The organism is Bradyrhizobium sp. CCBAU 051011 (assembly GCF_009930815.1).
Classification (GTDB): domain Bacteria; phylum Pseudomonadota; class Alphaproteobacteria; order Rhizobiales; family Xanthobacteraceae; genus Bradyrhizobium.
Genome location: NZ_CP022222.1, coordinates 8,799,581 through 8,857,251 on the forward strand (window position 1 = coordinate 8,799,581; position 57,671 = coordinate 8,857,251).

49 protein-coding genes and 2 pseudogenes (2 of these 51 running past the window's edge) are annotated in these 57,671 nt (G+C 59.3%); 20 read left to right on the plus strand and 31 right to left on the minus strand.

The genetic code is table 11. From position 1 onward, the window contains the following. Positions 1-134 carry the 3' portion of a GDP-L-fucose synthase gene (locus tag ACH79_RS41375; protein ID WP_161855892.1) on the plus strand. 862 nt of this gene lie to the left of the window's left edge, so the window shows 134 of its 996 coding nt (coding positions 863-996); the start codon falls outside the window, past its left edge; it ends in the stop codon at positions 132-134. Positions 135-352: 218 nt separating this feature from the next. Next, positions 353-1,291 carry an NAD-dependent epimerase/dehydratase family protein gene (locus ACH79_RS41380; RefSeq protein WP_161855893.1) on the plus strand — a complete coding sequence of 313 codons (939 nt, stop codon included), beginning with the start codon at positions 353-355 and terminating at the stop codon, positions 1,289-1,291. Between the two features lie 60 nt (positions 1,292-1,351). Here ACH79_RS41380 and ACH79_RS41385 read toward each other — a convergent pair whose 3' ends face one another. Both ACH79_RS41385 and ACH79_RS45400 read right to left on the minus strand, forming a co-directional pair. Beyond that, positions 1,352-2,977 carry an IS66 family transposase gene (locus ACH79_RS41385; protein ID WP_371419338.1) on the minus strand — a complete coding sequence of 542 codons (1,626 nt, stop codon included), beginning with the start codon at positions 2,975-2,977 and terminating at the stop codon, positions 1,352-1,354. Positions 2,978-3,009: 32 nt separating this feature from the next. Further along, positions 3,010-3,123 (minus strand): hypothetical protein, encoded by a 114-nt coding sequence (locus tag ACH79_RS45400; RefSeq protein ID WP_371419494.1) that lies wholly within the window; start codon positions 3,121-3,123, stop codon positions 3,010-3,012. 163 nt (positions 3,124-3,286) lie between these two features. Here ACH79_RS45400 and ACH79_RS45405 point away from each other — a divergent pair. The 5 genes and pseudogenes from ACH79_RS45405 to ACH79_RS41415 all read left to right on the plus strand — a co-directional run. Next, a pseudogene (locus tag ACH79_RS45405) lies at positions 3,287-3,460 on the plus strand (transposase); the annotation flags it as partial. 170 nt (positions 3,461-3,630) lie between these two features. After that, positions 3,631-3,777, plus strand: coding sequence for an IS66 family insertion sequence element accessory protein TnpB (tnpB, locus tag ACH79_RS45410; RefSeq protein WP_057019331.1), 147 nt, complete (start codon positions 3,631-3,633; stop codon positions 3,775-3,777). A gap of 103 nt (positions 3,778-3,880) precedes the next feature. Next, positions 3,881-5,119: a site-specific integrase gene (locus ACH79_RS41405; RefSeq protein ID WP_161855895.1), complete on the plus strand. Its 1,239-nt coding sequence runs from the start codon at positions 3,881-3,883 to the stop codon at positions 5,117-5,119. Next, entirely contained in the window at positions 5,116-6,048 is a 933-nt protein-coding gene (locus tag ACH79_RS41410; RefSeq protein ID WP_161855896.1) for a tyrosine-type recombinase/integrase, read from the plus strand. The genes ACH79_RS41405 and ACH79_RS41410 overlap by 4 nt, the downstream gene beginning before the upstream one ends. A gap of 50 nt (positions 6,049-6,098) precedes the next feature. Further along, positions 6,099-7,052 carry a tyrosine-type recombinase/integrase gene (locus tag ACH79_RS41415; protein ID WP_246738339.1) on the plus strand — a complete coding sequence of 318 codons (954 nt, stop codon included), beginning with the start codon at positions 6,099-6,101 and terminating at the stop codon, positions 7,050-7,052. A 199-nt stretch (positions 7,053-7,251) separates the two neighbouring features. Here ACH79_RS41415 and ACH79_RS41420 read toward each other — a convergent pair whose 3' ends face one another. From ACH79_RS41420 to ACH79_RS41485, 14 genes are all read right to left on the minus strand, one after another. Further along, the gene (locus tag ACH79_RS41420; protein ID WP_161855898.1) at positions 7,252-7,680 is read right to left on the minus strand and encodes a transposase; all 429 of its coding nucleotides are present in this window, start codon (positions 7,678-7,680) and stop codon (positions 7,252-7,254) included. A gap of 87 nt (positions 7,681-7,767) precedes the next feature. Then, the gene (locus ACH79_RS41425; RefSeq protein WP_161855899.1) at positions 7,768-8,949 is read right to left on the minus strand and encodes a glycosyltransferase family 1 protein; all 1,182 of its coding nucleotides are present in this window, start codon (positions 8,947-8,949) and stop codon (positions 7,768-7,770) included. Then, the gene (locus ACH79_RS41430) at positions 8,946-9,875 is read right to left on the minus strand and encodes an NAD(P)-dependent oxidoreductase (protein WP_161855900.1); all 930 of its coding nucleotides are present in this window, start codon (positions 9,873-9,875) and stop codon (positions 8,946-8,948) included. Before ACH79_RS41430 ends, ACH79_RS41425 begins: the two co-directional genes overlap by 4 nt. Next, positions 9,872-10,729 carry a class I SAM-dependent methyltransferase gene (locus ACH79_RS41435; protein ID WP_371419339.1) on the minus strand — a complete coding sequence of 286 codons (858 nt, stop codon included), beginning with the start codon at positions 10,727-10,729 and terminating at the stop codon, positions 9,872-9,874. Before ACH79_RS41435 ends, ACH79_RS41430 begins: the two co-directional genes overlap by 4 nt. Positions 10,730-10,791: 62 nt before the next feature. Continuing rightward, the gene (locus ACH79_RS41440; RefSeq protein WP_161855901.1) at positions 10,792-11,646 is read right to left on the minus strand and encodes a class I SAM-dependent methyltransferase; all 855 of its coding nucleotides are present in this window, start codon (positions 11,644-11,646) and stop codon (positions 10,792-10,794) included. A 10-nt stretch (positions 11,647-11,656) separates the two neighbouring features. Continuing rightward, the gene (locus ACH79_RS41445) at positions 11,657-12,601 is read right to left on the minus strand and encodes a glycosyltransferase (RefSeq protein ID WP_246738340.1); all 945 of its coding nucleotides are present in this window, start codon (positions 12,599-12,601) and stop codon (positions 11,657-11,659) included. A 147-nt stretch (positions 12,602-12,748) separates the two neighbouring features. Beyond that, on the minus strand, positions 12,749-14,587 hold the full coding sequence (asnB, locus tag ACH79_RS41450) for an asparagine synthase (glutamine-hydrolyzing) (protein WP_161855903.1): 1,839 nt from the start codon (positions 14,585-14,587) through the stop codon (positions 12,749-12,751). Positions 14,588-14,589: 2 nt separating this feature from the next. Then, entirely contained in the window at positions 14,590-16,143 is a 1,554-nt protein-coding gene (locus ACH79_RS41455) for a lipopolysaccharide biosynthesis protein (protein WP_161855904.1), read from the minus strand. Between the two features lie 42 nt (positions 16,144-16,185). Continuing rightward, a complete protein-coding gene (locus ACH79_RS41460) occupies positions 16,186-17,283 on the minus strand; it encodes a DegT/DnrJ/EryC1/StrS aminotransferase family protein (protein ID WP_161855905.1) in 1,098 nt (365 codons plus the stop codon). Then, a complete protein-coding gene (locus ACH79_RS41465) occupies positions 17,283-17,762 on the minus strand; it encodes an acyltransferase (protein WP_161855906.1) in 480 nt (159 codons plus the stop codon). Before ACH79_RS41465 ends, ACH79_RS41460 begins: the two co-directional genes overlap by 1 nt. After that, on the minus strand, positions 17,759-18,820 hold the full coding sequence (locus ACH79_RS41470) for a Gfo/Idh/MocA family protein (protein ID WP_161855907.1): 1,062 nt from the start codon (positions 18,818-18,820) through the stop codon (positions 17,759-17,761). Before ACH79_RS41470 ends, ACH79_RS41465 begins: the two co-directional genes overlap by 4 nt. A gap of 453 nt (positions 18,821-19,273) precedes the next feature. Next, positions 19,274-20,632, minus strand: a complete 1,359-nt coding sequence (locus ACH79_RS41475) for a hypothetical protein (RefSeq protein ID WP_161855908.1) — start codon at positions 20,630-20,632, stop codon at positions 19,274-19,276. A 326-nt stretch (positions 20,633-20,958) separates the two neighbouring features. Next, positions 20,959-22,302: an O-antigen ligase family protein gene (locus ACH79_RS41480; protein ID WP_161855909.1), complete on the minus strand. Its 1,344-nt coding sequence runs from the start codon at positions 22,300-22,302 to the stop codon at positions 20,959-20,961. Then, positions 22,299-23,591, minus strand: coding sequence for a hypothetical protein (locus ACH79_RS41485; protein WP_161855910.1), 1,293 nt, complete (start codon positions 23,589-23,591; stop codon positions 22,299-22,301). Before ACH79_RS41485 ends, ACH79_RS41480 begins: the two co-directional genes overlap by 4 nt. 779 nt (positions 23,592-24,370) lie before the next feature. On the opposite strand from ACH79_RS41485, the gene rfbB reads away from it, so the two are divergent. From rfbB to rffA, 3 genes are read left to right on the plus strand one after another with little or no spacing between them, the layout of a single operon-like run. After that, complete coding sequence (rfbB, locus tag ACH79_RS41490) at positions 24,371-25,441, plus strand: dTDP-glucose 4,6-dehydratase (protein WP_161855911.1); 1,071 nt, start codon at positions 24,371-24,373, stop codon at positions 25,439-25,441. Beyond that, on the plus strand, positions 25,438-26,334 hold the full coding sequence (gene rfbA, locus ACH79_RS41495; protein WP_202639139.1) for a glucose-1-phosphate thymidylyltransferase RfbA: 897 nt from the start codon (positions 25,438-25,440) through the stop codon (positions 26,332-26,334). Before rfbB ends, rfbA begins: the two co-directional genes overlap by 4 nt. Before the next feature lie 43 nt (positions 26,335-26,377). After that, positions 26,378-27,511, plus strand: coding sequence for a dTDP-4-amino-4,6-dideoxygalactose transaminase (gene rffA / locus ACH79_RS41500; RefSeq protein WP_161856832.1), 1,134 nt, complete (start codon positions 26,378-26,380; stop codon positions 27,509-27,511). A 68-nt stretch (positions 27,512-27,579) separates the two neighbouring features. On the opposite strand, the gene ACH79_RS41505 is transcribed toward rffA, so the two are convergent. Together ACH79_RS41505 and ACH79_RS41510 are read right to left on the minus strand one after the other, a co-directional pair. Then, positions 27,580-29,439, minus strand: a complete 1,860-nt coding sequence (locus ACH79_RS41505; protein ID WP_161855913.1) for a hypothetical protein — start codon at positions 29,437-29,439, stop codon at positions 27,580-27,582. 127 nt (positions 29,440-29,566) lie between these two features. Further along, positions 29,567-30,496 carry a hypothetical protein gene (locus ACH79_RS41510; RefSeq protein ID WP_246738341.1) on the minus strand — a complete coding sequence of 310 codons (930 nt, stop codon included), beginning with the start codon at positions 30,494-30,496 and terminating at the stop codon, positions 29,567-29,569. Positions 30,497-30,861: 365 nt separating this feature from the next. Between ACH79_RS41510 and ACH79_RS41515 the strand changes: the two genes are divergently transcribed. From ACH79_RS41515 to ACH79_RS41535, 5 genes are all read left to right on the plus strand, one after another. After that, positions 30,862-31,143: a hypothetical protein gene (locus tag ACH79_RS41515; RefSeq protein WP_161855914.1), complete on the plus strand. Its 282-nt coding sequence runs from the start codon at positions 30,862-30,864 to the stop codon at positions 31,141-31,143. 72 nt (positions 31,144-31,215) lie between these two features. Next, positions 31,216-31,743, plus strand: a complete 528-nt coding sequence (locus ACH79_RS41520) for a bifunctional 2-polyprenyl-6-hydroxyphenol methylase/3-demethylubiquinol 3-O-methyltransferase UbiG (protein WP_161855915.1) — start codon at positions 31,216-31,218, stop codon at positions 31,741-31,743. Positions 31,744-31,947: 204 nt separating this feature from the next. Further along, positions 31,948-32,667, plus strand: coding sequence for a WbqC family protein (locus ACH79_RS41525; RefSeq protein WP_161855916.1), 720 nt, complete (start codon positions 31,948-31,950; stop codon positions 32,665-32,667). Between the two features lie 448 nt (positions 32,668-33,115). After that, positions 33,116-33,778 carry an acetyltransferase gene (locus tag ACH79_RS41530; protein WP_161855917.1) on the plus strand — a complete coding sequence of 221 codons (663 nt, stop codon included), beginning with the start codon at positions 33,116-33,118 and terminating at the stop codon, positions 33,776-33,778. A gap of 12 nt (positions 33,779-33,790) precedes the next feature. Then, positions 33,791-34,717: a hypothetical protein gene (locus tag ACH79_RS41535; protein ID WP_161855918.1), complete on the plus strand. Its 927-nt coding sequence runs from the start codon at positions 33,791-33,793 to the stop codon at positions 34,715-34,717. On the opposite strand, the gene ACH79_RS41540 is transcribed toward ACH79_RS41535, so the two are convergent. From ACH79_RS41540 to ACH79_RS41560, 5 genes are all read right to left on the minus strand, one after another. Next, positions 34,714-35,343: a class I SAM-dependent methyltransferase gene (locus tag ACH79_RS41540; RefSeq protein ID WP_161855919.1), complete on the minus strand. Its 630-nt coding sequence runs from the start codon at positions 35,341-35,343 to the stop codon at positions 34,714-34,716. The two genes, ACH79_RS41535 and ACH79_RS41540, sit on opposite strands and share 4 nt — an antisense overlap. A 13-nt stretch (positions 35,344-35,356) precedes the next feature. Then, entirely contained in the window at positions 35,357-36,070 is a 714-nt protein-coding gene (locus ACH79_RS41545; protein ID WP_161855920.1) for an FkbM family methyltransferase, read from the minus strand. After that, positions 36,067-36,912 (minus strand): hypothetical protein, encoded by an 846-nt coding sequence (locus ACH79_RS41550; protein WP_161855921.1) that lies wholly within the window; start codon positions 36,910-36,912, stop codon positions 36,067-36,069. The genes ACH79_RS41545 and ACH79_RS41550 overlap by 4 nt, the downstream gene beginning before the upstream one ends. Further along, entirely contained in the window at positions 36,863-37,876 is a 1,014-nt protein-coding gene (locus tag ACH79_RS41555) for a glycosyltransferase family 2 protein (RefSeq protein WP_246738342.1), read from the minus strand. Before ACH79_RS41555 ends, ACH79_RS41550 begins: the two co-directional genes overlap by 50 nt. Before the next feature lie 335 nt (positions 37,877-38,211). After that, positions 38,212-41,394: a M10 family metallopeptidase C-terminal domain-containing protein gene (locus ACH79_RS41560; protein WP_161855923.1), complete on the minus strand. Its 3,183-nt coding sequence runs from the start codon at positions 41,392-41,394 to the stop codon at positions 38,212-38,214. 328 nt (positions 41,395-41,722) lie between these two features. Between ACH79_RS41560 and ACH79_RS41565 the strand changes: the two genes are divergently transcribed. The 3 genes from ACH79_RS41565 to ACH79_RS41575 all read left to right on the plus strand — a co-directional run bounded on the left by ACH79_RS41565 (position 41,723) and on the right by ACH79_RS41575 (position 44,738). Further along, positions 41,723-42,913 carry a CaiB/BaiF CoA-transferase family protein gene (locus ACH79_RS41565; protein WP_161855924.1) on the plus strand — a complete coding sequence of 397 codons (1,191 nt, stop codon included), beginning with the start codon at positions 41,723-41,725 and terminating at the stop codon, positions 42,911-42,913. A 677-nt stretch (positions 42,914-43,590) separates the two neighbouring features. Beyond that, positions 43,591-44,067 carry a type II 3-dehydroquinate dehydratase gene (locus ACH79_RS41570; protein ID WP_246738343.1) on the plus strand — a complete coding sequence of 159 codons (477 nt, stop codon included), beginning with the start codon at positions 43,591-43,593 and terminating at the stop codon, positions 44,065-44,067. Between the two features lie 11 nt (positions 44,068-44,078). Next, positions 44,079-44,738, plus strand: a complete 660-nt coding sequence (locus tag ACH79_RS41575) for a hypothetical protein (protein ID WP_161855925.1) — start codon at positions 44,079-44,081, stop codon at positions 44,736-44,738. Between the two features lie 194 nt (positions 44,739-44,932). On the opposite strand, the gene ACH79_RS41580 is transcribed toward ACH79_RS41575, so the two are convergent. The 4 genes and pseudogenes from ACH79_RS41580 to rfaE2 all read right to left on the minus strand — a co-directional run. Further along, positions 44,933-46,159, minus strand: a complete 1,227-nt coding sequence (locus tag ACH79_RS41580) for a glycosyltransferase family 4 protein (RefSeq protein WP_161855926.1) — start codon at positions 46,157-46,159, stop codon at positions 44,933-44,935. Between the two features lie 59 nt (positions 46,160-46,218). Further along, the gene (locus tag ACH79_RS41585) at positions 46,219-48,135 is read right to left on the minus strand and encodes an SDR family NAD(P)-dependent oxidoreductase (protein WP_161855927.1); all 1,917 of its coding nucleotides are present in this window, start codon (positions 48,133-48,135) and stop codon (positions 46,219-46,221) included. Positions 48,136-48,223: 88 nt separating this feature from the next. After that, positions 48,224-49,447: an O-antigen ligase gene (locus ACH79_RS41590; RefSeq protein ID WP_246738344.1), complete on the minus strand. Its 1,224-nt coding sequence runs from the start codon at positions 49,445-49,447 to the stop codon at positions 48,224-48,226. A 62-nt stretch (positions 49,448-49,509) separates the two neighbouring features. Continuing rightward, positions 49,510-50,341 (minus strand): annotated as a pseudogene (gene rfaE2 / locus ACH79_RS41595) (D-glycero-beta-D-manno-heptose 1-phosphate adenylyltransferase); the annotation flags it as partial. A gap of 785 nt (positions 50,342-51,126) precedes the next feature. On the opposite strand from rfaE2, the gene ACH79_RS41600 reads away from it, so the two are divergent. After that, positions 51,127-52,329 carry a radical SAM protein gene (locus tag ACH79_RS41600; protein ID WP_161855929.1) on the plus strand — a complete coding sequence of 401 codons (1,203 nt, stop codon included), beginning with the start codon at positions 51,127-51,129 and terminating at the stop codon, positions 52,327-52,329. Between the two features lie 666 nt (positions 52,330-52,995). Here the strand turns inward: ACH79_RS41600 and ACH79_RS41605 are convergent. Genes ACH79_RS41605 through ACH79_RS41620 form a run of 4 tightly spaced genes read right to left on the minus strand, consistent with a single transcriptional unit; the run spans position 52,996 to position 57,152 of the window. Further along, entirely contained in the window at positions 52,996-54,507 is a 1,512-nt protein-coding gene (locus tag ACH79_RS41605) for a tripartite tricarboxylate transporter permease (RefSeq protein WP_161855930.1), read from the minus strand. A gap of 21 nt (positions 54,508-54,528) precedes the next feature. Further along, positions 54,529-55,071 carry a tripartite tricarboxylate transporter TctB family protein gene (locus ACH79_RS41610; protein ID WP_161855931.1) on the minus strand — a complete coding sequence of 181 codons (543 nt, stop codon included), beginning with the start codon at positions 55,069-55,071 and terminating at the stop codon, positions 54,529-54,531. Positions 55,072-55,131: 60 nt separating this feature from the next. Beyond that, entirely contained in the window at positions 55,132-56,235 is a 1,104-nt protein-coding gene (mtnA, locus tag ACH79_RS41615) for an S-methyl-5-thioribose-1-phosphate isomerase (protein WP_161855932.1), read from the minus strand. A 41-nt stretch (positions 56,236-56,276) separates the two neighbouring features. After that, a complete protein-coding gene (locus tag ACH79_RS41620) occupies positions 56,277-57,152 on the minus strand; it encodes an S-methyl-5'-thioadenosine phosphorylase (protein WP_161855933.1) in 876 nt (291 codons plus the stop codon). Positions 57,153-57,242: 90 nt separating this feature from the next. Here ACH79_RS41620 and ACH79_RS41625 point away from each other — a divergent pair, with 90 nt between their 5' ends. Further along, on the plus strand, positions 57,243-57,671 hold the 5' portion of the coding sequence (locus tag ACH79_RS41625) for a class II aldolase/adducin family protein (RefSeq protein ID WP_161855934.1). The gene runs 222 nt beyond the window's last position; the window shows 429 of its 651 coding nt (coding positions 1-429); its start codon is at positions 57,243-57,245; the stop codon falls past the right edge of the window.

A 57,671-nucleotide genomic window follows, 5' to 3' on the forward strand; every position in this document is an offset into this window, starting at 1 on the left:
CCAAACTCGGCTGGCGCGCCTCTACTTCGCTCGAGGATGGCATCAGGCTCACCTATCAGGCGTACTTGAGCCAATCCAACCGGCAAGGTGACGGCTCGTCACTCTCCTCGCCTTTGCGAGGAGCAAAGCGATAAATCCATTAGTTGCCTTGTTATGCCGCTCTCGAGATCACCATCAGCAAAACTCCACAAAAGGTAACGAAACAGCATAGTGGGCCAACCTTCATATCACGCCGATAGGAGTGGCAAACGGCTCCTCTGCTCCGACACATCGATAGGCTCGTACAGTCGCTTGCGGGGTACCATTGTATGGCAAAGCTCTTTTAGAATCTTGAAAAGCGGATGAGTGAGAAATGAAGGATGGCCGATTTGTTGTTTTGCTAACGGGTGCCAATGGTTTCGTCGGCCGAAACGTTGTGCCAGTACTAAAGTCAAACGGTATGATCGTCAGACAAGCCATGCGAAAGCCCTCGTCCGAGGCAAATACGGTTATCATCGATGCTGTTGGCCCTCACACCAATTGGCAAACGGCGCTTGTCGGTGTCGATGCAGTCGTGCACTTGGCAGCTCGAGTTCATCACCCTCGCGAGGAGGATGCAGCCGAGATCTATCGTTCCATCAACACGGAAGGAACACTGCACCTTGCCCGATCCGCCGCCAAAGCGGGGGTTAGCCAGTTCCTTTATTTGAGCACAGTCCTTGTTAATGGCAGCAGCACTGACGGTCGCCCTCCGTTTCGAGAGGACGACCGTTTGGCGCCCCGCGGAGTCTACGGAATGTCGAAGGCTGTCGCAGAGGCCGGCCTTGAAGCAATGGTGAAAGATACCGACATGAATATCACGGTGGTTCGGCCCCCACTGATTTATGGTGCAGGGGCGCTCGGCAATTTCAGACTACTGGCAACGGCAGTCGACCGCGGCATCCCACTGCCATTCGGCTCAATCCATAATCGGCGCGTCTTTCTAGGCGTCGCAAATCTTGCCTCATTCATCGTGCACCGACTTACCCATCAGCAGGACAAGTTCGACATCTTTTTAGTGGCCGATGAGGAGCAAGTCTCAACACCCGAATTTGTTCGGCGGATCGCAACGACTTTGGGCAAGAAGGCGCGTATTGTGCCTTTGCCATTGTTTGCGCTGAAAGCAGTGCTCAGGATCAGCGGTCGTTCTGAGACCTATGATAGCGTAGCCGGATCGCTGGAGGTCGACACGTCCAAAGCTCTGAAGACCGGCTGGCGGCCACAGGTCAGCCTTGACGAAGGTTTGCGGAGCGCTCTGATTGCGGCAACTTAATTCCGGCACAATGACCTTTTTCAGCGGGAGGCAAACGATAGTAAGCGCTTAGCCGCAACCCTATTGATGCTGGCTTGACGTTTTGCGGAACCGCCATGGCATGAGGTCGTCGATTTCGCTTTGGGGATGGCCGGCAATGATCGCCGTGAGCGTTTCGGCGATGTAGGCGACCGGGTTGACGTCGTTGAGCTTACAGGTCGCCACGATGGATGCGAGCAAGGCCCAATTTTTGGCTCCGACCTCATGACCGGCGAAGAGCGCGTTTTTTCTGGTCAAGCAGATTGGCCGGATCGCGTTTTCAACCGGATTGGTGTCGAGCTCGAGACGCCCGTCATCGAGGAAGCGCGTCAGCCCCTGCCAATGATTGAGCGCGTAGCGGATGTCATCAGCGAGCGTCGAGCCGCTGGAGATCATCGACAGCTGTTTCTCGAACCACGGCTTCAACGCCTCGACGAGCGGCAGCGAGTGTTCCTTGCGCGCGGCCAGCCTGATAACCGGCGATGAACCGCGTACCATGGCTTCGATGGCGTAGAGCTGTGCGATCTGCCGGACGGCGGCCTCGGCGATCGGCGATTTACTGTTGCGGGCCAATTTGACGAAGCGCCGGCGCAAATGGCTCCAGCAATGTACGAGCGTCCACGGCCCTTGCGGTCGGGCAACTTCGATCAGCCGATCATAACCGTCATAGGCATCGCATTGCAGGAAGCGTCCGTTGAAGCTGTCCAGGAACTGCTCAGCGAAGGCGCCGCTGCGACCGGGGGCATATCGGAACAGCACGATCGGCGGACTTGGGCCGCTATGGCCGCGGTCGTCGGAGACGATCGCCCAGAAGTAGCCCTTCTTCGTTTGACCACGCCCGGGATCGAGCACCGGCGCCGTGGTTTCATCCATGAACAGGCGATCCGCCGCTGCCAGATGGCGGCGCATGTGGTCGGCAACGGGCTGCAGATGGAAGCAGGCGCGGCCTGACCAATTGCCCAGTGTCGCTCGATCAAGCCGGATTCCCTGGCGCGCATAGATCTCGGCCTGACGGTAAAACGGCGTATGGTCGCCAAACTTGGAGACGATCACCTGCGCAATCGCCGCTTCGGTCGGTAGTCCGCCAGGCACGACATGCTCCGGCGCGTGCGCCTGCACGACAGGGCCGGAGCAGCGGCGGCAGATGTATTTCGGGCGGCGCGTGACCAGCACGCGCCATTGTGCCGGGATCACGTCAAGGCGCTTGCTGACGTCCTCGCCGATCTTCGTCATCGCGCCGCAGCCGCACGGACAGAACGTGCTCGCAGGCTCAAGGATCCGCTCCACCCGCGGCAAATGGGCAGGCAAGCAGCCCCGGTTGCGATGACGGTCCTGATCCGATCCAGCACGCGATCGGCCCCTGATGACCGCCGCAGCCTTCTCCTGTGCCGCGTCCAGGACGCCTTGCGCGATCTCCACGTCTTCGAGCGGCAAATGATATTGATCTGGCCGCAGCTTCTCGGACTTCGCTCCGAACTTCTCTCGGCGTAGTTCCCCGAGAATGACCTCCAACCGGCGCCGCGCTTCTTCCGACGTTGCCAGCGCCGCTTGATGTTCGCTCAATGCTGCCTGCGTTTGCGCTAAAAGCGCCTTCAGGCGTTCATTCTCGTCGCGAAGCGTCGCGGTGCTCATGCGCCATGTCGAGCACATCTGCGCCGCCGGCGCCATGCCCAACTCGGTACAGAGTCATTCTGCCGCACTTATCCAGCGACCTGTGGACGCCGCGCTTCCTCCGGGCGGACCAACCGCCAATCCAGGCCCTCGAACAGCGCGGCGAACATCGCCGGCGATATCCGCATCACGCCGTTCGCCATCTTTGGCCACACGAACTTGCAACCCTCGAGACGTTTGTGCACCGTAAGCGGCAAGGAAACCCCGTCTGGCGGAGTGGGTAAGCGATCGGCTATCGGCTGCTGAGTTTGTGAGCCGATGTGAGCTTCTATGTCTGCGCCTAGTTCTGGAACTAGAACCTTCCATATGATCGAAGCGGTCGCCGACCGTCTTGAGGGAGCGCCGCGGCAGCTTCGCCGACGCTGGTCGGACGAGTTCAAAGCGCAAGTTGTGACAGAGGCGCTGGAGCCTGGCGCGAGCGTCTCGGCGATCGCCCGCCGGATCGGCATTCACCCGTCGCAGCTGTTCGCCTGGCGCCGTGATGCTCGGGCCGAGCGGCATTATCGCTCGCGGCACTCGAGTTGCGAGGGTGTGGTGGCGTCTGTGGCAGGCACAGTGATTGAGATTGCCATTGGCGAGGTGGTCGTGCGTGCCGGCGTGGACGTCGACGAGGCGCACTTGCAGCGGGTGATCCGGGCGGTGCGTTCGGCATGATTCCCTCGGGTGTGAAGGTGTTCCTCGCCAGCCATCCAGTCGACTTCCGCAAGGGTATCGATGGCCTTGTTGCGCTTGTGCGCGATGCGGGCTCAGATCCGTTCTTATGTGTCGGACGAGATTATGTGGCGGAGGCGCCCTAACGCCAGCCAGGGCCGGCCACGGCTAGATTCATCCGCCACATAATATTTTGTGTCCCTCGTGCGGACGCGGGATCCCCCTGCGCCGTAACGCCGGAGGGGCACAATGCTCGAGTTCTATTTTTCGTACGGCGGGGTGCTTAAACGCCTTCGTGACGGGGCGCTCGGCGCCGAGATGGATCGCATCGCGGGGCACTTTTTCTCGCTCGGTTACAAGCAAGCATCCGCCAAGCTTTATCTGAGCCGGATCGCGCGGTTCGGCCGTTTTGCTGCAGCACATTGCGGTTCACGGCCGATCGGCGAAGCTATCGTCGATAGCTATTTATGCACATTCAGCACGGACTCACCGCGGATTGCGGCAATGTCCGCGCTTCAACACGCGCGGCGGGTGGCGCCCGAACGATTCATTGTGTCGGCGCCCGGTGTAGTCAATGATCCGGACGCTCCGCTTCTGAGCTCCTTTTCGGATTATCTAAGCAGGGTACGAGGCCTTGAGCCAAGGTCCCGCGATGGCGTTCTCTTGGGCGCGCGGCGCTTTCTGGATTGGCTCCGCCATCGCCATCCTGGCCAAGACCTCGAGGCGTTGACGGCAGAGCATGTCCTTGCCGCTGTCGAGTATCGGCTGTCGCTCTCGGCGACCTCCGGCACTCGCACGGCGGCGATCTCTCACATCCGAACGTTTCTCCGCTTTCTGCATTGGGGTGGCCACCACGAGCAGGATCTGGCCCCCGTCGTTCCAAGAACGCCATATTGGAGACTGGCCCATTTACCGCCCCGGCTTTCGTGGGATGATGTTCGCCGCGCCATCGATGCGATCGGCACGGCGACGCCGATCGACCTTCGCGATCGAGCTGTCCTGCTGCTGCTCGCCACCACAGGCATTCGCAACGGCGAGTTGCGCGCTCTTCAGCTCCAGGATATCGACTGGCGAGCTGGCGAGGTTTTTGTCCGACGCACCAAGAGCAAGCGTGACCGAGTGGCCCCGCTCCTCGAGGAGGCCGGTGGCGCACTCGCCGAGTACATCCTGCGGGTTCGACCGAAGGTCGATAGTCCGTATCTGTTCCTGTCTTTCACGCCGCCCGTGGGACCGTTCAAGTACGCGCCGTCTGTTTCGAGGATCGTGCGGAAGCGGTTGCAGCATGGCGGGATCGAGCTCGGTCGCGTCGCAGGCGCGCATCTCCTGCGCCACAGTCTAGCCACCCAGCTCGTCGGGCGACGAAGGCCGATTAATGAGGTCGCCGATCTTCTCGGGCACCGAAGCATCAACACAACGGCGCTGTACGTGAAGGTCGCGGTTTCGCAGCTCGCTGAGGTCGCGCTCCCCTTTCCGGGAGGTGCCGCATGAGCGCCTTCGCCGCATTCCTCGGCGAGAAGGTCGAGCGTTACATCGAGCTGCGCCGCTCCCTCGGCTACGCCTTCAACAAGCAAGCCGGCACGCTGCGGGCTTTTGTTCGCTACGTCGAGCGCTGTCAGCTGGATGCGCCCGCCAACCGGACGATGGCGCTGGACTTCGTCCTGTCGTTTAGCGGCGCCGCCGACAGTCGGGCCGTTCGTCACGGCGTGCTTCGCCGATTCTACGAGTACCTGGCCATCTACGCGCCCCGGACCGAGGCCTTGGAGCGCAGAGCCTTCCCTAGGTCCAGGGCGATTCCGCCGCCGCGCATCCTAAGCGAGGCTGAGCTGGCGTCGCTAATCGACGCATGCAGCTTCATTTCGCCAAGGATCCCTCTCAGGGGCCGCACGATGGCAACGCTGATCGGATTGTTGGCCAGCACGGGGCTACGATCCGGCGAAGTGGTCAAGCTTGATCGCGGCGACGTCGATCTGACCAACGGGGTCGTCCTCGTCCGTAAGACCAAGTTCCGTAAAGACCGCGTGGTTCCTGTTCATCCAACGACCCTGGCAGCCCTTCGTCGATATGCCCGCGAGCGCGACAACGTGTTTTCCAGTCCGAAGGACGAGGCCTTCTTCCTCAGCTCACGAGGCTGCCGTCTGTCGGCGACCGGCCTGCAAAGCAACTTCGCTAAAGCCCGCAAGCTCGCGGGTCTTGATGATGGTAAGCCCTTGCGACCGCACGATCTCCGGCACCGGTTCGCGGTGACCAGGCTCAGGCTGTGGCACCAACAGCGCGCAGACGTCCAAGCGCTGCTGCCTTTACTCGCCACCTACCTCGGCCACGCCAGCTATACCGACACGGCCTACTACCTCACCGGCTCGTCGGATCTCCTCGCCATCGCGGCTGAGCGCGCCTTCCTCGACGGGGGCGCGGCATGAGCGAGCACCTCCTACTAGCGCCGCTCCTGGAGTCGTACTTTCGTCGCCGGTTGACCAAGCAGCGCAACGCCACCTCCGCGACCTTGGCCAGCTATCGCGACGCCTTGCGCATGCTGATCCTCTTTGCCGCCGCCCGTTTGGGGAGGAAGCCGGCGGCGCTGGCCCTTGAGGATCTCGATCGCGACCTTGTTCTCGCCTTTCTCGACGAGCTCGAGGAGAAGCGGAACAACTCCGTCGCAACGCGCAACGCCCGACTAGCCGCGATCCGATCCTTCTTCCATCACGTCGCCGCCGCCGATCCGGCCTCGTTCGGCGTCGCCCAACGGGTTCTGACGATCCCCACCAAACGGGCCCACATCGAGGTGACGCACCACCTCACCAACGCCGAGGTGGAGGCCATCATCGCAGCCCCTGATCAGACGACGCCCCGCGGCCGGCGCGACCGGGCCTTTCTGCTCTTCTTGGCGAGAACCGGCGCCCGCGTGTCCGAAGCGACCGGCGTCAACGCGAACGACCTTCAATTGGAGCGAGGACGCCCGCAGGTGCTGCTTCACGGCAAGGGACGCCGAGATCGCGTCGTTCCCATTCCTCAGGATTTGGTGCGATCGCTGACCGACCTATTGAGCGAACGCGGCCTCGCCCATCATGAACCGCGGCCAATCTTCGTCGGGGTCCACAACGAGCGCCTGACGCGTTTCGGCGCGACACATATCGTGCGGCGTGCCGCCTCCCAGGCCGGGTCCACGAGGCCAAGCTTAGAGAGCAAGCCGATATCGCCGCACATCTTCCGGCATTCCCTCGCCATGAAGCTTCTCCGGTCAGGCGTGGACCTCCTGACAATCCAGGCTTGGCTTGGCCATGCTCAGGTCGCCACAACCCACCGATACGCCGCTGCGGATGTCGAGATGATGCGGCGTGGACTCGAGAAGGCGGGCGTTGCAGGCGACCGCAGCGCGCGCTTCCGGCCGAACGACGCTGTCCTGCAACTCCTGGACAGCATCTGATCATTATGTGGCGGAGAAATCTGGGCGTAGCCGGTCCTGGCTGGCGTTAGGGTGCCTCCGCCACATAATCTCGTCCGACACATAAGAACGGATCGAGACCAAGCATCTCCCTGCACCTTCGCAGCAAGCCCATCGTGCCCACAGCGGAAGTCGACGGGCCGCGTCGCGATGTAAATCTTTAGCTCGGCGCCGGGGACAATCATCGCGACGCCCGCACCGCGCGAATCACTCGAGATAGCTGCTCCCCATCTATCGCCGCGTCCGTCCGCACGACGACGTCGCCAATCGCAATCTCGAGCTTGACTGTCGGAACGTGACGCTCCTCAAACGGCCCCTCCACGACCAGCGGCGCGAACGGCGGCTGCGGAGCCTCGCACGACGGCAATTCGCCGCGCTGTTGGAAGCGTCGTCGCCAATCGTAAATTTGCCAGCGCGTCGCCCCGTGCTTGCGGGCCACCTCCGCTACCTGAGCGCCGGGCAGCAGACTTTCGGCGACGATCCGAGCCCGCTCGGCCTCTGAACGCACGCGACGCCCGGACGGTCCCTCAAGCACCTCAAGCCGACTGACTGCTCCAGACCCAACTGATGAGCTGTCCAAATGGGCGCCTTTTTTGCCGTCCAATCCCATCCCAAACCTCCGTTCAAGCCGGAGGCTTCTTCGCACATCTAATCCAACCCCGAAGCCAGGGTATTGGCTGAGCGCTTACAAACGATATTAAGTCGTCGGCCGATAACGCTGCGTTGCACGCTGGACTGTACCCACGAAGTGCGAGGCAAACGCAGCCACGCGAGCGCTGACATCGGGCAACAGATTTCTGATCAATGCAGGTTCAGGATTCTGAGATACCTTCGCGAGATGATTGGCGAGTGATAAAGGGTCGTCGATGCCGAAATAGCTTGCCTTCCCATCTGTCTGCTCGCGATGTACGTCAATGTTCGACAAGATCATTGGTACGCCAAACGACTTTGCCTCCTCCACTGTCGTACTCCAGCCTTCGAAGCGCGACGGATTGATCAGGGCGGTAGCAGCGCGCAGCAGAGCGTAGACATGAGGCAGCGGAACCATTCCAAGATAACGGAAGTTCTTTTCAAGCCCGCGCCCGACGACCTGGCTCATGATCATGTCAAAATACTGGGGTTCTCGAGCGTCATGCTTGCTGCCGGAGGCCGCGACGACAACATCGTCTCCGCGGTTCACCAGGATTGCCAACGCGTCGACCACGACTTGATGGTTTTTATGCCGCCAAAACTGATTAGGCAGATAGAAAAATTTTAGCGGCAATCCGTAGTGCTCGATGACGTCAGACGGATTTGCGGTCAGAAGATCGGGCGGCGGCTGCGTCGCAAACCTCACGACAGAGGTACGATGAGCTACTCCCGGATAAAGCTTTTGGCAGTCGCGAAGCGCGCTCTTACTGCTGAGCATGATGGTGCGGCCCGATGCGATTTGCACGCGAAAACCGAACTCGCGTTGCCATCGCGCGGCTGGCGAAAAAAGCTGCGGCAGTCGTCGATGCTGAAAGTCCGGAAACCAGGCCACCGCGGGGTATGGCAGACGCCAACCAAAGAACCGGGCAGATTCGAAAACAACGTCGACCTTCCGTTCCCGGAATTCAGCTACCGCCGCATAGTCAAGCCCGAGTGAAAGGGCTGCAGCGAAACCGGCGCGGCGTCGGTCGAAAGCTGCGGATTGCGAGATCTCGACGCCTGGGATGCGCGCAAGAGCCTCGAGATCGGCGGCATCGTCCTGCTCGCCTGCGAAAACAACCGGCGCAATCTCGCCTTGGCGGTAACGGTTCAGGGCCGCAAACAAGTTGCTTTGGTAGTTATATCCACCGGCCCAAAGCCGCCGAGGAATAATGGTGAATGCAACGCGAAAGGGGCCGCGAGCGGTCAACGAGCCTGTTCCTTGAACCACGGCACGTACTCGGCAAGCCCCCGGTCGAGCGGAATTTGGCAGGCAAAGGGTAGCTCGCGCAGCTTGGCGTCGTCCGCAAGCAAACTAAACGGGTCTCCGGGTCGAACTATACCGGAAAAACGCACTGCGATATCGCCACCCCAGTTCTTCACGAGCATGCCAATAATATCGGCGACGGTCGTTCCGAGACCGGAGCCGCCGTTGACTATCTGATAGCTTTCTCGCTGCGGCACCTCGGCGATCTTTGCAAACAGCCGCGCCGCATCGCGGACATCTATCCAGTCACGCACTTCGGCTCCGGTTCCGCCCAGAACAAGGGTCTGTTCGCCCCTCTGCAACCGGGAACACATGTCCCACAGCAATTGCTTGCGCAAATGGGGGCCGTAGACCGAGAACAATCGCGCAACCGTACTGCGTAATCCGAAAGTGATGGCGTAACTTCTGCACAACTGTTCCATCATTAGCTTGTGCTGCCCGTAGGGGGACATCGGAATCGGCTCGGCATCCTCGGAGATAGGTCCGTTGTACCGGGCGCCATAGACCGCCGCGCTGGACGCAACAATCAGGCGGCAATCCGATGCGGAGCCGCGGAGCCATTCCAACAATCGGGCCGTACTGGAAACGGTACGCGAAAAATCTTCATATGGCTGGGCGATCGACAATCCGACCGACGATCCGCCGGCCAGATGAAAGATCGTCGATGGCGTTCCCGACCGGCTTGCGAGCGCGTTGAGGTTGGCCGCGTCAATCTCGCCGTTTAGCCACTCCCTCAAGCCGATGCGTTCCCGGTCAGCATTTTCGATCGCGCCATGGCCAATGCCATGGACGGCATGACCTTGATCCGCCAGCACCCGAACGAGGTGCCGACCGATGAAACCATTGGCCCCGGTGACCCACATGGTCATGGTCGCGCCTTGCGGCAGACAAACGAATAGAGCCGCCCCGGCCGATTATCGAAATGCTCGGCCAACCAGAGCAGCGATGTGAAGACGCGTTTGCGACCGAGTGCGACGCGCCACAGGGGCCCTGCCGGAATTTTTTGAGAGAGTTTTTCCACGACGGCGGTGCGCAGACTATCGGTCGTGTACGGGAACAGATTGATCGGACTTTTTAGCGGACGAAGAACGTCGACAGTATCAAAACCCGCATCATTGAGCGCGCTTGTATACTGGTCGAGAAGAAATGCATGCTCGCCGCCATAGAGATGGTGCAGCGGATGCTGATCGAGGAACTGCCCGAGATCAGCTTCCTTGCTGATCACATGTTCGCGCGCGGCGATGAAAATTCCATTCGGGCGCAGCACACGAAACATTTCGCGGCATGCACTATCCAGATCTCGGGTATGGTGCAGCACGGCCCGCGCAAACACGATATCGAACGTATCATCGGCAAATGGCAAGCGTTCGGAAAATTCCTCGACAACCTTGATCGGCAGTCTGGCCTCGGCTGCGAGTGCCCGAATCGCCGAAGCTCCAACGATGGCGCTGGGATCAGGTTCGAGCGCAGTAACCGCAAATCCTTCGCGTGCGAGCGCATAGCTTGCAATGCCGCGTCCGGCACCCACGTCGAGTGCCGTGCCGGTCCGTCCCTGCAGAAGCTGTGAAACCGCCTGCCATTCGTCGCTGCAGAAATAACGTTCCGCAGCGGCGATCAGAGGGTCATCGTAAAAAGCGTCGAGCACAAGCTGCCGCTGGCTCGGCTGGTTGCGAAGCCAGATCACAGCGTTTTCCCAGGACAGTGTTTTTGGATCCATCTCCATCCCAACGCCTTGACCGCAATTTTGGTGGCTCGCGCAAGAAAGTTTAAACGGGGAACTATTCGCTAAGCAACGAGACGCAAACAAGCAATGGCTCTCGACGACGCCGCGCGATCATTGCCCCTACCTTGTCCACTGTGTACGTCAAAAACAACGGCGTCCTTGACACCCTCTGCGTCTGAACGTTGCCAACCGTCCTGCGAATAGCGAAAATATTCGATTTCATAGGAGGTCGGCCCGAATGCGTCTACCAGTTGCTTCACCATTGAGTCATCGAATACCTGATACCAACCTAGGTTTTGACGCGAGCCAAACGGAAAGGAGACGTAACACGTTCCCCCAGGCTTTAGTATCCGCCGGAATTCTCGGGCGGCAGCGAGAAAACCTGTTTCGTCGCGCTCGGCGCATTGCTGATCTGATGTATAGAGCAGCGTATTATCGAGCCCGATATGTTCGATCGTTGAAATGCAAATTACGATATCAAACGTTTGGTTGTTGAAAAACGTTTCCCTCAAATCTCCATACACATAAGAAACACCATCGTACCATTGGCAGTATTTCTCCGGCGCCAAGGTCATAATGGTGAGATCGCAGCCTTTCAATGGCGCCCTGTTAAGAATAAAATCGTGATTCAGGATCGATCCGGCGTCGAGCACCCGAGGCCTTCCTTTTCCTATCTCGGACAGATGACCAAAAAGCCACGGGTATTCGACAACCCGTTCATCAATTGCAACCCCGAACCCTGCCGCCAGGTTCGTTCCCCTTGTAACGGCGCGCTGATCTATCGCCGCCTCAATAGCCCGTCTTTTGCTTGTGTGATAACCGGCACTCCAGGGAAGCCGGCCGCGCAGCCAATACAATGGCAACGCCGCCGCGTCGATAGCGGATTTGATCTTGAACGCGATCGCGCCGGTATGCATGCCGTTCTTTCTAGATCAGAGAAACAATTTCAACGAAACGCTGCCACTGCAAAGTCTTGTTATAGAGATCACCCACCATTTTCCTTCCTCGCGCGGCAACAAGATTTGCATCTTCTTTGTTTGATAAGATGTGACGAGCCAGATTGACTGCTTCATCCGGACTTTTGTAGGTGAACATCGTCTCGCCATCCTTCATCCCTTCAGGATAAATCCCATGGTCAGAGAGCAGCAAAGAACCACAGCCCATAGCTTCGAAGCATCGCATATTGCCCTTGTCATCGCCCGCCATGTCTATCGCGCCATTGAGCACAATCTGCGCGCTGCCGATTAATTGATACAAATCTCGACCAAACACCGGAGCCCTGGCAATTTCTTTAATGGCTTTCGGACGGCGCAGGTCTCGAAGCTGCGGAAAAAGCAGCCCAGGAATGCTTTCCGCAAGTCGTGTCATCCGGGAGGCATCCAAACAGTACACCACGTTCCAGTCCGGGCTTAGACCTGCGATAGACTGCAGAACCTTGACGCGGGTTGAGTGGTGCCGCGAGTAGCCGCCAACGAACAGAATATCTATCGTTTTTTCAGCATCTCCGTATCCCTCCATCTCAGGGTCCACGGCCGGATAGAAATATCCAACTTTACAGCCTTTGCGCCGCCAGTCCTCCAGAATTGAAGGAAAGTTACAGACAACCATACCGTAAGCTGAGAGGTCTGCGCCGCCTGACGGAGCTGCACGCCAACAGATTGTTTTCTTTACACAGCCCGGAAGCCGTCGGACGAATGAACTGTCATATCGCGTTGGATCGGTGTTGTAGAAAATTTCTGTGCGATGGTCTTCGATCTGCGCAAGCAAGATATCGGCAAGACTCTTCCGGCGCAAGTTGTGCTCTCGCGCCCACGCCAGCTGTAATATTCTGTCATCACCGTTCGTGAAGAATGTTTCACTGTCGCCATCCAATACGGGTTTTAGACAGTGCAGAGCCCCAAATCGATCATTTATGAGCTGTCGTCTCCGTCCCCCAAAGCTGCCGTCGTTTGCCGACAACTCGTTCAGCCGATGGAGGTATGAACTGTGAATCCCGCTGTTTTGGAATAAACGCATAGCTTACGCGTACCTTGCCAGCATCCATTTCATATTTAAATACGGCCAAATCCGCCCGACCAATTCCCAGTCCCATGTCTTCGAGAACGTCAGGCGGCTGACCGTCTGGCGCAGGCGGGGCTCATCCACCAATTCGGAAAACACTGGAACCTGTTGGTCGAGCAAATCGGCCGTCCAGCCAGAAAGAGGGCCGTTCAGCCACTCCGGCATCGGCGAGTTGAAGCCCACCTTCCGGCGTCCCATACGGATGGACTCCGGCATCTGATTTTCCATTGCCCGCCGCGCAATGACCTTGGTGTAGCCATCGGACGTTTTGCTCGTCTCCGGCAAGGCCATCGTGTAGGCAACTAAGCGCCAGTCCATGAACGGCATCCGGACTTCGATGCCGTGGGCCATCGAGAGGCGATCGAAGTTTCGCAGGATTGTCGGCAATACAGTGCCGTGAAACATTCGATAAAGGCGCCGGTTCAACGAACCCCAATCGCGCGGCAGCATGTCGTCATCGCCCACAAGACTGAACTGGCCGGGAACCTGGCGCAGACCGCCGCGCAAAAAATAATGCCCTTGGCGTTTGATCATCAGCGCCCGCAACAGATCCACACCGCGCCTGGCCAGCGCTGAATTCGAGGAAATTCCCGCGAGGGCATTTCTCATCCGAAAAGCTCCGGATTGGCCATCCTGGAGATAGGCCCCCATCAACTCATCCGCCCCGTGGCCATCGAGCGACACCGGCACGTTCTTGCGGCTGAGCTCTCGATAGATCAACCAGACTGCGCTTGGAAGCCCGATATAGACGTCATCATTGTCGTCGAGGATCTGGTCGAGCTCGGTCAGCGCGTCGGCCCGGCCGATTTCGAGGAATGTCGGATTGACCTCCGCCCATGCGGCCGCCTCCTCGGCCATGGGCCGCTCGTCGTTCAATGCGCCCGGAAATGTCGCAACAAAAGCATGGCGCCACGAGGTACTGTCGCGCGGTCCCATCCCGGCTTTTTCGTGCGCAGCCATGGAGCAGATCACGGCTGACGAGTCGAATCCTCCCGACAAACAAGTCCCGATTGGCACGTCGCTGCGCATTCTCAGCGCGACGGCATCCTGGAACAATTCGCGAAACCGTTCGACGCGCTCAGGTTCGGTCTTCGGCAGCTCCGGCAAATGATCGACCGTGCGCCACCAGCGCCGGATCTCCAGCCGCCCCGGACGCAGCCACAGGCAATGGCCGCTCTGCAACCGACGCACCTCCTGGCAGAGGGTCCGCTCGCTACCTTCTACACTAAAGGCATCCAGCAAAAGTCGCCGAGCGACGTCGACATCCAACGACGTCCTGATCAGACCGCTTCGCACGAGCGCGCGCTGCTCCGATGCGAAGACAAAGCGCTCCGGCGACATCGCATAGAGAAGCGGCTTGATGCCGAAGCGGTCGCGCGCGAGGAACAGTTCCTTTGACTGGGTGTCATAGATGGTCAGGGCCCACATGCCGTTGAAGCGCGACAACATCCCTTCCTGCCACGCTCGCCACGCCGCAAGAATGACCTCAGTATCCGACTGGGTGCGGAAGATCGCGCCCTGCGCCTCGAGTTCGCGCCGAAGCTCAAGGAAATTGTAGATTTCGCCATTGAAGACGATCACATGGCGACCATCGTCAGACAACATGGGTTGGTAGCCGCCCGCTCCTGGATCGATAATCGCCAGCCGCCGGTGACCAAAGGCGACATCTCGATCGACGCTGAACCAGGTGCCCTCGCCGTTCGGGCCGCGATGAGCCAACAGATTCGTCAGGCGCGAAATCTCCGCCGGCTCAACAGGGTTGCCGCGGAAATCGATGATGCCTGCAATCCCGCACATGGTTACGCCGCCTTTACAGGTAAAAAGCGACTTGCAATGACGCGCAGATCCCGCCAGCAAGCCGCGCCGTGCGGACCGGCTCGCGAGGCGGCGACAACGACAACAAAGATAATACCGGCCGCCAGGCAATATAGCCCCCCAACATACCACCAATGTGGGGCCTGGTTGGACAACGTGTCGTTAACGGAATGTCGCAGCACGAGTGCCGTGACGATGCCCGTTCCCAATGGCAGCAATACAAAGTGAGCCATCCGCGACCACATGCCAACGAGGCTGAAACTTTGCCGCAGCAAGATGATGATCGTGACGATCTGGGCCATCATGCCGATGCAGGCACTCCAGCCCGCCGCCTGCCATCCGAAATAGGGCAAAGCCACCGCGCTGGTGGCCAGCGTAAATACGGCTGTAACAAAAGAGATCAACGCGTTGGAACGGGATCGGCCGCTGGCCAGCAGATAGAATGCAAACACGTTCGCGCTGCATCCCAGCATTCCTGCGATCGAGAGCACCACCAGCACCCGCTGGGCTTCGGCGGCCACTTCCGCGCCGGTCCAGAGATGAAGCAGCGGGCCGGCGACGGGAATTAGCGCACCCAGCGCGCTCGCGGCGAGCACGTTGAGGACCCACGAAGACCGAAACAGCAGATCGGCCTTCCGATCGCTGGATTCTCTTTGCAGTGTGCTAAAGAACGGGAACAGGATTTCGCCCACTTTCAAGATGCCAATATACATAGCTTCTTCGAGCCTCTGGGCAATGGTGTAAAAGCCGACAAATTGGGGCTGAAGCAACGCACCGAGCAGGTACCGATCCGCTTGCCCCGCAATGATGCCGCCAGCCTGGGCAGCTAATTGCCAAACTCCCAAATTGACGAGATCGCCGAGCGGGCCGCGATGAAGCGCGGGACGCGCCAGCCATCCACCGATAACCCTGCGCGAAAGCGCAAGCGCTGCAAGCAGGCTCGTCGCAAAACCCAACGCCTGACAGCCAAGATACGTTGAGGCCTGCGGCCAGCGCGGGATCAATACCACCATCGATGCCGTCGCGATAATTGCGCTGATAATGTTGATCGAAGCGATCCGTGGATAATCCTGGCGCGCGGTAAACAGGGCCAGAAACACCGCTGCAACGCACTGGCATAACCATCCGCCGGCGCCGAAAACAAAGGCCAGTCCGAGATCGTCGGCGGCTTTGCCGCTCAGGTTGAACGCAAGGCGGGCGAGCGGCGGGCCCGCCAAACACAGGATCATCACGATCAATCCGCCCATCGCGGCTGCCAGGAGCAATGCCGTGGCGAAGAAACGGCGCGCATCGTCGCGCTCATCCGGCGCCAACCGCTGGGCAAGTTCTCGCGCCGTCGATAGCGCGAGGGAGTTGCTGAATGCCAGTGCGGGCGCGACGCAGGCTGTCACAAGACCTGCGACGCCAAATGCAGCGAGGCCCAGACGGAAAACGACGAACGGCAGGATCAACAGATTCAATCCCACGCCGATCAAAAAGGCCGCCGCATTCCACGCGGAATTTCCCAACAGACGAAAACTGCTGTCTGGCTCTGCCATATCAGCGATCAGGCCTTTATCTGCTTCGGATGCGTCTGCATCTTAGAACGTTCGAATCAGATCGATGACTTCGATCTGTTGATCACTCGTGATTTCGCCAAACATCGGCAGCGACAAGATCCGGCTTTGATCGCGATACGCATTAGGAAACTGCTCGGGACGATGACGGAACCGGATGTACGCTGCGAGAAACGGCAGCGCAGTCGGATAGTTGATCGCTGTCTGTACACCGTTGGCGTTCAAATGCACCGCTAACGCGTCGCGGCGCGGATGCTGAATCGTATAGAGATGATAGACGTGGGTGCGGCCCGCCGCGATTGATGGTACTACGACATCTTCAATCTGGTTGAGGCCGGCGTCGTAAATCTTGGCGGCATCCTGGCGCGCCTTGGTCCATTCAGTCAGGTGAGGCAATTTGGCCGATAGGATCGCCGCCTGCATGCCGTCGAGCCGGCTGTTGATGCCTTCGATGTGGTGCTGATGCTTGATGAGGCCGCCGTGGCGCGCGAGCATGGTCATATGCTCCGCCAGCGCGCCGTCGTTGGTGACAACGGCGCCCGCGTCGCCCATCGCGCCCAAATTCTTGCCGGGATAGAACGAATAGGTTGCGGCCGTGCCAAATGTGCCGATCTGCTGGCCCTTGTAGCGCGCTAGGTGCGCCTGCGCGCAATCTTCGATCACCCAGAGCTTGTGCTTGCGCGCGATCGCCATAATCGCGTCCATATCCGCCGGCTGCCCGTACAGATGCACCGGGATAATGCCGACCGTGCGCGGCGTGATCGCGGCCTCAACCGCAGCGGGGTCGATAGTGAATGTCGTTCCATCGGTATCCGCGAACACCACAGTGCCGCCGGCATGCGTGATCATCGCCGACGTGCTGATCCACGAATGAGCCGTCGTGATGACTTCATCGCCGGGCTTGACCTTCAGCGCGGCCATGGCGAGATACAGCGCGTCGGTGCCATTGGCGCATGACACGCAGTGCTTGATATCCACCGCGCTTGCGAATTCCCGCTCGAATGCATCGACATAGGGTCCGCGAATGAACGCATTGTCGCGAATGACCGCGGCGATCGCGCCGTCGATCTGGGCTTTGATGTTTTGATACTGAAGCTGCAGATCCGCAAAGGGTACGGGCATCATTTGTGATCCTTATTCCGCTGACAAAGCCGGCGCGCCGGATTGCCGGCATACGTACCGGCCGTCGTGATGTCCCTGGTCACCACCGAACCCGCCCCGATCACGACATCGTCGACGATCCGAACCGGCATGATCGTGGCGTTCGACCCGATCGAAACCCGATTGCCGACCACGGTTTCGCGCCACAGTTCCTTGCGCCCGCCCGCCGGGCCGCCGGTCGAAAACGTGTCATTGATGAACATCACGCCGTGACCGACAAAGCAGTCATCGCCGATCGTCACCAGCTCGCAGATGAAGGCATGCGACTGCACGCGCGTGCGGGCGCCAATGCGCGCGCCCTTCTGAATCTCCGTAAAAGGCCCGACAAAACAATCGTCCTCGATTTTGCAGCCATACAGATTGCAGGGCTCGATGACGCTAACCCGCGCGCCAAATTCAACGTCGCGCACGCCAACATGGCGCAGGTCCGGTTGGTTCACGACGCCACCCCTAATCGGCTCAACCGGGGCGTGAAGCGCAATGCGACTTCCTGCCCGGTTTCGATCGATTCATAAAGCGCGGAAATCAGTTCGAGGCTCTTGCGCCCCTCAAGACCGTCCACTAGTGCGGCACGTTGATTGATCAGACAATCGATCACATGCTGATAATAGGCCTGATGGCCGAAGCCGTAGACGTTCGACGGATTCACGGAAAACTTTTCCACCACGTCCTTGTCTGAGGGCAGTTCGTCGACAAACCGCCAGTGCCTGATCTGATTGACGGCGAAGCCCGCGATTTCGACCGTACCCTTCTCTCCCAGGATCGAGAGCGAGCCTTCGAGATCTGTTGGGCGTACGGCAGTCGTCGCTTCAATGATGCCCAATGCTCCGTTGCGGAATTTCAGCGTTGCGACAGCGGTGTCTTCAGTCTCGATTTTTACAAGCGCCGTGATCGCGCGCGCATGAACGCTCACGACATCGCCAAAAAACCACTCCAGCATATCGATATGATGACTGGCCTGATTGGTGAGCACACCGCCATCATAGGCCCAAGTGCCGCGCCAATCGTCCTGATCGTAGTAGGCTTGATCCCGGCACCAGCGCACGCGCACTGTCCCAAGAACGAGACGGCCGAATCGACCGGCCTCCAGCGCCTCGCGTGCCTTAACCACGGGAACGTTGAAGCGATTTTGCTTGACGACAAAAAGCTTGACGCCGGCTTCGTCACAGGCGCGGATCATGTCGTCCGCATCCTGCAGCCGCAGCGCCATCGGCTTTTCAACAACTACATGCTTTCCTGCCCTTGCGCAGGCGATGACATGCGGAGGGTGCATTCCGCTTGGCGTCAAGACCGTTACCGCGTCGATCTCTTTTCGCGCCAGAAAGTCATCGATGTTATAGTATGCCGGCACGCCGAACTTCGACGCAATCGCGTCAGCACGCGGGCGAATCGGATCGCAGACGCCCGCGAGGCTAGCGCCATCGACGTGACCGCCCCCCAGCAGATCAGAGTGGCGTGTCGCAATGCGTCCGCAGCCGAGCAGGCCAAATTTTATCATGAAAGCTTTCCTATGAGCCGACGTCGGGCTGGCGCGAAAATAAGCACAGGGTTCCTGCCGGACTACCACGGTCCGCAGAGTTCGGGGAGTCCATTACTGGCGAAAGTCCAAACTAATCAAGAGGCTTGGGTGTTCGCTGGCTCACAAAAAAAGCGATCGACTTAAACCTGGCTAGCTTTTCCCATTTCTCGTGTTGGTCCGGCCACGAAAGCCGGAAAAGGGCCTGTTCACTCCGATGGTCGCTCCCTTAGCTGTTCCCAACAGTGCCGAACACAATCCCGCTCGGGAACCCGCTTCCGGACCATCGATGCTCAGGTGGTTCAGTGATGACGCATCCGGCATGGAACCGAATGCGCCTAGACTTGCGTGTGGATCATGTTGTGAAACCACGCCCGACGAACACGCCGACCGCCACGAAGTGAAGGCCATGCTGAACCTGATTGAGAGCGGGCCCTACCCCGGCGAACAACCATAGCGAACAAATTTCGGGCGCTTGACCTGAAATCTTCTGCATTGGAAATAATCTCGTGGCGTCAGATACCAAAGAAGCATCAACAACCCAAGCCCATTCGAAAGCAAGGTCGTCGATAACGGCACATTGAGCAAAATGTGTGGGATTGTGGCGCCAGAAACGAGAACGAATTCCTTGGGCAATCCTGATGACGCCTTGTTGGCAACCGCAATAACTACGCCGCAGACAAGGGTTGCGAGTGGAGCCAAGATAGGGCCGACCGATGCAACCCCTTCGGTGGCGAAAAGCGAAGCGTTCAAATTGCCAAGGCCAAACCAGTTAGCCATTACCGTTCCAAGTTGATCATTGTACGGGCAGTCCATAAATCCCTTGAGCCACGAAATCTGACAGTAATAGGTCAATGGGTGATCCGAGAAAAATTCATAGTAGTGTTCTAGCGAGATGGACGGTATCGCCAACATCCGAAAGTTAATAGTACCGAAAACCGTGTCGCTAAAATCCGAACTGAACGCGCGGGCTATTAAACCGATAGTGAGCGGAATGAGTAGAGACAGGATAACGACCACTTTCGCCTCTTTGACAAACGTCGCCATGATCGCAACGAAAATCAAAAAACCCGAAAGGAACAGCGTCACCTTAGTCAAGGTGACAGGATAGTACATCAACGAGATTGCGATGAGCAGGGCCAACAATATCCAACGCCTGCGCGTTAGAAGACAAGCAAACGCGAAGGGAATTAGAGCGCCATTGATGTTGCCTATGGCATACTCAACAATCCGCGAGTGCACTAAATCATTTCGATATCGGTACATCTCGCTAAGTCCAACGAAGCGAGATCCGCTGAGGTAGCAGACTATCAGAATACAAGCAGAAAAGACCAGAATAGACATAGGAACAAGATCGAACGTTTTGGACGACAGAGCAAAAAACGGTTTCGCTGGTGCGGGGGCAAAAAGTGCTGGTATCAAAAATGTGACTAAGGACGCGGTCGCAGAGATTAGCGCAGTGGAGCGATCGTAACCAAAAAGACTAAAAGCATTGATCCAAAAATATCCGGCAATCATTGCGAACATGTAGAAACCGGCAAAGTAGCCAAAACTGAATCTCGCAAACACAAACGCGGGAGAAATCAGGCTTGTCAGGGCTAGCGCCAGATACATGCCTGCCTGGGGAGGGGCGACAGTGTATCGAACGTGGAAACTTAGTGAGTAGTCGGACACGATTGCCAACGAAAAAAAGAATAACGCAAAGAATGCGACCAAAAGAACAGCGCAAGATATGAAGCTGTATTTCTTGGTTTTGGTTTCTGGCTCCGCAGAAGTCGCCGTCTCACGATCCATGATCAGGATCCTTGGTCGGATATACTACTCAAGTGGCGCCACCATTTGCTTTGGGGATCAGTGACCGTTCTAAAATAATTCCGTGACGTCAGATACTAAAGCAACAGCCCAAGGCAGCCTGAAAGCAACGATGTTGATAGTGTCACATTAAGAAAACGCGCGGGATGATTGCACCGGAAAACCAGGATAAGCGGTCGGGCATCGTCGGGCGAGGCGGCGGTGGTTCAAGTTCTACTTCCGGGCGAACAGGGTGCTGCCACATCGAAATACCTCTTTCTGAATGGGTTTACAGCGTCGCCGTGGCTGCATGGCTTGAGCACCGCCTATTAACTGGAAACTAATGCCGCAGGCTGCTTTTGTGTATCCCGTTCGTAAATTCCTACACCGAGCCCAATCAATGCGAAAAGCAACAGATCGTGGCTAACACGTCCGTGGGCCATGCTTACGATGGTGACGTAGGCCAGTGAGCAAAAAACAAATCTAGCGCCGTCGTCTTTCTTTGAGAGCGGCAGCAGTCTGTATCCTGCGACGCCAATCAACATCAGTAGAGACAGAGCGCCAAGCCAGCCGAACTCGATTGCGGATTGCAATATCGTGTTGTGGACCTCAGTTCCCTTAATGCACGAAAGGGTGAGGAAGCTATCGAGGCCGAGTCCGAACAGTCCGGCACTAGGAATAATATAAAACGCATCGCGCAATAACGCCTTACGGATCGCGACCGAGTTGTTCAGGTCTAAGTCCAGGTTGCAACTTGGGAGAACGATCTTTTCGACCATCTCAGTTTGATTGTGTTTCTGTTGGGTGGAAGCCACTGTTTTCTGGATGGTTGAAATCTCTGTCTCCTGGGTTGCGTAGGTCATCAAGACCTTCGCCGTGTCGAATCGAGCTAATAAACCTACCGTTGAGCCAGCGAGCACAGTGGCAATAATGATGGCGATGTAAACCCGTTGCCGACCAGAACTTAGGACGGCCGCCAGAAGGAGCGCGACAACTATCGCGACAAAATAAAATCTCACCATCGCTGCTGCGAAAATGGCGACAGGAAGGAACAGTAACGCGGTCAGGACTACTCTGCGCCGCGGCGTCAATGGTGTCGTTACCAAGGCTATTAAGAGAAACCCGAATGCACCGAGAAAGTTGGTGGCCGCATCAAATCCGAACACGAGTGGCTTGCCGTGCGGATCGTTCCACTGCAAGATGAGGAAATAGGCCGTTATGACTGTGCCGATGGCGACAATTGGTGACGCAATCCAGAGATAGGTCGTCTTTAGGCATGCGAGATGTTCTGAGCGGACGAAGCGACAGCAAACATACGATGCAAGCGACACCGCCAAAATCACCCAATTTTTGGTCGGGGCTGTATCACCGTTTATGATGAGCGATCCGATTATCGACACGAGAAACGCAGCGAAGAACCAATCCGCTGAACTCATTTCGATGTCGCGCCGATAGGCAATAGACAAAAGACAGACTTCGCAGACCACAAAAAAGCCGCCCGTTAAGATGGAATTTCCCGTCACTCCAGCTGCGCTATAGATCAAAACAAAGATGGCATTGGCGGAGAGCAATGAGGCGAGGACGACGCCGTACATAGCTGTCCGCGTATCTCCTCCTGATATTTTTGGACGGCTAGGAACCCTCTCCGAAATCGTCATTTCAAATTCGGTCATAAGCCCTCCTCTCGTGGAGTCGCGAACCAAAGAGCAAATAGAATTACTGCACCGTGCGAGAGCATGGCGGTAGATAAAGGAACATTCATTAAGACGAGGGCTAGTATTGATCCGGAAAGGAAAACGAATTGATGGTTTAATCCGGCGGATGCTTTATTCCCAACCGCGATCACGAGCCCGCACAAAAGAGCAGCGATTGGCGCGAAGTATGGGCCTACGGAAGCGATGCCTTCGGAAGCAAAGAGGGAGGCGTTGTAATTACCGGTCGCATATTGGGCGGCTAAGGAGACGCCAAGTTGTGATGGCAGCGAACAATCAAACAGCCTTCCAATGACCTGGATCTGACAGAAATGCGTCAGTGGGTGATTTGAAAAAAAATGATTGTAATGATCGAGCCCGCTTGCTGGGATCGCGATCATTCTGAAGTTGACCAGTCTAAACGGCAAGCTGACTTCAGAAGCGTCGAAAGTCTTTATGATAAGCCCAAGAGCGAGCGGAATGAAAAGAGAAAGTATGACGCACAGTCTGACACTGAAGAACTTCAACAGCACCGTGAGTCCGATGAGCCACAATGGTGCAAACAAGGTCAACTTGTTCAGCGTGACGGGATAGAATGAAGCTCCGATGGCGAGCGCAATAGCGGCCAGACCGTATCGCCGTCGATGAACGGCCCACGCGTAAGAGAACGGCAAGGCCGCCGATACAGAAGCGCCAATTGGATAATTTAGCCATGCCGGATACTGAAATTGAGACCGGAGCGCTTCACCTTCGATAAATCCGATCAGATGGAAATCGAAGGATGATGCATATGCCACCGTAAGAGCGGCAACGATCAGAACGCCATAGACGACTTGATCGACTCGGCGCACTGTCAGCTTGAAGCGTGGTGTAAATGCTTTCGTCACAAACATTGCGGGGATTAAAAAGGCGATCAGCGACAGCGCGGCAGACCATCTCGCGATTGTTAGATCGTATCGAAGCGGCGTGAAGAAGCTCAGCCAGAGATAGCCGGCTACGATGCTCAGCATGTAAAAGCTGACCAGATATCCGAAGCTAAAGCGCGCGATCGAGAAAAGCTGGAAGCAGCAGCCTAAGGCCGCCACGGAAATAGACGCCGCTGTCAAGAATTGACGATTGTATCCGATGTGGAATGCCGGGTTTACGTCTTCGGAAACAACGACAAGCGAGACGCAAAGCAGCGCGAGATATATCAGCACTAAAGCCGATATCTGTACTGGCTCTTGCGGGAATAAGCGCGCGCGCGCATGCGAGTTGTCTAATGCCGTCACCCTCAATCCCCATAGGCCATACTACATCCCCATAGGCCATACTGCGCCTGATCTATGGCGCCCACCCCTACCACACACACCCCCCACTTAGGATAGATTGTCCAATACCGCACGGCAAATTTTGGGCGCAAGCCCCTACAGCGAACGAGAATATCCACCATGCCTCATTCGTCTTTTGGCGAGGGATTGCTGTGAGCCAGGTTCCGGTGGCGCAAATCAAGGCTATTGCCGGTTCCCGAGCTCGGTCCGGCCTCGTCGCCGCGATCGTCAGGGGATGGCCGGCTACGGAGCGCAAGGCGAAGCTGACGACGAAAACCCGTGCCGCGCAATTCCTTGCCCAGATCATGACGGAGACCGGCGGGCTCACGATCCTCACCCGAAAGCGGCGCCTATCGTTGCGAGGGCATGCTCAAGCAGCCAGGCCGTTGTCGCCGCCAGACCTTGCGCTTTTCGATCGCGCGCGATATCGCCGCGCCTCTCCTCCGCGATGCCGGAGATCGCCCGGTCGTGACCGCTGCGAAAGTGCCGCTGGAAGCGGCCTGGGCCGCGGCCGCCCGAGATCGATGCAACTCCCGTTCGTAAGATAGTAGCGCTGCCGAAAAGGTGCGGCGCCAAGGATCGCGTCAGGTCGCTTCTCGCTGCCGCCGGCGGCGGTCCCGGTGGTAGGCTACTGCATCGTCTTTGACATCGTCTCGAAGACTTGTCAGGATTAAAACAGCATCCGGTCTTTACCCCTGAATCAACCCGGCTCGTCCAATCGTAGAACCATAAGATTATCAATGAGAGTTCTGGTCACTGGCGGCTGCGGCTTTGTCGGCTCCGCAGCGGTGAGAATCTTGGTGGAGGCCGGTCACCAGGTCCTCAATATCGATAAGTTGACTTATGCCGGTGATCTTCGGACGGTCGCAGCCGTCGCCGACTCGCCCAATTACCGCTTCGAGAAAATGGATATCCTCGATCAAAGTGGAATCGTCGCCTCATTCAGAGACTTCGCGCCCCAAGCGGTCTTTCATCTTGCCGCAGAGACGCATGTGGATCGCTCAATCGATGACCCCGGCAAATTCATAGATACCAACATTCACGGCACATTCGTGATGCTGCAGACCGCGCTTGGCTATTGGAACCATCTGGATACGGAAGAGCGGGCGCACTTCCGGTTTATTCAAGTGTCGACCGATGAAGTTTACGGCAGTCTGGGCGACCAAGGGCATTTCACGGAGGCCACAGCATATCAGCCAAACTCACCTTATTCGGCGAGCAAGGCAGGGGGTGATCACCTGGCGCGAGCATGGTACGCGACCTTCGGACTTCCAGCGATTATTTCCAATTGTGCGAACAATTACGGCCCCTTTCAGAATCGTGAGAAACTGATTCCGACGATCATTCGCAAGGCCCTGTCGAGCCAGCCGATTCCGATTTATGGCCAGGGCCGGAACGTCCGTGACTGGCTTTACGTTAATGACCATATAGCTGCGCTTCTCGCTGTTTGCGCGAATGGTCGGACCGGCGGCAATTACAACGTTGGCGGACAGAACGAGATCAGCAACATAGACCTTGCGATAGCAATTTGTGCGCTTCTCGACGAACGTCGACCGCGTTCCGACGGTCGACCTCATGCCGAACGCATTCAGTTCGTTGCCGATCGGCCGGGCCACGATTATCGCTACGCGATCGATTCTACCAAAGCTAAGCGAGAGCTTGGCTGGCAACCACAGGAGAGTCTTCAAAGCGGGTTGTCAAAGACCATCGATTGGTATCTGGATCATCCGGACTGGACGATGGGCGATGTGTGCTCTGAGGACCGCCTCGGTTTAGGATCATCACCCGGGTCGCTTCGCGAGAATAGATGATGAAGAAGTGGAAGGGCATCATCCTTGCGGGCGGCAACGGGAGCCGTTTGTTTCCGCTTACCCATGTCGTCAACAAGCATTTGTTGCCGATCTTTGACAAGCCACTGATCTACTATCCTCTGACTACCCTCATGTTGGGGGGCTTGCGAGATTTCATCATCATTTCCAGCCCGGACGCGCTCAATCAGATCAGCACCTTGCTGGGCGACGGCACCCGCTGGGGCATTGCAATCACATATCGCACGCAGGAACGCGCCGGCGGTATCGCGGAATGTTTCCGGATAGCGGCCAACGATATCTCCGGCTGCAATGTGGCGCTGGCTCTGGGCGATAACATTTTCTATGGGGCCGGCCTGCCTCGTTTACTGTCGCAGGCGATGAGCCATGAAAGCGGTGCGACCATATTCGGATACGAAGTGGCGGATCCATCAGGCTTTGGCGTGGTCGTGCTCGACGAGACGGGACGCCCGGTTGACCTGGAAGAAAAGCCCAAGACGATGCGATCGCGCCTCGCGATTCCCGGTCTTTACTTCTACGACGAGCGCGTAGTCGCCATTTCGAATGAGGTTAGGCCGTCTGCGCGCGGTGAACTCGAAATCACCGATGTTAATCGTCACTACCTCGCGGCAGGTGATTTGCGGGTGACGCTTTTCGGCCGCGGCGTTGCCTGGCTCGACGGCGGCACACATCGGGATCTTTTTGAAGCGTCCCAATTCGTCAAAGTGATCGAAGAGCGTACAGGGCTAAAAATCGCCTGCCCCGAAGAAGTCGCATGGCGCATGAAATTCATTGACCAGGCAGCATTCGAGGGCCTGATCGATCCCGAGCCCAAGACCGAATATCAACGCTATCTGCGTTCTCTCGTCGATACTTCTTCGCTGATCGCCCGATGATGGCGTTGCTCCGTTGTGAATGAGTGGATAGCGCGCAAAAGTGATGATTGAACCAATACCCTTCAACCGACCTTTCACGACGGGCACAGAGCTTGGCTATGTCGCGGAGGCCCAACGCAATCATCATTTCTCCGGCGATGGACCATTCACGAAGCGCTGTCACCAATGGATCGAACAACAGACCGGTTGTGCCAGGGCGCTGCTGACGCACTCCTGCACTTCTGCGCTGGACCTCGCTGCGCTGTTGCTGGACCTCAAAAGCGGCGACGAAGTTATCTTGCCCTCCTACACATTCGTGTCGACGGCGAATGCCTTCGTGTTGCGCGGCGCGGTGCCGGTCTTTGTCGACATCCGGGAAGATACGCTCAATCTGGATGAACAGCTGATCGAGGCCGCCATTACTCCTCGAACGCGCGCGATCGCACCTGTTCACTATGCCGGTGTTGCTTGCGAAATGGACACGATCCTCGCGATCGCCAACCGCTACGATCTCAAAGTCGTTGAAGACGCCGCACAGGGCGTCATGGCAACCTATAAAGGTCGCGCTCTAGGGGCGATCGGCGATCTCGGTAGTTTCAGCTTTCATGAAACCAAGAATATCAGTTCGGGCGAAGGCGGCAGCCTCCTGGTGAATGATCCCGAATTGGTGAATCGTGCCGAGGTCATGCGTGAGAAAGGCACCGATCGCGGCAGGTTCTTTCGCGGCGAGGTCGACAAGTATACCTGGCAGGATGTCGGCTCCTCCTTTTTGCCGAGCGAAATCACGGCCGCCTTCCTTTGGGCTCAGCTCGAGCATGCGGAGCGCATCACCGCAGGGCGGCTTGCGAACTGGAACCGCTACCATGAAATGTTAGCCCCGCTCGAGCAACGCGGGGTTCTGCGCCGGCCGATCGTCCCGCCCGATTGCCAACATAACGGTCACCTTTATTACGTGCTCCTGCAGTCAGACGCGGACCGTCCGCGGGTTCTCGGCGAGCTCAAGCAGCACGGAATTGCCGCCATGTTTCACTACGTTCCGCTGCATTCATCGCCGGCCGGCTCGCGGTTCGGACGCGCCCATGGCGACCTTTCAATGACAACGTCACTCTCGGAGCGGCTAGTCCGGCTGCCGATGTGGTTCGGTTTGAGCGAAACACAGCAGCAGCGGGTCTACGACACGCTGCGTGCATTCTTCTGAATTAGCTCGACATTTTGCCGGCGGCCTGGATGAGGGACGGCCAATATGCATCGTACCGCGATAATTGGCTATCGACCGATCAGTCGAGCGCGTTCACAAGCCTGACGTGCAACATCGTGATTGCGAGACGGCTTCAGTAGAAACTGTTCAAATTCAGTCCGCGAGGCACCTCGCACGGACCGGACCGATCCAGCTTCCTGGTAATCTCGTGAAATGTCGATCCCATATGGCTGAAGCAAACTCGCTGAAAACGACGCAGGTGGCTCCGTGAGTATCCACATAGCACCAAGGACATCGCAACTTTCGCTCGCGAGAGCAGCACTGAAGAACTCATAGCTCCCGGTATATCCTGCAAGTATCCAGCTGGCTCCGGGTGGGCGTCCGCCCAATGCATAGACCAATCCAGGATTTCGGCCGCTGAGATCGAGCAAGGGATCTCCCGTCTTGAACCCGTTATCTGTGGCGATTCTCCTGAACTTCCGGATATAAATGGCCGCATTATCGGTCAGGAAAAGAGTGGCATTGTCTGGCCCGATTTCAGCCGGGCTCGTCTGTAGCCGCAAGGGTTGTGTTTGTCGGTAAGGATTTTGCGTCGCGGCCAAGACGACGCCGGCCGTGACCAGGAGGGCAGCAGCAGCAATGGGAGTAAGGTTACGCCATGCCGCATTTTTTGCCGTTAGCTCGCTCCCGATGACAACGCCGCCCAACAACCAGAAAAGCCCCGCGCGCGCGCCCTGTTCCCAGTAGTTATTACCAGTCCCAAATGCATAGACATACGGCAAAGTGATAAAGAAGACCGCGAGTGCAACCGCGTTGCGCGAAGGGCCTCGATATTCCCGCCGCGAAGCGAAGAAGAGAGATAATGCGACTGCGAAGGTGATCGCAAAAAATTGCATAGGCTGAAAGGGATGGTAGGGAACGTTCGGCAATAGCGCGCCCGTGCTGACCGCCATGCTCAATCCCGTCAGAAAGATCGCTATCGCGGCGACGCCGATTCTTGCGGCAGCACCTGCCCGCGTGCCAAGGAACATCGCAGTGAAGGTTATCGCTAGCAGCAAAGCAAAATTGGCTCGCTGTGCTCCGCCAAAATGGAAGGAATCTACACGAAACATTCGCGCGAAAGGTTGATCCGGCGTGAGTAGGCTGCCAAGTCGCACCCCATCTAGGACGCGATTGACGAACTTGGCGAGCGATCCGTCGATCATCATCGCCGAAGCGATCAAGAGCACTGCGGCTATGAGCACACAGACCAGCAGACCACGCAGCCAAAACCTGCCCGCAACAACTAGGTAGATGAGCACGGCACATCCGAGCAGCGCGGCCGAGGTGGGCTTGGCCAGAAACGAGAGCGCGCCACCTGCCCCGATCAGGATCCAGCCGATGAGAACGGACTTCGATCGTTTGCGGCCAGTCAACAGTACGCCAATGGCTACTCCCATTAAGGATGTAAAACTCAGCGAATTGTAACTCGGTGTCGGCAACCACAGGCCGAAAAACGTCAATGAGCCCGCCGCCATGACGAGTGCCAATGCGGCGCCCCAGATAGGCAGCGATGACCTAACGTCGATGCGCACTACGGCCACAGATCGAAGTATGGTCGCACAGAGTGCGAAGGCAAGCGCGAAGATGACAAGGACATTGGCCTGCCTTAGCAAGACGATGTCGCCGCCGACGAGTCGATAGAGGGGATGATAGACAAATCCGAATTGGCTCACCGAGGAAGGGTAGTTCCAAGGATTTGAAATCCAGTTCAGGTAATAGCCTTCGTCGCTGAAGTCGAAACCGGATCGGCAAAGCAGCATGACCCAGCCGAGCAAAGCCAAGCTTGCGGCGACAGACATTATCAATGCGGCCCATTGCATTGCTGAGGCGGAAAATGAACTCTCCTCCTTGCTGTCGTCATCTATCGCGGTCGTGTTAAATCCCACCGAACGCTTTATCCTCTCTACAGGTCCTAGCCGACGTAGCCTGTTGGAAGCCATGCGCGAACGTCGGCTGTCCGTTGTGATGGATTGTCATTGTTAAATTCAACTCGGCCGCGCCATTGAATGCATGTTATAGACCGCCCGCCTCGCCGCTCTTTGGTGTCGTGCGGCGAACCGAACGGCGCAGAGGACGCGTCGAAACCGCCCGAGGCAAGCGGCGGCACCGCGCCGATGCAGGCTTGGGGCTGCTTGCGCCAGCCGCTGGAGCTTTCCGGCGCTGGACAGCGAGCGTTTCGACCTGATCGGCCTTCTTGAGCGTGAATGCGCGGCCGACCACTGAATTCAGCACCCAACCCGCATGGGCGTCGTCCTGCCGCAAGCGGACGATCCGCTGGTTGGTCCGGTCGAGAAAAACGGCAATCGCATCGCTGTCTCCAACGACGGCTCCGATTAGTGCTAGCGTCAGGTGTTCTGGTCCGGCCGTTGGAGGTGGCGGAGCCGCCACCTGCTCCACCGACCGAGCAACCACGGCCCGCTGCGGCGGCCGTCTGGAGGCTGAGAAATTCAGTCGCTCCTGCGTGCCTGACAGCGCGGAGAGCGGAACCGACCTCAGCAGGTTTCCGCCCTGCGCCGGTTTGACAGTTTTCCGGTTCGGCCGCGCGATCGGTTTGACGGCTCCGATATCGACAATCTCTGCGGCATCCCTTGGCCGGTCATTCGACAAGATATCCGATGCGGACGAGGTCGCGGCCATCAGTTCAGACGACATGCCGAGCGCAACCGCTCCGTCGGACAGCAGAACCAGAACGAGAATATGGGACCACTTGATCATGCTTATTCCGCCACCGGCCGTCTGCAGCGCGCTCGGATCTGCGGTCACCCTAGCGGCAACAACGGGCGCCATCAACAGCGGGGCAAATCGGGAAGTCACCATCGTATTGCGCGCACAGAACGTTGGCCAAGGGAACCATGCGCGCGCACGGCGACCAAAATGTTGCCGATCGGTCATGCCAGCCGAAATAGAAATACAAGGCAACTTGTCGAGAGGCAAACCCAACATGCTTCGTTGCGCGTACTGCGCAACGCCATGAAAATATGAAGTGCGGGATCGCTGACGCCAACGATCTCGTAGCGGCGCGTCAAGAGCTCGATCGCGGTCTTTAGCGGCTAGACCGTGCTGTTAGCCGGCCTGATCATCGAGACGGCAACAAGCAGCGGCCGGGAATTCCGATTCTCGATTCGATTCCCGGCGTAGGTGATGCGTTCTCGCGTCAGACCAACTCGCGCGCTCGGAATTGATCCTACTCATCCGCCGACCTGGTCAAAGCTTCCGTCGAAGCGAGCGTCATGCACAAGGAAATGCGGAGCGAGACGAACAGTCGCCTGGTGGGGAAAATCCGCGACGCCTGCATGTAGTCCTGCCGATTGACGGCCGATACCCTTGGCGGAACATTGGGTGTGGGCGGATTCCTGGAAGGCTTGGGGCGGCTACGGCAAGCGACGAAAAAAGTCCGCCTGCCGGGCGATTGGAACGTGAACGACGACTTCGGCCACCTTGCGATTTCCGTCAAGCCGCAAGCGTTGCTCGTCTCGTCAAGTGCCGGCGACTTTAGTCGCGCAAAGCTCGAAATCCTGACCGCGCCAAAGGAGACCGTGAGGACACGTGCGGTTCCCCGGGTTCGGGAGCATGGCGGTTGTTTACTGTAGCAGTGTGGTGATACACCACTGGTCCACCACTTATCAGCGCATCAGAAAGCGCACAGCCCGGAGGCTCTAAAATTGGCGCAGCGAATTTCTGGCGCTTATCGGCTGATTACGATCCCATCGATCTACAAAGGGCTGATGTTTTCGCTGGGTGCGGATCGGGCTATGTCGCGATACGTCAACGACGTCTTGCAGCCAAAGGCCGGCATGAAGATGCTGGACGTCGGCTGTGGCCCGGCAAATGTTCTCGCCTATCTCCCCCCGATCGACTACACCGGCATCGATCTGAACGAAAAGCACATCGCCTACGCGCGGGAAGTGTACGGCGACCGTGGCCGCTTCATCGTCGGAAATGTCGCCCATGGTCTGAAGCAGGAGGAACGAGCGTTCCACTTGATAAATGTCTCGGGAGTTCTTCACCACCTTGGCGATGACGAAGCCGCCGCTCTCTTCAGATCGCTGAAGCCTCTCTTGAAGGACGACGGGAAGCTCATCACGCTGGACCCCGTTTGGCTTTCTGGACAGCACACGATAGCGAAGCTCTTCAATTGGCTGGATTCGGGCATGAATATCCGAACTCAAGAGGGTACCTTGGATTGCTGAACGGACTGGACTTTAATGTTCAAACCCGCGTTTTTCGCGATTTGCTCCGAGTTCCATATGACCACGCCGTCATGATTGCCCGAAACGGCTGCCAGACTGGAGTTGCAGATTGACCGACCAGAGGACCAGTGAGAATTTTGCGATCAGGCATGACGGCCGAAATCTTTTCCGAACAATCCAACACCCGTCTCGCTGAGCTGTCATTTGCGCATTTGCATCATACAGTCCTGCTACATCCCGTGGAAGGGTTTTTTCGACCTGATCGGCCGCTGCGAGGAGTATGTCATTTACGACAGTGCGCAATACGTGAAGCGGCACTGGCACAACCGCAACCGCATCAAGACCGCCAACGGCGTGCAGTGGCTCACCATTCCGGTGATCGCGAAGGGGCGGTTCGAACAGCCGATCGATCAGGTCGAAATCGAAAAGCCGTGGGCCGACAAGCATTGGCGAGCGCTCGAACTCGCCTACAAGCGTGCCCCCTTTTTCGAGCAACTCGCGCCCACAGTAAAGGGCTGGTATGAGCGCGCAGACAAGCTGGCGCGTTTGAGCGACGTCAACACGTTGTTCGTGGCCGGTATCGCCGAGCTGCTCGGGCTTACGACCAGGATCGTCAGCGACTCAGCCTATCCCGCGCAAGGCGAGAAAACAGAACGTCTTCTGGCGATCTGCCAGGCCGCCGGAGCCGATCGATACGTCAGCGGCCCCTCGGCCAAAAGTTATTTCGACGAATCGCTGTTCACGTCAGCCGGCATCACACCGGAATGGATGAGCTATGACGGGTATCCGGAGTATCCGCAGCTTCATGGCGCTTTTGAACATGCGGTCACCATACTAGATCTGCTTTTCCATACCGGACAGCAGGCTCCGCGCTACCTCTCCGGCGGATCGAGCGGGCTGACCGCAGGCGGCATTCCAGGCTAAAGCTCCAGCTGGTAGTATCGTCCGGAGCTTTTCCCATTCCTGTCCGAACGTTCACGACTTTGCTCGGAAATAGTCGCGTCACTTTACAGCTAACAAGAAAGTTCCGTCTGCGACTTTGCGCGCCTGCCGTTCTGCAATTACGGGGTAACGCCACTGGCGCAAGCGATACCGTTGCCCCGTATGTATCAATCAGTCGACGGCAACACGACCGACGGCACAGGCGCGTCCGCGGAAATCGATGGACGTTGCCGAATTTTTAAAAATAGCGATTGTATCGTGTTGCTGACACAACCTTAGAGATAGGACATTTAAAGGTCCGATTTTGTTTTGCGTGCGGGCGCAAGCTGCATGTAGGCTGGGAATCCATTCTGCGTTGCCGGCTGCGCGATTGACAGCTTCTCCGCAGCTACTAGTTCTCGTATCACTATTGGCTTGAGGATTCATCGCGATGCGGCAAATCGTCTTGTTTGGCAACGGAGAGATCGCTGAACTCGCCGATTTCTATTTTACCCACGACAGCGAATATGACGTGGTCGGCTTCACGGTCGACGAGGCCTATATCAAGGATACTCAATTTCGTGGACGCCCGCTGGTACCGTTTGAGCGGTTGACGGAGACATTCCCGCCGCTGAATTTTGGTTTGTTCGTCGCTGTAAGCTATTCGGGGATCAACGATTTGCGTGCCGCCAAGGTGGCCGCCGCCCGGAACGCGGGGTACCAGTTGGTGTCTTACGTGAGCAGCCGGGCCACCCTGTTCGCCGGACTGCAGATCCGGGAGAACTGCTTTATCCTTGAGGACAATACCATTCAGCCCTTTGCACAAATCGGCGCCAACGTCACGCTGTGGAGCGGCAACCATATTGGTCACCACTCGGTCATTGAAGACGATGTCTTTATGGCCTCTCATATTGTGATCTCCGGCGGCGTCAGGGTGGGCCAGGGCAGCTTCGTCGGCGTCAACGCCACCTTCCGCGATCACGTCACGGTCGGAAAGAAGTGCGTGATCGGCGCCGGAGCACTGATACTCGAAGATCAGCCCGACTTTTCTGTCATCGCGCCGCGTGGCACCGAACGCTCGCCGGTGCCGAGCACGCGGCTGCGGCGTATCTGAAAGATCCCGGAAATGCGATGGAAGAAACTAGGACGGATTTTCGTAGCCAATGCGCATTCGGAATGGCTGCATAGCCACGGCATCGTCCCGATCGCCCGGACACTGGGCGACTATAGCTACCGGATCTATTTCAGTCCGCGCGACCGAGAGAACCGATCCAACGTCAGTTGGCTCGATATTGATATTCGCGATCCAACCAGGATCTTGCGATGCTCGGATCAGCCTCTGCTGACGCCGGGGCCGCTCGGCTGTTTCGACGACAGCGGCGCCATGGGGTGCTGGATCGTGGAAAATGATGGCGTGGAGCGGCTTTACTATCAGGGATGGAATCTTGGCGCCACCGTCAGCTTCCATGTCGCCGTCGGCATTGCCGAACGTCCTAGCGGGGATCCGGATCGCCCGTTCGAGCGGATCAGCGCCGGGCCCGTGCTCGATCGCTGCATGCAGGAGCCGGTATTCATCGCCGATCCCGCCGTCCTGATTGAAAACGGACGGTGGCGAATGTGGTACCAGTCCGGTCGACCGTGGAGGCAGACTGCCACAAACCCACTGCCCTCCTATGACATCCGCTACGCCGAATCGCCGGACGGCGTTCGCTGGGACCTTGCCGGCGTACAGTCGCTTACCTTCGAGCACCCCGGCGAGGTCGCGATCGCGCGCTTCTGTCCGTTGCGGGAGAACGACGGGAGCTACAAGGCCTGGTATTCGTATCGCGCCGACGATTGGGGATATCGCATCGGCATGGCGATCTCCAAGGACGGCATCAAGTGGGCACGCCGGGACGATGAGGCTGGAATCGAGCGCGATCCGGAGGGCTGGGAAGGATCTATGATCTGCTACCCCTTCGTGTTCGACACCGAGATCGGACGGATGATGCTGTATAATGGCGGCCGTTATGGCGACGCCGGCTTCGGCATTGCCGCGCTGGAGCGCGACTAGACCGTTCGCACGATCACCGTGAATTCGTAAAGACCATAGTCCTGCAGCAACGCCACTGACCGGCCGTAGCGGCGCATGCAGTAGGTCAGCATCTCGCCCGGGTCTGCGTAGTATAGATCGTCGCGCCGCCGATCCGGATCGCTCGACAGACTGAGGACATTGAAGGCAAAGCCACGGCGACCGACGCGCGCGAGGATGTCTATGGTGTCATGGACGTAGCGAGCCCAAGTCTCGGTCGGCACGTCGCCTTTGACATTGAGAATGCCGCTTGCGATCGCGAAGTCCATTGTCTCTGCCGGCTCGGCTCCGACCTGCCATTGGCAATTCGAGGTATTGCCATGCAGTCGCATTGCCTCGGCGATCATGTCAGCCGCCACGTCATAGCCAATGAACGGGCCCTGATGGCCTTCCGCCCGGAGAAAGCGGAGGAAGTCGCCGAAACCGCAGCCGAGGTCAAGGACGGAGGCTTCCCTGTCGCCGGCGATCAGGCGAAGAAATTGCCGATGTCGCAACTCATGCGAACCAGCGCCGTTCCAGTCGACTCCCTGCGGGGTCGGGCCGAACGTCGCAAGCTTGGACGCATAATATGCCGCAACCGTGCTGCGGATCGAAGTGGCTTCGTTCATCACTGGTCGGCTGTCATTTTGGTCGCTTGACGAACAGCCCCTCTCCCCACGCCGGAAAGGTCGAGTTCTCGTCGTACAGGGTGTGGTAGACCGCGTGCTTCTTATCAAATCCCTGGCTGTCCAGAAACTTGACCAGATCTGCCTCGAGCGCGCCATCCTCATACATTTCCACGACATTAACTTCCGAGACGACGACATCGACAGAAGAAAGCAGCTTCTTCGCACCGCGGAACGCGAGAAGTTCGGCGCCCTGAATATCGATGTTGAGGAAGTTGTAGGCGCCAAAAGCCATGTGGTTTTCCTCGAACAGCGCATCGAGCGTGATGGCCGGAACCTGAATCGTCATTGCGGTGTGGAGCGTCTTTACGATTTCATTGAACCGCTTCATCGGGAGAATGCTTGCAGGCTCGGTGCTTCCGGAGCGGCTCGTATGGATATGAAAGTCGATCGCGCCCAACCTGTCGCACACCGCATAATTGAAAATTTTGACTCTGGGATCGTCGCCGAATTTCGAAATCAGAACCTTGCAGCATTCGGGATTCGCCTCAATCAGCATGATGTTTTGAAATCCATAGCTGAAATACTGCGCGACCTCCTGGCCGACGTCGGCGCCTACATGCACGATGCCGGTCTTGGCGAAGCGGCGAAGCTCCTCGTGCTCGAAGATATTCTTGAGATCTTCAAAATGGTCTTGCGCGGTGACGATCGGCATGCTCGGCGATTTCACGTTGCTGCAGTCCCGACCTGCACGGGCTTCGTGGCTTCCGGATTGGGATAATCCGAGCTCACGATGATGGGCAGGATCATCCAGCGCCCGTCATTGCTCTGCCATTCGTAAGCCGCGTCCGGATCAACCGGGTCGACGCCATGATGGATTCCAGGCGACATCACCAGCAGGTCGCCGGGCTTCATGTAGGGATCGACATACTCCTTTTCCGCTCCCGCCGCCGACCGCGCGAAGACGCCGCCCGCTGAATAATCGCGGCCGAATTCGGATGCGGCAACGAGAGTCTGGATCTGGGCATGCTTGCCTACTGGGTCGATGTGTTCGGCCTGATATCCCCCGCCCCTCGGATAGTGGTGAATATTGACGCGCGCGATAAAGCGATCGGACGGGATATTGCCGAGAAACTCTGTTTCCGGGTAGCCCGCCAGAAAATTCTTCATCGCGAAAATGTCCGAGAAGAAGTCGAACTTGTCTTTATTGTGCGGATACCAGCCGTGATAGTAAAAGGCATGCATCTTCTGCTTGACGTGAGCCTTCGGATAGTTGTCGTGCAGCCGATGATAATCCGGACAGTCATCGTGCAGTGGATGCCAGCTTGCGTCTGACGTCATGCCGGTTTGAAACGCGGCATTCCGAAGCTCACGAATGCGGTCGGAATCATAGAAGGCCGTGACCACGAACGCTTCCGGCGCGTTGACGCGTTCCATGAACTCGCCCGCTCGCGAATAAACCAGCTCGTTGAAATCCTGTCGGGATATCTCTGTAACGCGTAGTGGCATTCTTTCCTGGTCCTCAACTGCGCTCTTGGCCGGCAACAAACCTTGAATGATGATGGGCGTCAACCGCGCCGGCTACGGAATGGGCTTGATCCAGCTTGCGGACCTTCGGCTCGGATTGGGCCGCCGGGGTCCGATGGACGCGACGGACCACCGCATAGGGACGACGCTTCGTCTCAGCCAATATGTTGGCAATGTAAATGCCGAAAATTCCGAGAATCAACGTGATCAGACCGCCAAGGAACCAAATGGAAACAATCTGCGAGGTGAAGCCGTCAACGCCGACCCCGGAGGCGAAATACCGGCCGACAAAGTAGACGATGACGAAGAGGGACAGGGCGAAGATCGAGATTCCGAGATACAGGATCAGGTAAAGCAACCTCGTCGAAGTGGTCGTCAGGAACTTGATCGCCATCTCTGTTCGCATGCGGAAGGAGTATGTGGACGGCGAATGATCATGCTTGCGGATCACCACAGGCACCTGCCGGTAGCCGGCCAGCTGCATCAGATGGATCATCATGAATTCACGGTCGAGATGACGAACGAGCGCCCGAACATAGTCGCGCGTCATCAGGCGAGCCACCACGTTGTTCCGCGGAATCTTCTGATCGCTCAGTGCGTCGATCAGGGAAAAGAACAGTTCTCCCGCCACTCGATCGAACCAACCGCCTCGCCGGCTCTCCTGAACACCAAACACGACATCGCAATCGCCCTGCATCAAGCGTTCGTGAAATGGCGTCAGAAGCTCCGGCTCCTCCTCGAGATCGCTGTCGATCAAAAACACGAGATCGCCAGTCGCATGAGCGAGACCAGTCATTAGCGCCTTGTGATGCCCAAAATTGCGCGCAAGATCAATCACCACCACCCGAGGATCCGCCTCATGCAGCGCAAGCGCACGAGCGAGACTGTCGTCCGGCGAACCGTCATTGACCATAACGAGTTCGATGTCGTCGGTAATGAACTCGGCCGCAGCCAACACACGACGGCAAAATTCGTCGATCGTCGATGCCGACTGGTACAGGGTCGTCACGATTGACAGTCTCACGCAGCGTCCTCGTCAGATATCGCGAGCGGTGGGATTTCGTCGCAACTCACGGACCACGTGATGAAAAGCCGGTCTTTTGCGCGTCCGCCTTGCCATGGATTGGGAAGCAGGCGGCCGCGCAAACAAACGGATGCCTGATGCGTCTGTCCCACAATCAGTTTAGGCGACTTGGGTTAGTTGAATCAAGCGTCGTCAGCAATCGGCCTTGGGCGTCCAAGCCCGCGCACGCACGTGCAAAGGAGTGTTCCGAGATAGTTGTCGACAGGCAACAGCAACGCACGGAACTGATCCGGATCGGGAACCGTCCCTCACTATACTGGCTAGTGAAAGATGAAGCCGTTGGCATGTATAGCGACTATTTCGGCTTTCGCCGGCAGTGCATCGGGACCGCTCAATACGTCGATCTGGCTAATCCAATGAACCGCGCCTTGCTCGCTTTGGGTGTCTTGAAACAGCTTAATCAGTTCGCTGTCAAGCGCCGGAAACTCGTTGAGCAACATCGTGCCCCGGTCAGCCGCAATCAACCCGGCGCTCAAGTTTGACCCAAATAGGAAGGTATCGTTTCCTACAACAGTGCCCGCATTTTCTTGCAACGCAAAGGCTAAATTCAGAGCGCTTGTACCGGTCGCAACAAGTGGCGCGGAATGAACGCCAACAACACTGTCGCCATTCAAGTCTTGCTGGAAGTTGGTCTCGGCCGATTGCAGCACCGAGCTCGATCCCGACATCGCGGGAATGTATGAAACGAACTTGCCGCTGCTGTCGGTGGTCCAGAGCGTGTATTGATCAGCACCATTCGCCTTCCAAACGACCTGATAGCCGCCCGAGATTTGTTCTGCCGCTATCGGTGCCCAGCCCGAGATCTGTCCCGCAACAACCGCCGCGCCTAAATACTGCAACTGCGGACCTACGCCGGAATTGTAGAGATAATAGTTGCTTCCAACCTGGGTCAGGCTGGTCGAACCGGACGACTCGATCACGACGGTGGGGATTCCGATCAGGCCATCGCCATTCAGATCTTGCTGGAAGGTGGTCTCCGCGGATTCCAACACCAAACTGGATCCCGGCATCGCGGGAATGTATGAAACGAACTTGCCGCTGCTGTCGGTGGTCCAGAGCGTGTACTGATCGGCACCATTCGCCTTCCAAACGACCTGATAGCCGCCCGAGATTTGTTCTGCCGCTATCGGTGCCCAGCCCGAGATCTGTCCCGCAACAACCGCCGCGCCTAAATACTGCAACTGCGGACCTACGCCGGAATTGTAGAGATAATAGTTGCTTCCAACCTGGGTCAGGCTGGTCGAACCGGATGACTCGATCACGACGGTGGGGATTCCGATCAGGCCGTCGCCATTCAGATCTTGCTGGAAGGTGGTCTCGGCCGATTCCAGCACCGAGCTCGATCCCGACATCGCGGGAATGTATGAAACGAACTTGCCGCTGCTGTCGGTGGTCCAGAGCGTGTATTGATCGGCACCATTCGCCTTCCAAACGACCTGATAGCCGCCCGAGATTTGTTCTGCCGCTATCGGTGCCCAGCCCGAGATCTGTCCCGCAACAACCGGCGCGCCCAAATACTGCAACTGCGGGCCTACGCCCGAATTGTAGAGATAGTAATTGTTCGCAACCTGGGTCAGGCTGGTCGAGCCGAACGACTCAATCACGGCGGTGCGAATTCCGAGCAGGCCATCACCGTTCAGATCTTGCTGGAAGGTGGTCTCGGCGCTTTCCAACACCAAACTGGATCCCGGCATCGCCGGAATGTAGGACACGAACTTGCCGCTGCTGTCGGTGGTCCAGAGCGTGTATTGATCGGCGCCATTGGCCTTCCAGACGACTTGGTAGCCGCCCGAGATTTGTTCCGCCGCGATCGGTGACCAGCCCGAGATCTGCCCCGTCACAACCGGCGCGCCCAAATACTGCAACTGCGGACCTACGCCCGAATTGTAGAGATAGTAGTTGCTGCCGACCTGGGTCAGGTTGGTCGACCCGAACGACTCGATCACCACCGGCGTCGAATAGACGCCTATCAGTTCGGAAAGGGTGATCGCGATATTCCCTGTTAGGTCGATCGCGAAGTCAGCGGCGCCGTCCCCGTTGGTATCGCCTTGCAACGTGGTGATGCCGGTGGCGCTGTTGTAGAAGTAATTGAGTTCGCCGGCCGCGCCGTCGAAAGCCGCGGTCCCGAGGAACTTGAATTGATCGTAGCTGCCGGTGCTGCTGATCGCATCGTATCCACTGAGGTCGATGTGGTCCGCTCCGGATTCGAAATCGGTGATGCGGTCGTGCAGCCCGCTGGTGGCCAAGCTTTCGCCGAGCAGGAATACGAACGTGTCGCCGCTCGCGCCGCCGGTCATCGTGTCGACGCCGATGCCGCCGATCAGCTTGTCGTTACCGGCGCCGCCAATCAGCGTATCGCTGCCGCCTCCGCCCGACAGCGTGCAGCCGGTGTCGCTCGCGGTCAGCTTGTCGTTGCCGCTGCCGCCAATCGCCTTCTCGATGGTCGCGTTGAGCGCGATCCCGATGTTGTTGACGAGGCCGCCGACCGAGGAAAAGGCGCCCGAATGCAGGTCGATGGTCTGCGCCGCCGAATAGCCGGAGCAATCGAGCGTGTCGTTGCCGCCGCTGTCGTAGATCGTCAGCGCCGGCGCCGAGCTGTAGGCAGAGAAGTTGAACACCGCGCCAGCGTTGCTGTTGAAGCCATAGACGGTATCGCCGGTCCTGGTGGTGGTCGCCGCCCCGTAGATCGAAGCCATCGCGTAGATGTCGGCCATTTGCGGCGTGACGACGTAGCGGTACGAACTCCCGGAATAATTCGGCTCCGAGAAATACGACATGATCGAATATTGCCAGGTGTCGTTGGCGTAGGTCGCGTTGGTCGCATACGACGCGCTGCCATTGTACGGCCCCTGATGGCCAAGCCCGAGCGCGTGCCCGACTTCGTGGATGTATGTCTGATAGGCATAGCTGTCGATGCCGGTCTTGCCGTCGTTGGCGCCGCCGTCGGTGGTGACCCAGTCGGAGCTGATCACGATATTCATGGAGGTGATCGCGCCCGAGCCATTCCAGGTCCCGCTCGCATAAGCCTGCATCGTACCGGAATTGCTGAACGTGATGTTCGCCGCGCCGGTCGTCTGGACGAACGTGACGTTGGCGACCTCGGACCACGCCTGCAGCGCCGACTGGGCCAGAAACTTCTCGGCCGAGTTCAGTGCACTGAAATTGTAGGTGATGGTGCTGGAGGCCCAGTGATGAGCGATCGTGCTGTTGTATTGCCAGAAGCCGTTGACGAGGTAGTCGGCCAGCGTCGCGATTGAGGCCACCGGTTTCGCTGCGCTCGTTACGACCGTGGTTACGGTTTCGGCCGCGACGGGGAACTGGTCGCCGTCATCGATCACGAGCGTGTCGTGTACCGGCTCGTGCGGCGGGATGGACGCGTCGCTGCCGGCGTCCGGCGCCGCAAAGGTCCAGACGTCATCGAACGGAGAAAGGTTCTTCTTCATCGAAAAGCCCGTCGGCAGCATGAAAATTGCAAAAGCACACGGGACGCTAGAATCGCTTCGTTAATGCTTGTTTACCAGCAGCCTGTCGCACGCGCTTCAATTTCAACGCATTGCAGCGAAAAGCAAAAAATCTTCGGTATTACCCCGTAGTTTTGCGGAGGTAGGATTCGCTTCGCCGCGCAGGCGGGCTTCCGGCCTGGACCTGCCGCCACACCGTCCCTCAGGCCCGGCCTCCAACAAGCTGTTGGAAATCATCGCCAGATTTGTTTAAGTCAGGCCGGGCTGCCTCCTTCCCATCCGCGAAAATCCAAAAAAATAAGGTTTCTCAATGCCTTTCCCACGCGCTTCGCAGGCCCTTTCCCGCTTCACCGTGCTCGACCTCACCCGCGTTCGCTCTGGGCCCACTTGCGTGCGGCAGCTGGCGGACTGGGGCGCCAATGTCATCAAGATCGACGCGCTGCTGGAAGATGGCGGCGAGCAGCCGGGCGGCCCGCGCCAAGGCTCGGATTTCCAGAATTTGCACCGCAACAAGCGGGCCATGACGCTGAATTTGAAGGACCCCAAGGGCCTGGACGTGTTCAAGCGCCTCGCGGAGCAGGCCGACGTGGTGGTCGAGAACTTCCGTCCCGACGTGAAGGCCAAGCTCGGCATCGACTATGAGAGCCTACGCCGGATCAATCCGCGCCTCGTCTATGGCAGCATCTCCGGCTTCGGCCAGGACGGCCCCTACCACAAGCGACCGGGCTTCGATCAGATCGCGCAGGGCATGGGCGGGCTGATGTCGATCACCGGCGCGCCCGGCGAAGGCCCGATGCGGGTCGGCATCCCCGTCGCCGACCTCACCGCCGGGCTGTTCTGCGCGCTTGGCATCCTGACCGCGCTGCTGGAGCGCGACGTCTCCGGCGAGGGCCAGTGGGTGCAGACCTCGCTGCTGCAGGCGCAGATCTTCATGCTGGATTTCCAGGCCTCGCGCTGGCTGATGGAAAAGGACGTCGCCAGGCAGGCCGGCAACAACCACCCGACCTCGATCCCGACTGGCGTCTTCAAGACCTCCGACGGCTATATCAATATCGCCACCACAGGCGGGCGGATCTGGGAACGCTGCGCGCAGGCGATCGGCGCGCCCGAATTGATCACCAATCCCCATTACGCCACCGCGCCGGCGCGCTCGAAGAACCGCGATGCGCTCAATGCCGCGATCGGCAAGCTCACCGAAAAGAAGTCGACGGAAACCTGGGTCAAGGAATTGAACGAGGCCGGCGTGCCCTGCGGCCCGATCTATTCGATTGACCAGATGTTCGAGGACGCGCAGGTCAAGCACCTCGGCATCGCCCAGCACGTGCCGAACGACGAGAACCGCCACATCCAGCTCGTCGGCCAGCCGGTGTCGCTGTCGCGCACGCCAAGCAGCATGGCCGCGCGGCCGCCGGAATTCGGCGAACAGACCGAAGAGGTGCTGGCCGAGTTCGGCTTCGGCAAGGAAGAGATTTCGGAATTGCGCCAGCGCAGGGTGGTGTGAGAAACGCACCCGTCTTTAGGCGGCGACGCGGCAGGTTCGCGAACAAAAGCCCGGAAACAATGCCGGGCTCTGGCCGCAAGCGTCGTCCCCGCCGATTTGTAATTGACTGACCGTCTGGATGTTGTCGGCGATATGCGAGCCGCAAAGTCGATGATCGAGTTGGCGAGCTGGTTAGGTCGCGGGGGCGTTTGGGTGAATCGTCATCGTTTCTTCCTTCTCATCGCACGTAATCAACCCTGACGCTGTCATCATACGTCAAAACGCCAAGGGCCACCCATCCGGCAAAAATACCGAAAATGATAAGAGCTACTTTGATCCAGTATGCCATTGCCGCAATATGCGCCCCGAATCCCCTGTTTTCCAGTGTGGAAGCCACAATCAAACTGACGCAGTAGCCGCGGGTACCACAGCCGACAAATCGACGAGTGCCGGACGCTGGTCAAAGCGGACGACGCAATAAGCCATCGAATGGAAGCTAGTATTACCAATCCGGCGGATCTACCGCAGGGTATTGCGAGCGCGTGCTCCACGCAATTGCTCACATGAGCGCGCAGCGTCCGGCCGCGGTCTCGGCGTCGCGCTTCAGCGCGCTGTCCGTGCCGGCGAAATGGTTCGGCGGCTGACATGTCGCCGCGATTGGCTACACTGCCCCATCATTTTCCCGTGAAAGGCATTCCATGCGCATCATGATCCTCAATGGCCCGAACCTCAACATGCTCGGCATCCGCGAGCCGCACATCTACGGCTCGACCACGCTTCCCGCCATCAAGGCCTCCTGCGAGGAGTTCGCCGCCTTTGCCGGCGCGGAGCTGGCGTTTCACCAGTCCAACCACGAGGGCGTGCTGGTCGACCTGATCCAATCGGCGCGGACCTCGGCGGATGCCCTCATCATCAACCCCGCCGCCTACTCCTTCACCTCGATTGCGATGTTCGATGCCATGAAGATCTTCGAGGGGCCGATCTACGAGGTGCACATCTCCAATATCCACGCCCGCGACGAGCTGCACCGCCACTCCAAGCTCTCTGCCGCGGTCAAGGGCGTGATCGCCGGCCTCGGCCCCTACGGCTATATCGTGGCCATGCAGGCCGCGCTGCAGGGCGCCGGCAGGCTGCCCGCGGCGCTCCCGGCTGCCCTGCGCGTCGGCCCGAAGTAAGGAATTCCGCCATGCAGGGAGCCGGCTATCTCGCCATCTGGAGCGATCTGACGCCGCAGGACGAAACCGACTGGGCGCACTGGATCACGCGCGAACATGCCGCCGAGCGCGTCGGCATCAACGGTTTTCTGGCCTGCCGCATCTTTCGCGCGCTGGGCGTCGCGGTGAACCGCTACTTCATCCTTTACGAGCTCGAGGATGAGCGCGTCGTCGGCGGGCCGGATTATCTGGCCCGGCTGAACGCACCGACACCATGGTCGCAAGCCATCATGCCCCGGCTCGGCAATTTCGCGCGCGGCGGCGGCCGCGTTGCGGCCTCGGCCGGCATCGGCCAGGGCGGCATCGTCGCTCCGCTGCGCCTAGATGGGGCGCCATCCTGGGATGCTGCTCCGCTTGTCGCCGAGATCGCGCGTCTCGACCGCATTGTCGCCGCGCGCTTGCTGCTCACCGACATCGCACAGACATCGATCAAGACTCGCGAAAAGGGCATGCGGGCCAATGACAGCTCCTTTGCTGCCTTGCTGCTGATTGAGGGACTGGACGAAGCCGCAGTCCGCGATGCCCTCGCTCACCTGCGCAAGACGCTTCCCGCTGAGGATCACGGAGCGATCGACGACCTGCCGCTTTACCGGATCGCCTTCAGCCTGCCGAAGCGGCTCCTGCCGGGCTGAGGCAACTGATGTACATCGACACATAGCAGGTAGCTCTGTCATTCTAGAGCGCGACGACGTCGCGAACCCAGAACTATCTTACCTCCTACGCCGCGTGATCTTTCTCATAGTAGTTGTAAATAGCTAGATCTACTTCGTGTTCGGACATGCGCGCCGCTATTGTCTTGCCCTCATTCACTAGCGAAAATACGGATCTAGCCATGCATTTTCCGCGCCTCGATAGACTCTTTCTGCGCGAGCTCGCGGATCAGCTCGCAATAACCTGCCATGGCTGCGGCAAAATCGAAGCGTTTGGAGACCTCGGTCGCGCGTTCGGCCCGCTGAGGATCCACTGAATTGGCCGCACCACTGATCGCTTTCGCCAGTTCGTCGGCGTTGCCGGGCTCGACGACCCAGCCGACATCATGCTCGGTCACTGTCAGCGCGGCCTCGGCGTCGGGTTCGGAAACCAGGATCACGGGACGGCCGATCGCCAGCAAATTGTAGAACCGGCTGGGCACTGATACGCCGGCGACGTTCCTGCGGTAGGGGATGATCCAGGCGTCCGCGGCCGAAAGAAACGTCTCCAGTTGATCGTCCTCGACGCGATCGACCAGGGTGACGTTCACAAGCCCCGCCTCGGCTTGCATGGCCTTCAACTGGTCAAAACCCACTCCCCAGCCCGACAGCAGGAAGTGAATATCCTTGTCGCCCTGCAACCGGCGCGCCGCCTCGAAGACGATGACAGGATCGTGGGTAAAGCCGAGATTGCCTGACAGCCCGACGACGAAGCGGCCGGAAAGCGAACGACGGTACGGATTATCAGGATCGATCGCGCGAACGCCGCGCGCGAGCGTCGTCCAGTTCGGAATGAAGCGAATCCTGTCACGGCTCACTCCGCCATAGCGCAGCAGCAGCTTTTCGGTGTCGCGGCCGATGATGACGATGGCATCGAGCGCGCGAAACATCGGCGCGTTCAGCGCATGTATTGCCTTCGCCAGCAACGAATGCGGCTTCAGGAGACCTGCCATGATGAGAACGTCGGGATAGAGGTCGTGCATGATCAGCACTGACTTGGCACCTTTTAGTTTGGCGGCCGCGGCGAAGGCATAGGGCAGCATGAACGGTGCAGGCACGGTGAGCGTGACGTCGCCGCGCCGCAGCTTCATTAACAGCGCAATGAAGGTCCTCGCCGTAAACAGCAGTTCAGCCAGGGCGCGCTTGAGCAGCGCGGCCTTGCCTGGCATCCAGTTCCTGACCTCAACGACATCAGGCTTGTCGGCGGACGCGGCGGCGGCGGAGCCCGCCGTTCCCGACAGCACCAAGACGTCGGCCTCCTGCGCCACGCGCCGGGAAATCGACGCCATGATCGCCGCCGTTGTGCTCGGATCCGGCGGATAGTGCTGGCTGACGACGACGACTTTAGCGGACTTTTGTGTCATGGCTTTCGAAACGGTTTGCAAGGCCCGAAGGTCGACCGGCTCCTTCGAGCAAAAAAAGATCAGGCGGCGTTCGAGCCGAACTCGGGCACGGCGTCCTTGAGCACCGCGCGGATGGTGGAGCGGTCATCCCGCGCAATCGCATCCTCCAGCGCCGCGATCCATTTGCGCAGGGTCTGCATCGGCGGCTCGTTGGGCTTGGCGGCCATGATGCCGGCGACTCCGATCTCCACCGTCGGCTCCTCGCTGGCGAACAGGATCTCGTTCAGCCGCTCGCCCGGCCGCATGCCGGTGAACACCACCTCGACATCGATGCCGGGTTCGAGGCCGGACAGGCGGATCATCCGCTCGGCAAGCTCCACGATTTTGACCGGCTGGCCCATGTTGAGGACGTAGACCGAGACGTCGGGCCGTGCCGGTGTCAGCGCATGCGTTGCCGCGGTTAGCACGAGATCGCAGGCTTCGCGGATGGTCATGAAGTAGCGGACCATGTCCGGATGCGTCACGGTGACCGGGCCGCCGGCCTCGATCTGCGCCTTGAATTTCGGCACCACCGATCCGTTCGAAGCCAGCACGTTGCCGAACCGCACCGAGATCAGGCGCATGTGCGGCTTGCCCGCCGATTGCGTCATCAGGTCATGGTCGAGCGCCTGGCAATACATTTCGGCAAAACGCTTGGTCAGGCCGAGCATGGAGACCGGCTCGATCGCCTTGTCGGTCGAGATCATCACCATCGCGGTCGCGCCCGCCGCCTTCGCCGCGTCGGCGACGTTGACCGATCCGAAAATGTTGGTCTTGACGCCCTCGCTCCAGTCGCGCTCCAGAATTGGCACATGCTTCAGCGCGGCGGCATGGAACACGATGTCGGGCTTGAATTCCCGCATCAGGCTCATGATCCGGTCGCGATCGCGGATATCGGCGATCCGGCCTTCGACCACGGCACTGGCCGCGCGCGCCGTCAGCGCCTCCGTCACCGCATAAAGCGCCGGTTCCGAATGTTCGATCACCAACAGCCGCGCGGCGCCGAAGGTCGCGACGCGGTCGCATATCTCCGAACCGATCGAGCCGCCGCCGCCGGTGACGATCACCGCCTTGCCCTTCACCAGCGTTTCAAGCCGCGCGTAATCGATCTTCTCGCTCGGCCGCAGCAGGAGGTCTTCGACGGCGACGTTGGTCAGCCTCGGCACGTCGCCGCTTTCGAGCGACGGCAGCCGGCTGACGAACAGGCCGAGCCGCTTGGCGCGCATCAGCACCGCTTCGGGATGCGCCTCGGGCTCGAACGCCGACGGCGTCATGACGAGCCGCGCAATCGGCTTTCCGCGGCCGGCATAGTCGCGGATCACGTCCTCGACGTCATCGATGCCGCCGAGCACCGGCACGTTGCGGATCGACTGCCCGCGGTCTGCGGCCGACGGCGACAGCACGCCGACCGGCCAGAGTTGCTTGACGGCGCCGCTCTCGATCGCGCGCAGCAGCACCTCCGCGTCGGCGGCGCGGCCGATCAAAAGGGTCACTGAGGCGCCTTCGGTCCGGGCATGGCGGCGAACGCGTGTGTAGCGGAAATAGCGGTAGCCGAAACGGAGGGCGCTCAGCGCGAATATCTGGAGAAACCAGTAGAGAACGATGGTGATGCGGCCGAACAGCACCGGCGCCTTGCTGCTCGATGCCCCGAAGATGAACGCATAGTCCAGCACGATCAGCGCGACCGCCAGAACGCTCGCCACGCGCAGGATGTTCAGCGCGTCGGGAAGCGAAATGAAACGCCATTTCGTCGTCGTCAGGTTGAAGACGTAACAGATCACCACGCTGAAGATGACGAACAGCGGCAGGATGCGCAGCAACAGCGGCAAGCGGGCGTAGAAGGCCTCGCCGCCCTCGAAGCGCAGGTAGAAGCTTGCCAGCAGCGCAAGCGCCGTCGCCAGCGCATCATGCGCTGCGATCAGGAAATTGCGGCGGGTTAGTTGCGAAAGAGGCGTCATTCCAATGGCCGGCTGCGGGAACGATCGGGATTCGCGAGGTGCGTCCCCTCGCCCGCTGATATCTTATCTCCGGCGCGCATGCCAGCGATCACAGCCGGACAATTTCGGAAGGTTCCCCCGCCTCGCCACGGGATCTGGCTTGGAGCACCATACCGCCGGCCACTCCAACGCCGAGCACATACATCCAACCTTCGTGGAAATCGAAGATGTGTGAATTGAATATCGAGGTGAAGATGTTTTGCACCACGACCAACAGTCCGACCCAGGCCACGAGACCCTCGCCGCGGAACAGTCGCAGATGCGCAAACCACATCGCATACAGCACGATTATCCCGGCGGCACCCCACTGAACCGCAACGGCTAGCGTCTGGTTATGAGGATTGCCAATGACCTGGGCCGTGGCGCGATCCGCCCCGCCGCTGGCGGCCCTCTGGAATAGCCCGAGCGTGGCGCCCGTCCCGTTACCGACGACCGGCGAGGCAGCAAAGAACTGCAGAGACTTCCGCCAATATTCCAGCCTCAGCCCGACCGATGTAACCAGATTGTCTTGCTTGTACAGTTGGTAGTCGCTGACGATAGCCGCCGCCTTCCGCTGCAGGAGTGGCGACACGGCAAAAGCCAGTCCCGTCAGGACGACTAATCCGCAGAAGATCATCAGGCTAGCTCGCCATTTTAGGTGAAGCAGTGCGAATACTGCGATCATGACCGGGATCGTGACCATCGCCGTGCGCGAAACGATCACAAAAGACATGTTGACGAGGAAGCCGAACGAGATCACAGCCAGCATCAGCGCCAGCCACCGCCTGTTCGTTTGCAAGAGACGGACGATCGGGTAGGCCAGCGCCACCGCGCAAAGCGCGAATTCCTGGCTCTGGTCGATATAATTCTTGACGAAGATACCGCGCTCTGCCTGCTCGGCAGGCTTCAGCGATAGGCTTGGCTCGATCAGGACGATCCAGGACACTAGCATCAGCAATGTGCACGAAACCAGGAACGCAATAAAGACCCACATTCCGCGCGACGAGCGCTCGAAATGATAGAACAAGCCGGGCAACACCAGAAGCTTGAGAGTGGGACCTACGGCGTAGAGACGCGCGCCCCACGGCGCGTCCGACCAGAGCGTTCCGACGGCGGCAAGACCGGCGAAGCCAAGCGGCAAATAGCAGATCGGTTGCTTCAGCAATTGCGCGAACGCCCGCCAGTCCGTCACCCACGCCAGGGCGCCGAGCCAACAGGACACGAAAATTCCCGGCAGGCTGGTCGACCACGGCAGCGTCAGTACCGCCAGAATCGCGAAAACATCCGCGACCATCATCCGCGTTGCTTGGTCGCGCCAATCCCCCCGTATCCGTGGCTTCGGTACAGGCACCGCACTTACGCCCACGCCCCGCCTCCCCTCGCACGGCCGACCCGCGACGTTGTGCTGTGGCCCGGCAGAATGTCGACGAGGACGACCTCGCCACCGGCGGCCTCGACGATCTCGTGGCCGACGACCTGCTCGCGCGTGTAGTCGCCGCCCTTGACCAGCACGCTCGGCCTCACCTTCGCAATCAATTCGATCGGCGTGTCTTCCTCGAAGATCGCGACGAGATCGACCGCCTCCAGCGCTGCCAGCACTTCGGCCCGTGCCCGCTCGTCCTGCACGGGCCGTCCCTCGCCCTTCAGCCGCCTCACCGAGGCATCGCTGTTGAGGCCGACGATCAGCCGGTCGCAGGCGCCGCGCGTGGCCGTCAGCACCTTGACGCGGCCGGGATGCAGAATGTCGAAGCAGCCATTGGTGAAGCCGATGCGCAGCCCCTGCCTTCGCCAGTCCGAGAGAGGCGCATCGAGATCGCCGCCGGCAGGCACGATCTTTTCCTCCGCCGCCAGCGAAGCATGCGGGAGAATTTTCCGTCGCAGTTCCGCCGGCGTCACGGTAGCGGTGCCCTTCTTGCCGACCGCAACAGCAGCCGCCGCATTCGCCATCCGCAGCGCCGTCTCCCAGTCCGCCCTGGCGGCAAGCGTCAGCGCCAGCGCCGCGGCGACCGTATCGCCCGGGCCGGAGACGTCGCGCACCTTGACCGGCAGCGCCGGCACGTGGATCGCCTCGCCGGCGCGCACCACCAGCGTCATGCCGTGCTCGCTTTGCGTCACCAGCATCGCCTCGCAATCCGCGAGATACATTCGCGTCCTGCGCAGCCTCGGCGATGTTCTGGTCGGTATCGGCATTGCGGTCGCCAACGCATCTTGCGTTGCGATCAGGAAATTGCGACGGGTCAGTTGCGAAAGAGGCGTCATTCCAATGGTCGGCTGCGCAAAAGCGGGCGGATTCGTAGGGCGTCCCGAGTCCGCTGATATCTTATCTCTGGCGTGCATGCCAGCGATCATGACGGGATAATCGGGAAGGGTTCCACAGCCTCGCCGGGTGCGAGGAGCGAATCGACGACTATCCGCTGAAGAGCGATGGCGGAACGACTGTCCGCCCGGCGACGCCTTCGCTGGCCGCAACATTCACGTGACGCTGCGAGAACTTGAACTCGCCCAGCGCGGATGGGGAAGGCAGCTCGCTTTGCGCCAGAAGCAGTCGCCCCGGCCCACCACATTTCGGCTACAATAAAGGAGGCATACTGTCTCCCTACTCTACCGGTTGAACACTAGCCTTTCGTTCGATCCCTCGGCTGCTTCGCGAAAAGAGGAGCATAACCATGGCGATAACGACGCTGAAGGTTTTGGCGGGCCTCCTACAACTGCACGGGCCAGGCGCAACAATACAGAGCGATCATCAAGGCATCGACGCGTTGCTGAGTGACCTGCGCGGCCAGGGTACCGACCCTGTGGCTACCGAAATTGCCTTCAGACGAGGGGCATTTGCCAAAGGGGCGCGTGCAGGCGCCTTTCGCAGGGCCGGATATGCTCCGGGTGTGGGCGCGTTCCGCAGAGGCGGATTTGTCCGAGGATACTAGACCAGTCGAAGACTGGTAATCATTTCATCCAGCCCATTTCGGTGCCGGCATGTCGGCTGACGATTCAGATTCTTCGGATTCTGCTGCCTTTCAAGACCAGCCGATCACCCAGTTGCTGGTCAAGGTGGCGACGAGATGCAACATTGATTGCTCCTATTGCTATTGGTTCCGCGACGCGGCTGTCTACGACAAGCCGAAGCTGATGAGCAGCCACGTGCTGCATCAATTATTGCAGCGCATCGAACAGCATGTCGCGAGCAACTCCCTGGTCGATTTTCCGATCGTTCTGCACGGCGGCGAGCCCTTGTTGTGGCGCGTTGAGAATTTCCACCGTTTTGCCGAGGCCTGTGAAGACATTTCATCACGAACAGGCTGCGAAATACCCATCGCGGTCACAACCAACGGCATACTGATCGACGAGGAATGGCTGGACTGCTTCGAGACGCGCAACATCTCGGTTGCGATCAGCCTTGATGGACCAGAACATATTCACGACATTCACCGCCGCACGTTTCGAGGCACAGGCACCCACGCCGCAGTGGAACGTGCCGCCCGCATGCTGGTATCGCGCGACATTGGCGTAATGGCGTTGGCCGTCTGCAATCCCGCCTACCCGCCGGCACAGTATGTCGAGTTCTTCGCAGCATGCGGGATATCAAGCTATGACATCATGATCCCCGATGCGACGGTGGATGAGAAGCCGGCATCCATCGCCTCGTTCTATAATGGTCTGCTCGACGTGTGGCTGGCGGCCAATCGCAGTGCGCCGACAACCAATATCCGGATCATTTCGGACATGATCACCGCCCTGCTCGGCAACAATTCGCCCACCGAGGGCGTGGGCCACAAGCCCGTCGAACTTTGCACCGTCATGACCGATGGCACCGTGGAGGCTCACGATGTGTTGCGGATTGCGGGCGACGGATTCACGCAGACCAGGTTCAACATCTTCGATCATGCCATCGACGACGTCAGAAACGAGAGTCGCTGGAAAGCCGCGCGCGATGCTTCAATCCATCTTTGCGAAAAGTGCCTACAGTGCAAGTTCATGAACGCCTGCGGCGGAGGCTATCTTCCGCATCGTTTTTCCCGGCAGAATGGTTACGACAATCCGTCGGTCTATTGCGACGACCTCTATTCGATGTTTGAGAACATGCAATCCGTATTGGAAAGCCATCTTTACGTCAGCAAGCCTGGTGGGGAACGCATCAATCTGCGAGAGTCGTTGCCAGGCACTCGATTGGAGGTTTGACGGGCGCGCCTCTTGCGCGTCAGGGCACGACGGGCAAATCATTTCTGATTTCCAGAAATCGTGTCAAGCATGGAAATCAAAAATATTCCGCTTTCGTTCCTACCCAAATCAGTCGCATAACTGCGCCCGTCTCACGGCAGATGAGGGGCGCTTCGCGATCGTCACGAACGTGCGGTGAGATGCGATGGACGCTGATGTCACGACGACGTACGTGACGTGAGGCGTACGGCGAAGTCGTGTGGTTCGGACGCCGCGGTGCTGGCGTTAAGTTTCACGAGTTGTCTCGTGAAGCGACGGAGGCAAAAGAGCCGTTCTCCGGGAAGAGCACGAAGTAAGCCGTAAAGCCATTGCGCAGGGAAGGCCGGGATGCCCCGCTGTACCTGTATGCTCGTGTGCGTTTCTTGCTATGCGCAACGGCACACGAGACCTCGGGTGCAGCAAGCACCCGGTCTTCCCTGCGCCCTCTGATCTTCAGGTGGGCAAAGAAGATGCAAACCTCGGGCAGAACGTGCCGCGAGAATGCGACCTCATACTCCGTTGTCATCGCACGGCTTGACCGGGCGACCCAGTATTCCAGAGACGTCAGTGATTGAACCGACAAGCCGCGGCGTACTGGATCCCCGCATGCGCGGGGATGACGATCCGTCTCGCGTCAAACGCCTGTGCCTACGCCTTCGCCGGCCGCAACATGCGCGAGATGCCGCTGAACGCCTTGTCGATGATCGGCCAGAACAGCAAGATGATCGCCAGCGTCGTGATCGAACCGACCAGGCCATTCGACCAGAACACCTTCATGTCGCCGCCGGAGCCGATCATCGACAGGCGGAACGCGTCCTCGGCGCGGTTGCCGAGCACCAGCGCCAGCGTGAACGGCGCCAAGGGAATGCCGATCTTCTTGAAGACGTAACCGACGACGCCAAAGCCCAGCATCAGCCAGATGTCGAACATCGCATTCTGGATCGCAAAGGCGCCGATCGCGCAGGACACCACGATCATCGGCGCCACCGCGGCGAACGGCACCCGCAGGATGGAGGCAAAGATCGGCACCGTCGTCAGCACCAGCACGAGGCCGACGACATTGCCAAGATACATCGACGCGATCAGGCCCCAGACGAAATCCTTGTGCTCGACGAACAGCAATGGACCGGGGTTGAGGCCCCACACCATCAAGCCGCCGAGCAGGATCGCCGCGGTGCCGGAGCCGGGAATACCGAGCGCCAGCATCGGCAGCAGCGCCGCGGTGCCGGAGGCGTGCGCGGCCGTCTCCGGCGCGAACACGCCCTCGATGCGACCCTTGCCAAAGCTGTCCGGGTCCTTGGAGAAACGCTTGGCAAGGTTGTAGCCCATGAACGATGCGGCGATCGCGCCGCCCGGCGTGATGCCGAGCCAGCAGCCGATGAACGAGGAACGAAGCAGCGTCACCCAGTATTTCGGCAGGTCCTTCCACACCGACAGCACGACGCGCAGGGAGATGCCGGCGGCATGGCCGCGCAGCGCGAGGCGCTCCTCCATCGTGAGCAGGATTTCGCTGATGCCGAACAGGCCGATGACTGCAACGAGGAAGTTGACGCCGCGGAGCAGCTCGGCCGAACCGAACGTCATGCGCAACTGGCCGGACACGGTATCCATGCCGATACCGGCGAGCAGCAGGCCGAGCGACATCGAAATGACAGTCTTGTGCTTGGCCTCGCGGCCGAGCCCGACAAAGGAGCAGAAGGTGAGCAGGTAAACCGAGAAAAATTCCGGCGGCCCGAACCTCAGCGCGAACGAGGAGATCATCGGCGCAAGGAAGGTGATCAGCATCACCGCGACCAGCGAGCCGATGAAGGACGAGGTGAAGGCCGCCGTAAGCGCTTCAGCCGCCCTGCCCTGTTGCGCCATCGGATAACCGTCGAAGGTGGTCGCGACCGACCACGCCTCGCCCGGGATATTGAACAGGATCGAGGTGATGGCGCCGCCGAACAGCGCGCCCCAATAGATGCAGGACAGCATCACGATCGCCGACGTCGGATCCATCGAGAACGTCAGCGGCAGCAAGATGGCGACGCCGTTGGGGCCGCCGAGGCCGGGCAGCACGCCGACGAAAATGCCGAGCACGAGGCCGGTCATCATCAACAGCAGCGTCTTCCAGGTCAGCAGCACGGCAAAACCGTGCATCAAGAGGCCGATGGCTTCCATGGCGTTAGTCCCATCGCCTCGTTAGCGGCCGAGCGCCGCTTCGAGCGGGCCCTTGGGCATGATGACATCGAAGGCGACATCGAAGGTCACGAACATCGCGGCGGTGAAAACAAAGGCGGTGAGCAGCGACTTCCACCACGCGATCTTGCCGACGAAATACATGAAGCCGGAGATCAACAGGAAGCTCGCAACATAGAGCCCGAGAAATTGCGTGGCGAGGCAGAACAGAATCGTCGGCACGAACACCGCCATCACGCGGCGAAGCTGCGCCCGCGTCACGAAGCTTTCAGTGGCCTCCGTGCGCGACAGGAACGCGGCGACCAACCCGTAGAGACTGGCGCCACCGAGGATGATCGAAAGGTAGAACGGGAAATAGCCGGGCTGCGGACCGGTGGATTCCCAACCAGCTCCAGCGCGCCAGTTGTCAAGACCGAGCGTGATTGCGAGTGCGAGCAGCAGCAGCGAGACGACCACGTCAACGACGCGAACGCTCACCACTTGAGGCGAGTTGGCCTCCGGCGCGGTCGGATCCTCGACGACGATTTCGATGTCGGTATTGGACATGGAGACGGTGACCCCCGATGCGGCAGACGCAAACGGGGATACGTGCCGACGCCGCTGGCGTCAATGTCCGGCGCTGCGCTCCGGGAATGCGCTCGCAAGTGCAGCACGATCGGGACGCAGCAGTCCGCGCTCGGTGATCAGCCCCGTAACCAGCCGTGCCGGCGTGACGTCGAAGGCGTAATTGGCCACCGGCGAGCCGTCGGGAACCACGCGTACGGTCTCAACGCGCCCGTCCGCGGTGCGGCCGGACATGGTCGTCACTTCGTCGGCGCTGCGCTGCTCGATCGGGATCTGCCTGAGACCGTCGTCGATACTAAAGTCGATGGTCGGCGACGGCAGTGCAACATAGAACGGCACGCCGTTGTCGTGCGCGGCAAGCGCCTTCAGATAGGTCCCGATCTTGTTGCAGACATCGCCATTGGCCGCCACCCGGTCAGTGCCGACGATCGCCAGATCGACCATGCGGTGCTGCATCAGATGACCGCCGGTGTTGTCGGGGATCACCGTGTGCGGGACGCCGTGGTGGCCGAGTTCCCAGGCGGTCAGCGAAGCCCCCTGATTGCGCGGACGTGTTTCGTCGACCCAGACATGGACCTTCACGCCGCGATCATGCGCCAGATAGATCGGCGCCGTCGCCGTGCCCCAGTCGACTGTGGCGAGCCAGCCGGCGTTGCAATGGGTCAGGACGTTGACTACCTCGCCCGGCCGCTTGCCCGCGGCGATCTGTTCGATCAGCGCCAGACCATGCCGGCCGATCCCCTGATTGATCGCAACATCCTCGTCGGCGATTTCGACCGCCCGCCGGTAGGCAGCCGCGACCCGCTCCGATGCCGGCAACGGGCGCAGCAGGCGCGCCATCTCATCGAGCGCCCATTTCAGGTTGATCGCGGTCGGCCGGGCCGCCAGCAGCATAGTGTAGGCGCGATCGAGCGCCGCATCGGAAGCATCGGCCCGCATGGCAAGCGCCACGCCAAAGGCCGCCGTCGCGCCGATCAGCGGCGCGCCGCGCACCAGCATGGAACGGATGGCCTCGGTCGCGTCCTCGGCGTTGGTGATGCGCGCCACCACGAATTCATGCGGCAGCCGGCGCTGGTCGATCGCGCCGACGGTCCAGCCATCGTCCTCGAGCCAGATACTGCGAAAATGCCGGCCGTCGACCTTCATGTCCTACGCCCTTCGCGTCGCGCGCCCGCTGGGAGACATCCTCACGACCGGAGCACCCTGCCCGCCACCGCATCGAGCTTGGCGAGCAATTTGGCATCGCGTGCTTCCGGCGCCGTGATCAAGGCGGTGTCGAGCGCCTTGTCCGATCCAACGGGACAGGGCTCATGCTCACGCGGGAAATCCCTGGCAAGACGCGCGACCAGCGCCTTGGCCTTGCCGGCATTCGAGTTCAGCACGCGAATGATATCCTGCACGGTGACGGCGTCATGATGCGGATGCCAGCAATCGTAATCGGTGACCATCGCCACGCTGGCGTAGCAGATCTCGGCCTCGCGCGCGAGCTTGGCCTCGGGCATGTTGGTCATGCCGATCACAGCATAGCCTTGCGCCTTGTAGGTCAGGCTCTCGGCGAGGCTGGAGAACTGCGGCCCTTCCATGCACACATAGGTGCCGCCCTGCACCGCCGCGATGCCTTCGGCCTTGGCGGCTGCGGCCAGATGCACGTGCAGCCGCGGCGACACCGGATGGGCCATCGAGACGTGGGCCACGCAGCCCTTGCCGAAGAACGAAGTCTCGCGCTTGTAGGTGCGGTCGACGAACTGATCGACCAGCACGAAAGTGCCGGGCGCCAGCTCCTCCTTGAACGAGCCGCAGGCCGAGAGCGAAACCAGGTCGGTAACCCCCGCCCGCTTCAACACGTCGATATTGGCGCGGTAGTTGATGTCGGAGGGCGACAGCACGTGTCCCTTGCCGTGCCGCGGCAGAAACACGATCGGAAGCCCGGCGATGACACCGCGCGTCAGCGGTGCGGACGGCTCGCCCCAGGGGCTCTCGACGGTCTCCTCGCGGACGTCTTCCAGCCCCGGCAGGTCGTAGATGCCGGATCCGCCGATGATGCCAAGCACGGCGCGCGTCATGACTTCTCCCGATCAGCAGTTCACAGGGATGTTCGACTATACTGCGACGCAATAATCAAGCATTGTCCACCCCCTTCAAGAGGGCTTGACATGCCGACCACCAAGGACCGGGACAAACGCCAGTCGATCATCGACGCCTGCCTGCGCATGAATGCGCTCGGCATCAACCAGGGAACGTCAGGCAATATCAGCCTGCGCCATGGCGATGGCATGCTGATCACGCCCACCAGCACCCCCTACGAGGCAATGAAGCCCGACCAGATCGTTTACATGCATCTCGACGGCAATCACGATCCCTCGCAACGGCCGTCGAGCGAATGGCGCTTTCACCGCGACATCCTCAAGGCCCGCCCGGAGGTACAGGCGATCGTCCACGCCCATCCGCCCTACTCGACCATGCTGGCGATCATGGGCATGGAGATTCCGCCCGTGCACTACATGGTCGCCGTCGCCGGTGGCGACACCATCCGCTGCGCGCCCTATGCGACCTTCGGCACCCAGGAGCTGTCAGAACACGCC

Coding starts and splice junctions, on each gene's coding strand:
- ACH79_RS41380 (WP_161855893.1), top strand. CDS start 353: ATGAAGGATGGCCGATTTGTTGTTTTGCTAACGGGTGCCAATGGTTTC.
- ACH79_RS41385 (WP_371419338.1), bottom strand. CDS start 2,977: ATGGCGCCGGCGGCGCAGATGTGCTCGACATGGCGCATGAGCACCGCG.
- ACH79_RS45400 (WP_371419494.1), bottom strand. CDS start 3,123: ATGGCGAACGGCGTGATGCGGATATCGCCGGCGATGTTCGCCGCGCTG.
- tnpB (WP_057019331.1), top strand. CDS start 3,631: ATGATTCCCTCGGGTGTGAAGGTGTTCCTCGCCAGCCATCCAGTCGAC.
- ACH79_RS41405 (WP_161855895.1), top strand. CDS start 3,881: ATGCTCGAGTTCTATTTTTCGTACGGCGGGGTGCTTAAACGCCTTCGT.
- ACH79_RS41410 (WP_161855896.1), top strand. CDS start 5,116: ATGAGCGCCTTCGCCGCATTCCTCGGCGAGAAGGTCGAGCGTTACATC.
- ACH79_RS41420 (WP_161855898.1), bottom strand. CDS start 7,680: ATGGGATTGGACGGCAAAAAAGGCGCCCATTTGGACAGCTCATCAGTT.
- ACH79_RS41430 (WP_161855900.1), bottom strand. CDS start 9,875: ATGACCATGTGGGTCACCGGGGCCAATGGTTTCATCGGTCGGCACCTC.
- ACH79_RS41435 (WP_371419339.1), bottom strand. CDS start 10,729: ATGGAGATGGATCCAAAAACACTGTCCTGGGAAAACGCTGTGATCTGG.
- ACH79_RS41440 (WP_161855901.1), bottom strand. CDS start 11,646: ATGCATACCGGCGCGATCGCGTTCAAGATCAAATCCGCTATCGACGCG.
- asnB (WP_161855903.1), bottom strand. CDS start 14,587: ATGTGCGGGATTGCAGGCATCATCGATTTCCGCGGCAACCCTGTTGAG.
- ACH79_RS41455 (WP_161855904.1), bottom strand. CDS start 16,143: ATGGCAGAGCCAGACAGCAGTTTTCGTCTGTTGGGAAATTCCGCGTGG.
- ACH79_RS41460 (WP_161855905.1), bottom strand. CDS start 17,283: ATGCCCGTACCCTTTGCGGATCTGCAGCTTCAGTATCAAAACATCAAA.
- ACH79_RS41470 (WP_161855907.1), bottom strand. CDS start 18,820: ATGATAAAATTTGGCCTGCTCGGCTGCGGACGCATTGCGACACGCCAC.
- ACH79_RS41475 (WP_161855908.1), bottom strand. CDS start 20,632: ATGGATCGTGAGACGGCGACTTCTGCGGAGCCAGAAACCAAAACCAAG.
- ACH79_RS41480 (WP_161855909.1), bottom strand. CDS start 22,302: ATGACCGAATTTGAAATGACGATTTCGGAGAGGGTTCCTAGCCGTCCA.
- rfbB (WP_161855911.1), top strand. CDS start 24,371: ATGAGAGTTCTGGTCACTGGCGGCTGCGGCTTTGTCGGCTCCGCAGCG.
- rfbA (WP_202639139.1), top strand. CDS start 25,438: ATGATGAAGAAGTGGAAGGGCATCATCCTTGCGGGCGGCAACGGGAGC.
- rffA (WP_161856832.1), top strand. CDS start 26,378: ATGATTGAACCAATACCCTTCAACCGACCTTTCACGACGGGCACAGAG.
- ACH79_RS41510 (WP_246738341.1), bottom strand. CDS start 30,496: ATGTTGGGTTTGCCTCTCGACAAGTTGCCTTGTATTTCTATTTCGGCT.
- ACH79_RS41530 (WP_161855917.1), top strand. CDS start 33,116: ATGCGGCAAATCGTCTTGTTTGGCAACGGAGAGATCGCTGAACTCGCC.
- ACH79_RS41535 (WP_161855918.1), top strand. CDS start 33,791: ATGCGATGGAAGAAACTAGGACGGATTTTCGTAGCCAATGCGCATTCG.
- ACH79_RS41540 (WP_161855919.1), bottom strand. CDS start 35,343: ATGAACGAAGCCACTTCGATCCGCAGCACGGTTGCGGCATATTATGCG.
- ACH79_RS41560 (WP_161855923.1), bottom strand. CDS start 41,394: ATGAAGAAGAACCTTTCTCCGTTCGATGACGTCTGGACCTTTGCGGCG.
- ACH79_RS41565 (WP_161855924.1), top strand. CDS start 41,723: ATGCCTTTCCCACGCGCTTCGCAGGCCCTTTCCCGCTTCACCGTGCTC.
- ACH79_RS41570 (WP_246738343.1), top strand. CDS start 43,591: ATGCGCATCATGATCCTCAATGGCCCGAACCTCAACATGCTCGGCATC.
- ACH79_RS41575 (WP_161855925.1), top strand. CDS start 44,079: ATGCAGGGAGCCGGCTATCTCGCCATCTGGAGCGATCTGACGCCGCAG.
- ACH79_RS41580 (WP_161855926.1), bottom strand. CDS start 46,159: ATGACACAAAAGTCCGCTAAAGTCGTCGTCGTCAGCCAGCACTATCCG.
- ACH79_RS41585 (WP_161855927.1), bottom strand. CDS start 48,135: ATGACGCCTCTTTCGCAACTAACCCGCCGCAATTTCCTGATCGCAGCG.
- ACH79_RS41590 (WP_246738344.1), bottom strand. CDS start 49,447: ATGGTCGCGGATGTTTTCGCGATTCTGGCGGTACTGACGCTGCCGTGG.
- ACH79_RS41600 (WP_161855929.1), top strand. CDS start 51,127: ATGTCGGCTGACGATTCAGATTCTTCGGATTCTGCTGCCTTTCAAGAC.
- ACH79_RS41605 (WP_161855930.1), bottom strand. CDS start 54,507: ATGGAAGCCATCGGCCTCTTGATGCACGGTTTTGCCGTGCTGCTGACC.
- ACH79_RS41610 (WP_161855931.1), bottom strand. CDS start 55,071: ATGTCCAATACCGACATCGAAATCGTCGTCGAGGATCCGACCGCGCCG.
- mtnA (WP_161855932.1), bottom strand. CDS start 56,235: ATGAAGGTCGACGGCCGGCATTTTCGCAGTATCTGGCTCGAGGACGAT.
- ACH79_RS41620 (WP_161855933.1), bottom strand. CDS start 57,152: ATGACGCGCGCCGTGCTTGGCATCATCGGCGGATCCGGCATCTACGAC.